Consider the following 57,671-nt stretch of genomic DNA (forward strand, 5'->3'; position numbering starts at 1 on the left):
CCCAGCCCCTCGCTCAACAACAGAATCCGCATCACCAAGATTCTTATTACTTTCCTCTTTACTGGGGCTATTAATTTGTGAATTTTCAAAAGAATCATCATTTATCTCCTAGGAAAATACCAAGGAGATTTTTTTATTGTATCTTCTCTTCCTATTAAAAATAGTAACAATTGATAGTGTACATACATATAATATTTATATATTAAATTGGAGGTGATAGTACTATGAGTAATTATAACTATCGAAAAAACTACTCTTATAATAAAAATAGTAGCTCTTCAGCATCCTCTCAATCTTCCAATTCTCAATCTTCCAATTCCCAATCGCAAAGAGACTTAGCCGAGCAAGGCTATGTAAAGAAAAAAGGATGTAACTGCAATAAAAATAAATAGTTTATTTTATGGATGAATTCTTTTTTTAAAGAATTCATCTTTTTTTCTGATCGAAAATTTTTAAAGTTACATAACTTATTCCTTAAATGAGAAAGGGTAAATTATACTTTTTTATACGAACTTAACAAAGAGTAATTGTTCAATTGATTTATTACTTATTTTCCAAAAAAATATAGTCCTTCCTAAATTTATTAGGAAGGACTATATACAAACCCCTGTTTAATTTCCTACTAAATGTAACAAATTAAACGATATTAATACCTGCACTTACAAATCCAGCAACTGCAGCTATTGGACTTGCTGCTGTTAATGAAACATATAACAGTATTTTGTCCCCAGCCGCTACTGGAATAGCTTCAGGTATGATTCCTGATGCTGTAGAACCAATTGCTATTAAAGCAAATGCTGGTGTTAATAATAGAGGTGCGCCTTGTACTGTAAACGTATTGCTTGCTGCAGGTGCAGTTAATATTTGTATTTGCACTTGAACAGGTGATAATGGAGCTAATGCAGCTGTTGCACTAAAGAAACCTGCCAATGACGTAATAACACCATCGCGCGGTGCTACAAATGCATAATCACCTACACCTAATGCCAATGTGATACTTGTTCCACCCGTTAATGCTATACCAGGCTGACTAAATCCAAATCCAAGAAGAGTTCCTGTATTAGCTACTAACGCATTTACTAATGCTGCTGGTGTTGTACCTGAAGCAAACGGAATAATAGCTCCGCCACCAGTTGCACCAGTTGCTCCTGTTAAGCCTGTTGCACCAGTTAAACCTGTTGCCCCTGTTGGACCTGTTGCTCCTGTTGGACCTGTTGCTCCTGTTGCTCCTGTTGGGCCTGTTGCTCCTGTTAAACCTGTTGCTCCTGTTAAGCCTGTTGCTCCTGTTGGGCCTGTTGCTCCTGCTCCTGTTGGACCTGTTGCTCCTGTTAAGCCTGTTGCTCCTGTTAAACCTGTTGCTCCTGTTGCTCCTGTTGCTCCTGTTGCTCCTGTTACTCCTGCTCCTGTTGGACCTGTTGCACCAGTTGCTCCTGTTGCACCAGTTGCTCCTGTTGCTCCTGTTGCTCCGCCTCCTGGACCTGTTGGACCTGTTGGACCTGTTGGGCCGCCTCCTGGAGTAGCACCAATTAATTGAGTTAATAAGTTTAATAAAAGTTGTAAGCTTGCAGGGTCAATAATTAAAGAGAAGAAGAATGGTGCAAGAGCACTGTAGAATTGTTGTAATAAAGAAAGTAATTGACTTAGATCTGGGTTAGGAGATTGTAGTAAATTAATAATACTTTGAATTAATTGTTTTAAGAAATTCCCTTCTGGAGAAGGTGCTAATTCATTTAGTAAGTTCAATAGTTGAGTAAACAAATTGAGTAAAGCTAATCTGTTTGCATCACTTGGATTTGCAAAAAACGCTGCAATAGCCGCTATTAAAGAGTTTAGTAAAGTAATTAATCTACCTAATTGCTCACTAGTAATTGGAACTGTTTGTGGATTGTTACAGCAATCTGGAGTGAAAACAATCGGATTATTGCAGTGGTTATGACCGAAACAATTATTGTTTGTCATTTATGTCCTCCTTACTTGTTTTATATTTGAGTTTTTCCTATTATAAGGATCATAAAGTTGTAAAAATATGTTATATATTTACTTAAAATAGGAAACATGAAATATAATTAAACTTGAAAACGCTATTTAATTATGTTCATGACTCACATATTAATTATATGTTTTTAATAATTGACTGCTTAGATTAAATACCTAAACTTAAGAGTTTATTTTATTTTTCCACGTTTATCTCTTAGGTTTAAATACACATATTAATTTGAATATACTCAACAATTAACAGTGCCATTTTTTCATATAAATATACCTTATTTCTTTACTAAGATTGTGTTCTCTTTTTAAACATGAAGCCGTTTGTATTATAGAGAACTCTCATATACTATATTGAAAAATTCATTTTATATTTTATTCCAATACACTATGAAAAGGATTGAAGTTAAAATTCCTATCATTCAACCATTTATAACAGCTAGAAATTGAATGTACCCTCACTTAATTTTAACTATTCAAATATAAAACGAAAAGGACAGATTCCTTTTCATTAAGGAACTGTCCTTTTAATTAATAATGATAAATTGTAATATAATTGAAGATCCTTGCGATGGTGGTTGCGTATCCAATAAAGTTAATTTACCAGCACTCACTTCATATAATGGTTGTGGTTGCAGTATTCCGTTAACAAACAAATTAATATAAGAAACTTCACTAGGAGACAAAATATTCGTTGTACCATATTGAGGTATCCCGTCAGCATCTGTATATATAAGTTTCTCTCCATCTGCAAAAGTGTAATATAGCAAATTGGTTGTGGTTATAGGACCAATGCCCCCAGTAGGACCTGTTGCTCCGGTTGGGCCCGTTATTCCAGTCGGGCCTGTTACTCCAGTTGGACCTGTTGCTCCGGTCGGACCTGTTATTCCGGTCGGCCCCGTTGCTCCGGTTAGTCCTGTTATTCCAGTCGGGCCCGTTTCTCCAGTTGGACCTGTTGCTCCGGTCGGGCCTGTTGCTCCGGTTAGCCCGGTTGCTCCGGTTGGGCCCGTTATTCCAGTCGGGCCCGTTTCTCCAGTTGGACCTGTTGCTCCGGTCGGGCCTGTTGCTCCGGTCGGGCCTGTTGCTCCGGTCGGGCCCGTTATTCCGGTCGGGCCTGTTGCTCCGGTCGGGCCTGTTGCTCCGGTCGGGCCCGTTATTCCGGTTGGGCCTGTTGCTCCGGTTGGGCCCGTTTCTCCAGTTGGACCTGTTGCTCCGGTCGGGCCCGTTTCTCCGGTTGGGCCCGTTATTCCAATTGGTCCCGTTTCTCCGGTTAGCCCGGTTTCTCCGGTTGGGCCCGTTATTCCAGTCGGGCCCGTTTCTCCAGTTGGACCTGTTGCTCCGGTCGGGCCCGTTATTCCGGTTGGGCCTGTTGCTCCGGTTGGGCCCGTTTCTCCAGTTGGACCTGTTGCTCCGGTTGGGCCCGTTATTCCGGTTGGGCCTGTTGCTCCGGTTGGGCCCGTTTCTCCAGTTGGACCTGTTGCTCCGGTTGGGCCCGTTATTCCGGTTGGGCCTGTTGCTCCGGTTGGAATATAAATTGGTGGAAGAATCGGAAATGTAGGTCCAATATTTTCTGGGCCTATCATCCCCTTATTCAATGGTAAATTGTCATTGCGTTTCAATTTAATACCTCATTCCACATGTTTTTTAATTCATACACATCATTATGACCCTATTATTAAAGAATAACTTTATAACTATTCTCTTTTTTCTTCCCAAAGAATTATTACATATATTAAACATTTTACCGTTGCTATAACCGCTTTAATTAATATAATAAATTAATCATTCTATTTAAAAAGTACTAAATCTATTACATTCTTATTTAAAAAGATGAGGTGATTTATATTCAAGATAATAATGAAATTAGAAAAAAAGAAATAATGTCAATGGCCCTTGACATTATTTTCCCTTACAGGCTTACTGGACCTACTGGAAGTACTGGGCCTACCGGAAGTACTGGGCCTACCGGGAGTACTGGGCCTACCGGGAGTACTGGGCCTACCGGGAGTACTGGTTCAATCGTTACAACAAACTCTATGTTCGCTAATAATACATCAGGTGGCCCTGTTTCAGTCGTATTAGGAGGAACAAACATTCCACTTTCAAATAACCAAAGTCTCGGTAATTTTACAGTCAACGCTTCAAATGACATATTTACAATTCCTGTAACTGGAAGATATCATTTAACCTATCAAGTTAATACGACAACCGCTCTACTTGCTGGAACTAGACTACTATTAAACGCTTCTACGCCAATTTCTGGCTCTATTTTTTCTCCCGCTTTATCAACTTCAAATTATAGTAATAATTTAATTACTAATTTAAATGCTGGTAATACAATTTCACTACAATTATTTGGTATATTATCTGTCGTGAATTTAGTTGGAGGTGGATCAACAGGTGCCTCTCTTACAATTATACGAATTGATTAAAAATGATTCATTCTTTTTATAATAAACAACCTAAATACTCCATTGGTAAATATTACGAGAGTGATGACGTAATAAAAATAAATTGTACTATATCCATAGTAGAAAACATCTATACTAAATTTTCCGTATATATATTATCAATTTACACTTCCCCATGTCGATGTTACATTAAAGATGAAGATTGTTTCTTTTTTACAGACCATCTCAATATGTATTTGAGGAACATCTCCAATCCTATACGCGAGAGCAATACTATATTGACACTCTATTGAGTGTCTTTTTTTATATTCAAAAAATAAAACCATCTCTTATAGATGGTTTTAACAATACCTTTTACTCTTTATATTATTGCCAGCTTATAAAGCTGGATAATAAATAGTCATACTTAACCGCGTTAATGTTCTTCCTGAATTAGTATAAGTATGCGGTCTATCCGCCTTAAAGCGAATTGAGTCTCCATTATTTAACGTATATTGACAATCGTTTATGTCAATTGTCAATTTCCCTTCAAATACCGTTATAAACTCTTCTGTTCCTTCTTTATGCGCTTCTGAACTTAATTTCCCTTCTGTATCAATTTCAACCATATAGATTTCAAAATTCCTATTATCTTGGAAAGGAAATGAGGGATACACCTTATATCTCCCATTGTCTTCAGACAATACTTGAACATCATTTCGTAAAACTACTTTCGTATCAGGCTGTGGATTATTAATTAAAGAGGTAAATGATACTTTCAAACCATTAGCAATTTTCCATATTGTTGTTAGTGTCGGGCTTGAATCTCCTCTTTCTATCTGTCCAATCATTGTTTTACTTACACCTGTTAATTGAGAGACCTTTTCTAAACTTAATTTTTCTTTTTCACGTATTGATTTTAAATTTTTTGCCAGAATAAGTTGAATTTCTTCCATAAAAAACACTCCTACACTGTATACAATATAACGACCGTTATGTATAATAAAAAGCACACGTTATATTGTTCTTTTCGGTCATTATAACACACAAAAAATAGGGGGTTTTGAAATGCCTATATTTTCTTTTTTGTTATTTGTATTTATAAGTAGCTTCACACCTGGTCCCAACAATTTCTTAGCTATGACATACGCAAATCAACATGGATTAAAGAGAAGCATAAACTTTTGCTTTGGAGTAGCATTCGGTTTTTTCATCCTCACTTCTTTATGCAGTTTCTTTAATATTGTATTAATTAATATTATCCCTATAATTGAAATTCCTTTAAAAATTTTAGGTGTCGCGTATATGCTATATTTAGCCTTTAAAATAATTACTAGTAAAGGCCGTGCAGATCACAATGAAAAAAATAATAAAAACTTATTTACAGTGGGTATTTTCATTCAATTTGTTAATCCAAAAGGAATATTATTCGGACTCACAGTAGTCTCTACTTTTATACTCCCCTACTACAATTCATATTCAAGTTTTCTACTTCTCTCATTATTTCTAGGTATAGTCGGTTTACTGAGTACATTTAGTTGGAGTTTATTTGGTTCAATATTCCAAAAATTACTAGTAAAACATAACCAATTATTCAACATCATTATGGCTGTTTTATTAGTTTTCAGTGCCGTTTCAATCGTTATCCACTAGCTATTAACTCATTCTGGATGCTTTTTCATCCTCTTTTCTGTATACACCACATCATTATTATAATCATCTTAAAATGTTTTTATTAGTAATCTATTTCGTAGTTCTAATTTATGGATTGGGACTACGAAATAAACTAAATGTTTCTCACTATATAATATTAATTTTGTTGTGTGACGCTAGCTTAATAAATCTCTTCAATATTATTCGATTTACTATTATATGATTGTATGCAAAATGAAAACAATACGTCTACAACATAGGCATTTAAAAATCTTTTTATAATTATAGAGAAAAATACGGTATAATATAAATTACTGTTCTTTAGGAGGATCACAATGGCTGATAAGTATAAATTTTTTATTCTCATTGTTACCGCATTTTTTTCATTCTTTTCTTTAATAAAAGATTTTCGCAACACTTCAAAAAGTTTCTTTTGGGGTAGTTTTATCATTCTTACAAGCTTCATGATACTATTAATACATGCTCTAGATTTAACTCAAATACTTTTTTATCCAAAGCAAATTGCGCTTGAATTTATTACAATACCACGTAAATTATTTCTACCATCTGTCACTGAGGCCGCCAGTTTCCCTCCAACACTAAAATAATAATTTGATTAAGAGCTCTTTCTAAAAGAGCTCTCTTTTTTAACATAAACATACCATATACAAAATCCACCCTTAACCACTTAATTACTTATAAGAACCTAACTTATAAAACGCATAATAATTATACTTATTTACTAGTATACAAGCCGTATCTCTTAGTAGAAGCACAGCATAATATACGATACAGGACAAAACTTTCAAAAAACTTGTCTAAGTTAATTCTCAAAAAGGGGTGAATATAAATGCCTATCGTTAAACCTTTTATAGCCGGAAGACGATTTGTAAGTACGGCCGCAACAGGAACTGCTGCTGGTGCAGATTTAACTTTTGCTAACACAGACTTCACTGATGACACTGGTGCTGTAACAACATTCCCTGCTTCTTATGCCTTTTTAACACTTTATATTAATGGTGTTATTCAAACAGGTGATACTATTACTGGTGTGACTACTACAGCTGCTACTATTGTAGGAGGAGCAGTCCTAGATGGAGGCACTCCTATCGCAATTGAATTTACTATAACGTAAATTTAGTTGTCTTTTTAGAGGTTTCATTGAAAGAAACCTCTAATTTTAAAAATTCACATCAATTTTAGTAGCAACTACATAATACAGTGCACATACTAGATAGAATGATAGAATGATAGAATTTTATACTCACTCTCAAAAAGAGCACTTATCTATAGCGATCTTTTATATAGCGCAATAATTTTTCGCCTATTTGCTCTTGGAGAACCGACTAAGCAGTTAGTTAAATTAGCTAACTGCTTTTTCCATATAGTATTTATTATTATTCATAGCTTTATCCGTAATAGTAATGCTTGTGCACTATCTACTATAAATTTTCATATATTGTATTATGCTTGTCCAAAATGTGAAGTTAATACTCACGAAATCTAAATACAAGAAAGGAGTGAAAATATGCGCTCATCCATTCGTAAATTCGCTAATTTTAATTGTGAAGCACAAGCACCTAGTTCACTACCTGCCCTAGGTTTTGCCTTCAATGCTACTTCACCTCAATTTGCAACATTATTTACACCACTACTATTACCTAGTACAGGCCCAAATCCTAACATTACTGTCCCTGTAATTAATGATACAATTAGTACTGGAACTGGTATTAAAATTCAGGTAGCTGGTATTTATCAAATTAGCTATACATTAACGATTAGCCTTGATAACGTCCCATTAGCCCCGGAAGCAGCTCGCTTTTTCTTGACATTAAATTCATCGACTAATATTATTGCAGGATCCGGATCCGCAGTCCGTTCTAATATTATCGGAACTGGTGAAGTCGATGTATCAAGTGGGGTCATTCTAATTAACTTAAACCCTGGTGATTTAATTCAAATTGTCCCCGTTGAAGTAATAGGTACAGTAGATATTCGTTCTGCAGCGTTAACAGTTGTGCAAATTCGTTAATAAAGTGAAACTTTAATCAGCCCTCACCAATGGGCTTTTATGGGCAGTCCAGCCCCCACCTAACTTCTTTGCTTCCGCTAAATTTTAAGGTGGGGGTCTTACTGTCCGGCAAATAGCAGGATAAAAACAAAAGACTTAGCTAATTAATATTTATTGTTCCTTATACACAATATCTTTTTATAGATTTGACACACATTTATATTAAACAAGCATATTTTATTGTATGACTATATAGTCATACAAATCTAAAGCGTTCATAAAAGCACACTTATATGTGTGCTTTATTTTTAATTAAAACCTACAACATCCTCACACAATATCCATATATTATCTTGATTCCTCTCTAAATGTATGGTTTGTCTCAGAGCGCTTTTAACAGCGCTCTTTTTATTTAAACTCCGATTTTTAAAGTTCGATTTTATGATTTACGTTATTATACACATGCTACGCTACTTTTGAAACAAGGTATACATCCAAAGACTGTAAGTGAACACTTCAGTTATAAAGATATGTTCATAACATTAAATCGCTATTCACATGTTTTGCCTGGAATGCAGGTGGATGCTGTTAAAATATGTAGTGAAAGACCATTTGGATAGTAATATTTGCAAATATAAAAAATGCGGTTTCTCCTCTCAAGAGAAACCGCAACATATCAATGCTTTTACTATATTTTAAACTGACTCGTATACAAATCAAAATAAAACCCTCTATCTTCCATGAGAGATTCATGATTCCCTCTTTCTAAAATATTTCCATCTTTTATAACAAGAATTTGATCTGCTTTTTCAATTGTTTTAAGTCGATGAGCGATCACAAAACTTGTGCGACCCCTCATTAAATTATTTAGTCCTGCTTGTATTTGTAATTCTGTTCTTGTATCAATATTTGATGTCGCTTCATCGAGAATTAATATATCTGCATCTGCTAAAATTGCTCGTGCAATCGCTAGAAGTTGTTTTTGTCCTTGACTTAAATTCGATCCTTCTGAAGTAATTTCTGTTTCATATTGATTTGGCAAATGCTTAATAAAAGAATGTGCAGATGCTGCCTTAGCTGCAGTGATAACTTCTTCATCAGTAGCATCTAAGCGTCCATAACGGATATTATCCATAATCGAACCAGCAAATAAATACGTATCCTGTAAAACTACTCCTATTTTACTTCGTAAAGAATTAATATCATAATCTTTTATATCTTTTCCATCAATATGAATTTGTCCTTGCTGTATATCGTAAAAGCGAGTTAACAAATTAATGATTGTTGTTTTCCCTGATCCAGTCGGACCAACTAAAGCAATTGTCTCTCCTGGCTGCGCTTTAAGACTCACTTCTTTTAAAATCGTTTTATTTTCTGCGTAGCCAAATGAAACATTCTCAAGTGCAACATGCCCTTGTAAATTTTGTACAACGAATGCGTCTTTTTTATTTTGAATTTCTGGTACCTCATCCATAATTTCAAAAACACGTTCTCCACCAGCAACTGCCGCTTGAATTGTATTCATTAAAGTCGCAAATTGACTTAGCGGTCTTGAGAATTGACGAGAATAATTAATAAAAGCCGCAATAACTCCTACTGTTGTCATTCCGTTTAAGACCATAACTGATCCAGTCCCAATGACAAGGCCCATACCTAAATTATTAATAAAGTTCATACTTGGAAAAATAAAAGCTGAAAATGTATCAGCCTTCGTAGCTGAAACTCTTAGCTGTTCATTAATTTTATTGAAATTTTGTACAGTTTCTTTTTCTTTTCCGTACAACGCTGTAACATCCGCACCTGTAATTGCTTCCTCAATAAATCCATTTAATTCACCTAAATCTTTTTGACGCTTCGCAAAGTTTTTACCACTATATGCAACTAGTTTTTTTGTAACGTAAAACATAATAGGTACTGTAATTAAAGTTACAATTGCTAAAATCCAATTTAAGGCGAACATTGCAATCGTTACACCTATAAAAGTTAATGCTGATGAAATAATTTGTACAACGCTTTGTGTCAAGGCTTGATTCAAATTATCTATATCATTTGTCACACGGCTCATTAAATCACCTTGAGAACGCACATCAAAGAACCGTAAAGAAAGCGTTTGGATTTTCTCAAAAATATCTTGTCGTATTTTTTGAATTGTTTTTAATGCAACGTTAATCATGACAAACGTTTGTAACCATGTTAAAAGTACAGTTACACCATAAATCGCGATAAGTAACATACACATTCTTGCTGTACCACTTAAATCTTTCGGTACAATATATTGATCTATAATGACTCCCATAAAATAGGGACCTAATAATCCAAGTAATGTAGTAACAACGACTAGAAATATAACAAACATAAGAGCAGCTTTTTGATAGCCCATATAGTTCCATACCCGCATTACAGTTCCTTGAGCATTTTTAGCTTTTCCCATCTTTGGGGTGTTTCGTCCACCTTTATTAGCAAATTGCCCTTGAAAATTACGCATGTTCTTCCCCACCTTCTTTATCTAAATTACCACCTTGGGAAAGATAAATTTCCTGATAAACCTCACTTTGTTCTAACAATTGTTCATGTGTACCATTGCCAACTAATTCACCATTATCTAATACAAGTATTTTATCCGCATCCATTATGGAAGAAATTTTAGACGCAATTAATAAAGTTGTTGTGCCTTTATATTTTGTTTTTAAAGCTATTTGAATAGTAGCCTCTGATTTTGCATCAACTGCTGATGTAGAATCATCTAATATGAGAATCGGTGGCTTTCTCACAAGTGCCCTTGCAATTGATACACGTTGTTTTTGTCCACCTGATAGATTTGTCGCGCCTTGTGTTAAATTATATTGATAAGATTCTTCGAGCTTATTGATAAACTCAGTCGCACAAGCTGATGCAGCTGCTACTTCCAGCTCGTCATGTGTTGCATCTTCTTTACCATAACGTAAATTTTCTTCTATACTGCCTGAGAACAACAACGCCTTCTGAGGTACAAACCCTATTGAAGCACGGAGTTTTTGCAAATCATATTTTTTAACATCTATTCCATCTATACATATTTCACCATGATCCACATCATATAGACGTGGTAACAGTTTTGCTAAGGTAGATTTACCACTTCCAGTTGATCCAATAATCCCTACTTTTTCACCTTTTTGTATGTTAAACGAAATATCTTTTAAAACGTATTCATTATTTTTCGTATAGCTATAACTAACATTTTTAAATTCGATATTCCCCTCGATTTTCTCAGGTTCGATTGCATTCGCTTCGCTTATTATATCAACCTCGGTATTTAACACTTGCTTTACACGATCCGCAGATGGAAAAGCTCTCGCAATTTGAATAAATACCATGCTAATCGACATAAGTGACATTAAAATGATATTCAAGTAATTAATAAATGCCAAAATCGCTCCTACTTGAAGCGTTCCATTGAATACTTTTTCTCCACCAATCCATAATGTTGCGACAATCCCGCCACTTACAACTAGCATAATGATTGGCATCATTAAAGAAATAAGCTGCACAGCTCGAATATTTATCTTCGTTAAATTTGTATTTACACTTCCAAATTGAGCGATTTCATATTTTTGTCTTACATACGCTTTTATAACACGTACACCAGATAAATTTTCTTGTAACTTTGTATTCACTTTGTCCAATGCCTCTTGCACCTTTTTAAATGTACCACTTGCTTTACTTGCAATTAAAATAATCGCAAGTAATAAAATCGGAACAACTACAAGTAATATTGGAAATAACTCTCTTGCTGTTACAAAAACAATAATTATACTTCCGATAAATAACAGCGGACCACGAACGAGAACACGTAATGTCATCGTCATTGCTGATTGAATGGAAGTGATATCATTCGTCACGATCGTTAATAATTTACCTGTTCCAAATGAATCACGATTATTACTAGAAAATGTTTCTATTTTCGCAAACACATCTTTTCGTATGTCAGTAGCGAAATTAACAGCTGCTTTTGTAGAATACATCATACACCCAAGCCCTCCAACTAAACCGAGTGCTGCTGCTCCTATCATAAGAAGCCCCATTTTTATTACATAATTTAAATCCCGATTTGCAATCCCAACATCAATGATATGTTGCATAATAGTCGGTTGAATTAAGTCCATCGCAACCTCAAGTACCATAAATAGCGGTCCAATAATAGCGAAGAACATGTATGGTTTTAAATACTGTAATAACTTACGAAATGATTTCATACATAGTCTCCTTTTCCCATGAAATTACCACTGAATAATTCATATCCCTCCTTATTTAAGCGATATTTTTTGTAATTTCTTCATTACTTCTATTATATTATGTAAATTAATATTTAACATTATTAAATGATAAGTATTAATGACTTTCTGGTCAATACATATGCTTTATATTATGTAAATACAAAAACCGCATTCTTAATGAAAAGAATACGGTTTTTCATCTATAATTCTTCAATTGTAAAATGTAAAAACTCAGTCTCAAATCCCTTATTTTTAGAAGGACTACACGTGTAAAAACCTATTTTAATAGGCTCATTTCCTATATCCTCCATTAAATGAGCGATTCTTATTTGTTCCCATTGATGTCTCTTTTTCACATATATTGTATAATCACCGCGTTTTCGAATAATTCGAAAACGAAGTTGTTGCTTAGCTGCTTCAGTTGGATAATCTTGCGTTGACCAATCAGAATATCCATTATTCGTTACGACAGCACCTAAGTGAGATGGCCCTTCGGGGATATATTCTAAAGATGTTTTTAGCCAACAGTTCTCCGAAATCATAACAAAAAGACCTGCTTGATCGAATTTTGAATTTGGATTCATACGTAACTGAACTTCAGCTTGAAAGTCTGTCATCATCTCATTATAAAATACATGACCATTCATTACTTCAAAACCATAATGTGTTTTAAGCCAAAAATCAGTTTCTGCTTTCGAACGGACAATAAACGCATGATTATCATTAATTTTATAGTATTCAGGTACATTCATTATAGTGAGTTGCTCAATATGTTCTGGTATATACGATATATTCATAGCTCCTCCATAATAAAGCATTTATATAGACATTTAAAACTCCGCTAATACTGGGAATTTATAACCTTTAAAATCTAACTCTTTATCACTTCGAACCATTAAATACTTGCTAGACTGTACTTCTGTAAACTGTACTTCCTCAACCCCTAATTGATCCGGAGAAAAATAAAATTCGATTTCCGTAAACCTTTCATTGATTTCTCCACATAATTCATCTAAAACCGGAAGTACTGGCGCAAATACTCCAAATAATTTCAACTTTTCATTTTCTACTTCATAAACGATTAGAGCATCTAGTTTCTCTGAATAATACAATTTCTCATTCCATTCCGAATCATACATATTCAAATAAAATGAAGGATGGAAGTTTAAAGTTGAAAAACTATTTGAAAGTCTTTGGCTACTATCAATAGTTTCATGTATTAACTGTCTATTCTCTATATTATAGTAATCTAACTTTTAAGTAGTGAATCGTTATTATTAATATTTTTATCATATGGTATAGTCATCAAATATTCCTGCACAACTTTAAATCCAAATGCTGTATATAGTTCAGGGTTTTCCGTAAACAATAATGCACATTCACATTTCTTATCGATTTCTTCTATCATTTTACCCATTAATTGTGTCATTAACCCTTGTCTACGAAAATTAGGGTGTGTCATTACTGATTGAATACCCGCTGCATTTATTTTTTCACCATTAATTAATAATGGGAGTGAAAATGCCGCAACATTTGCAATCACTTTATCTTCTTGTAAAAATGATAAAGCTTTATATGTATCATCCCAATATCCTTTATCCGAAAAATCATTCAATGTTTGAGTTGTAATTCCAAACACTTCTTCAAATAAAGGAAATAACTGCTCTCTTTTCGGTTCTTCTATTAGAAGACTTGCCAATTTTTCAACATTCCCCATGTTGTACCTCCAAATGTTAAATTCCATTAAATTAGATATACTTATATGACCTACTCTTAAAAATAGAGGTCTTACCAATCAATATACTATCACAAAACATAAAAAAGTCTAATTAATTTTATGTTTTGACTATTTGAAAATAAGTCGAATAAAACGATATTAAGATTTTTGGATATTAATTAGTTTATTATACAAAAATAGCGCTTTCTAATTAGCTTTTACTAATAGAAATACACTATTTATAATAAAATATTTTTAGTCTTTTATTCCTTCAAGTCTTTCCTTCGTATTAATTTCTTCTCCACTTATACGCTTTTCAAAAGACTTTCTCCAACTACATGAAAGTGCATTTACTTCTAATATCCTTTTTACCCCTTCAATATTTTGTTTTTCCTTATGCATGATACGATTAGCAAACGCTACTGAAACACCTTTTGGATCAGACTGTAGTTTTTTTAAGGTATCGACTGATGATACCCATCCTTCTTTTAATACACGAAAATAAAATCCTGTATATCCTGTTTCTTGAAAATATAGTGGTAACTTTGGAATATTATATTTTTTTGCTAATTTAAAACAAGGTTGCCTTGGTTGTGTTACCTGTACGATTGCCTGTCCTAGCTCAAACGTATCACCAATACAAACATCCTCTTCGCGCATACCACTAACTGTTATATTTTCTCCGAAAGCCCCATATACAAAATCTTGATTCAATTCTTTTTCCCAATATGGATAGTGATCACCAGTATAAACACAAACTGCTTTATCTACTCCTCCATGATGAACTAAGTCAGCTTGTCCATCCCCATTAAATTTTACAAAGGATAAATATACCGGTTCCTTTACTTGTTTCTTATTTATGCCTGTATGAATTACTTTTCCGCCGTATGTAACCTCTTTTGGTAATCCTATATTTAAAGATAATAATTGATATTCATTAGCCATTCTATTTCCTCCTTTAAAGGTGTTACATGTATTTTCTCTCGATTAATTTTTACAAACCTCTCTGTTATATAAAGATGATTATAAAACCTCTAAAATCATTGTTCAATTCAATTATTTATATAATAATGATAGGTATAACCTATTATTATACTTGAGGTGATTCCAATCGAATTACGACAACTTGAATACTTTTTAGCTGTTTCAAAAGAATTACATTTCACAAAAGCAGCTGAGAAATTAAATATTTCACAGCCTTCACTAAGTCAACAAATACGTGCATTAGAGCATGAAGTAGGAATGCCACTTTTCGATCGAATTGGTAAAAAAATATCTTTAACTGAAGCAGGGAAGGTTTTATTATCACATAGTAAAACCATTTTTCATGAAGTCGAACAAGCTCGTTCAGCTATTCAAGACCTAAACGGATTACAGCAAGGTTCCTTAACAATAGGGGCTTTGTTAACCGTCGTAAATTATTTACTACCACCAGCTATTTTAAATTTTAATAATTTATATCCTAATATAGAGCTTTCTGTATTAGGGCTTCGTACAGGAGATATTCGTGAAAAATTATTACAAAACGAACTAGATATTGGAATTACATTTCTCCCGGTGCAAGATAAAGAGATTATCTCCATCCCTCTATACAAAAGCGATCTTACATTAGTCGTGCCCACTGGTCATCGATTAGCTGAACGTAATCATGTATCTATTGCTGAATTACAGAACTATCCTTTAATTCTTTTACCTAAAAATTTCTTTTTAACCGAACTAATTACATCTCATTGTCAAAAATTCAACTTTAAACCAAGACCAATTTTAGAAATTAGCACGATGGAATCTTTAATCCAAATGGTTTCCAAAGGAATGGGAATTACAGTGTTACCCAAACCATATATAGACTTTTTACAAAATAATAACATTCAAGCTATTAAAATAGAAAAGCCTACTCCAACAATTGAAATAGGGCTAATTTATAGAAAAGATAAATATATGTGTGCTGCAACTCGAGAATTTATTGAGCAACTAAAAAGCACAGTACGTTCTTTCCAAAACTAAACAAAAGAGATTATCCTATGAAACCGTTTCACAACGATCTAGTAGAATAATCTCTTTTCAAAACAAAGTAAACATTATATTTAACTCCTATAAACTTTAATGTACCCTTTTAGATATTGGAATATATTTAGTAAAATATGCACCAACTAGCAATAATACAATTGAAAATAACCAAGTAAAAGCACCGCCAAAATGAAACCAATATGCAAACATATTTAAGATTGCAAGTGAAAAGAAGCAAATAGAAGTTAACGCACTTTTCAATCCTTTTATCCCAGATTTTTTTCTCTTTTGATAAGCAATATACATCGCAATAATAAGAAAAAAGATAAGAACAAATGGTAACATAACTTTCAGCATTGGTAATCCCTCCAGTATAAATGCACTCTTTACATCACCATCTTATCCCATTTATCTTTTAGGTATCAATTCATTCTTATCTTCCTTCCAAAAGTCAGTATAAGTTTTATTTTTAAAGTTCACGTTCACCTCAGAAAACGGCATACTTCCTCCAACTTTCAATGAATACCAGTCGTTTAAAAGTGGTGATCCGAAACAAATCTTCATTGTACGATCATGTAAATCGAATAATACAGAATGTAAAGTTCCAAACCATTCTTCATAGTTATGCACAGTAAGTCCAGCAGGATATTCTTCTTCTACTAACTTTTTTAAAGACTCTATGCTTACTTGTTCACATCTATTTAAATGCTCATGTAAAAGGTAATATCTCTTTGTTGATTGTTCTAATTTCCTATTATTTAATTTCTGAATTGATGAACTAACTGCATGGTTTGTTGATACAATAAAAGCTTGTTTTTCATCATCAATCGTTATTGTGGATTTATGACCGTCCAATATTTCAATATATGCTGCATTTAAAGGATCAGCTATTATTAAATTAATATTACTAGCAATTGGGATTTCTTCTATTAGTAACTTAGCTTCCTGCACATTTTTACATTTCTCCAACAACAATCGAATTACCGCAAAACATTGTAAACCACTCACCATTGGCTTTCTTAAACCTGCAATATTTCCTACTGGTTGACCACATGCTGAAAATGTAACAGCTAATCCATGCTCGTTTATCCCTTCCGTTCGGCCAAAATATTGAGTAGAAAAGCCACTATGTGCATACGCACCTTCAACATGAGTTGAACAAAAACGCATATCATCTATTACTGGTGACAAATCATAATTCCTTAATACATATGTGTGCTCTAAATCGGTCTTTTTAGGTAATACTGCACAATGACTACAACCTGCTTTCAATAGTGTTTGATAGTAATACATCATATTTTTTGAAGGAATTTTTAACACTTCACAAAACCCCTCAATTTCTTCATTTATGCCTGGACAATGTTTGTTTATTATATTTCTCGATTCTGTCCAATGGTTATTAGATATTACATTTTCTTCGTGTATAAATTGCGGGATGAGATACGGATTTTGTTTCACGAATTCCCCTTGTTGCTTTCCAATCTCATAATAACTTCCTTTTAATGATGAAAAATACCCCTTTACTTGATACATCAAACTCCCCCTCACATTGGATATATCCATATCGTACCAAATGGATTTCATTCATCCTTGATGTTTTTTACTATCTTTCTTTAACACCATCCCATTTTAATATCTCCACTAATAATTATTTACTAGACAATTAAAGTTTTGTTAATATTGCTGTAATAGCTTTATTTCAAAATAAAGTAGTTTGGATATCAAATGAGCAAAATACTTTGTTAAACCCACTTATAAGCAATCATCTAATTCATGAAACTAAGACACTTATTTATCAAAACAAAAGGAGAATTTATGTATGATTAATTGCAAACCAATTGATGAATTAACTATTGAAGACCTAAAACAAAACCCCATATGGGAATGGGCAATAGATGAAGAGGAAAATGAAGAACATGACGAAACATGGGTGAAACCAGCAACAACTACTAATTTTACAGAGGAGTTAAACGGTTCAATCGTACTAGGCGAACTATTCTTACATAATGGTGAAAAATTCCCTATGATGTGTGAAATTGATATTGAAGGTAACGAGGCAGTAATCCGTTCTGTTGTTTATTATAACGAAACAGAAAATGAGTATATTGCTATAGAAGATATTGTGAAAACGGTCGAAATATAGAAAACCATTATGAAATAAAAACTGGGAAATCATTAACGATTTCCCAGTTTTTTTAAACTATATTAAAGTATCCCCTTTTCCACTAAAGTCTCTGCGATTTGAACTGAATTCCAAGCCGCACCTTTTAATAGGTTATCGGAAACAATCCAGAGGTGGAATCCGTTTGGCGTATCAGGATCTTTACGTATTCTTCCGACAAATGTATCTATTTTCCCTTCTGCATATAATGGCATTGGATACAGCTGTTCACTAGGGTTATCCTGCAAAATAACACCTGGTGCACCCATTAATACTTCCTTAATTTCCGCAACGGTTGCTTCTTTTTCCAGTTCTATATAAACCGATTCTGAATGCCCTGATACAACTGGAACACGTACACAAGTAGCTGCCATTTTCAGGTTTTCATCTTCTAATATTTTCTTCGTTTCTTGAATCATTTTTACTTCTTCAAAAGTAAAATCATTGTCTGTAAATATATCTACTTGAGGCAGTACATTAAACGCTATTGGGTAATGTTTTTTATCTTTTTTCGCCGGTAATATATTACTTTTCACTTCTTCACCAGCAAGCATAGACTTAGCCTGCTCTCGTAATTCATGAATCGCATGAATGCCAGAACCCGATACAGCTTGATATGTTGAAACTATAATTCTTTCTAAACCGAATGATTTTCGAATCGGCTGAAGTGCTGTTACCATCTGTAATGCTGAACAATTTGGAACTGCAATGATACCTTTATGCTGTTTTAAAGTGTGCGCATTCACTTCCGGAACAACGAGCGGTACATCTTGCGCCATTCGGTACTCACTTGTGTTATCAATTACAATCGCACCACTAGAAACTGCATGAGTTACAAATTGTCTAGATACTTCTCCCCCAGCGCTAAAAAAGGCAATATCTACACCTTCAAAACTAGTTGTTTTTGCCTCTTGTATAATTATCTCTCGTCCTTTGAATCTTACTTTCTTACCAGCGGATCGTTTTGACGAAAGCAATGTAACTTCAACTATATTAAACTTCATTTCATTCTCTAACAGTTCAATAATTTTTTGCCCTACCGCACCTGTAGCCCCAACAACAGCTACATGATAGCCCTTTTTGATCATCTTTTCTCCTCCAATATCACCTGAATGAATATTTCTACAATTTCATTTTATACAGAATTTAATCATTTGGAAAATTAAAATACATGATATAATCATTCACAAATCATGATAATAAAAGAGGGATCGCTTATGGAAATGAGACATGTTAAAACATTTTGCGCCATTGTGAAGTATGGTAATTTTTCTAAAGCTGCGCACGCGCTAGGTTATGCGCAATCTACTGTTACAGCACATATGAAAGCTTTAGAGAACGATTTACATATTCCTCTTTTCGATCGGTTAGGGAAAAAAGTGCTACTTACAAAAGCCGGTCATCAATTTCATCCTTATGCATTAGAATTACTTTCAATATATGAAAAAGCGCAAGAAATCCCCCAAAATACAGATTATTTAGAAGGTACATTAAGTATTACATCTAATGAATCATTAGCGGTATACCGATTACCACAATTATTACGTACTTACAAACAGAAAAATCCGAAAGTAAATATCGTACTTGAAACGAACACAAATGAACAAGCATTACAAAAATTACGTGAAGGAGAAACAGACGTTGTCTTCATAATTGGAGAAAGTATAGAACATAATGATTTTATTACGCGTACTTTTAGTAATGAAACATTTGGATGGATTTTACCAGCTTATTCCGCTGCACATACAAATCCATTCCAGTTATTACAGGAAACCCAGTTCATTTTTACAGAACAAAGCTGCGGCTATAGGACAATGGTAGATCGTTTTTTACGTCAAAGCGGAAATATTCCAGCTAAAACATTTGAAACTTCCAATGTTGAAGTCATTAAACAATCCGTCATGTGTGAGTTAGGCATTTCAATTCTTCCTTATATCGTTGTACAAGAAAGTTGTCAAAAAGAACAACTATGTTTTCAGCCTATCGAAACTCCATCCGTTATTCAAAGTCATGTAATCTATCATAAATCCAGATGGATTTCCCCGGTGTTACAGTCGTTTCTTTCCTTACTTGAACGAGATTAAGATATTAAGAAGTACATTTAAAAAGAGTAATTGCCTAATAAGCAATTACTCTCTTACATTAATTAGTATATTATTTATTAGTCTGTCCGCCACCTGCAATTAATTTACTACCTGAATATGTACCTTTGTTCATAAACAATTGATTAATTAATTCTTTTTGCTCAGCTTCCGACATTACTCCTTTTCCTTCTCCTAAATTCCCACTTTGTAATTTCCAAATCTTATTGTGATCCCCATCAACCTTTTCATATTTCCCTTGTTTCCATCGTTCTAAAATTTCTACATATGTACTTCCCTGCACAAGATCATTACTCTTTACAATATCAATTAAGCTTTCAATCCGCTCTTGTGTAATAAAAATATAGCCCCACTTTTGATCAGCTTTCGCTTTTTGATGTGCCATTTCATGTAATGCTGTCTGTATGTTCTCATCTGTCCATTTAAAATTTTTATTAAAACCACTATTTGGCAATGAATAATTGCCATTTTCTAAAAGCTTTGCATCTTCTGCTTTTACGTTACTATCAGCTAATACTTCTACTGCTGGAGCAGCTGGTGATGCCTTTTTCGCAGCTGGTTTACTATTATTTAAATAATGCAGCATACCATATGTTAAACCTACTCCGATTACCGCCATACCAGCTATAACACCTATTATTTTCAAAAATGTTTTCATTTCGCTTGTTTCCTCCCAAATATCTCTGTTCTGACTACCTAATTATTTCTTATATAAAAACTGTTACTTCATTCAAAATATCGCATCCCCTATCATATTATTTATATATACTTCCTCATATTGTATTTCTTTTTCTTTAAAATTGAAAGATTATTCTGTTAAATAATGAAAATATTCTACAAATTTTTCCTTTATATTTATAAAGAAACAAAAAAACAACGAGCGCGTTCTACAACACTCGTTGTTTTTACTTTATGCACGATTTTCTTTTAACCACTTCGTAATCGCATCTAACCTCGAAACATCAAAACGTCTTTCTTCACACACATTCAAATTTTTTGAGTTTCTCACTATTTCTAATTCATTATTTCTTACACTTTTCGCCTCAATTAATTTACAATACCCATCTGTAACAGTATTTAAATTTTCATAATAACGCTGAAACGATTTTGATATATGTAAATGTTTTTCAAAGTTTCTTCTTCTTTTCGTCTCATCAGATACTTTCCGCTTTCTAAGTTCTTCATCGTTCGTATATAAATAAAAATATTGATCCGGAAAACCAATTTCCTATTTATCATCTTTTCTTTATAAAATTTTCTATTAAAGATAATGGCTGATTAAATATATCAAAATGAAAGCACCAATTATAACTAAGTGGTTGATATATATCCCCATCGAGTATTACTAATTCATATTGCTCTGACTTCTGAACAGCTATATTCCAGCGCTCAACTTGTTTTTCAAAATACCATGTTCTATGTTCATTTTTTGGCCTTTCAAATAAAGAATTCACTTCAGGTATTATATAAGCACCATAATTCTTTTCTAATTCACGGCACGTGGTACTTTTACCAACAGCGCTTGCTCCCTCAAATGCTATTATCCCCATAGTTTCCCCCTCTTTCATTAACTAAAATTTCGTTGTTTCGCTTTTCTTCCCCATAACTTTCTCCATAAAACAATTGAAGCGATAGTGAGCATGATTGTTGTAATGATACTACCTTCAATTCCGAACGAGCCTCCATGAAGGAATTCCGATCCAGTTGTTACAGGTTTAAAAAGTGGTGTAGAATACATTGTCATTCCACTAACCGCAAAACCAAATACGTTATATTGTGCCCAATTCCAAATGGAATGCCATGCGCATATCCCCCAAAGACTACTATCTTTCAAAACGTAAAAAGCTGCAAACACACCAACTAATATTATATTCGATATTGAAAGAATTGTAATACCTGGATTTAGTAAATGAAGAAAACCAAATAAAAATGAAGTTACAACAATACCGATCCATATACGGCTTCTAACAGAAAGAACTGGAAATAACCAACCCCGAACAACAATTTCTTCTGTTGCACCTTGTATTAAAAAAGCAACTAAAGATCCCACAATTCCAAGTATAGCGATTGGTGTAATGTGTTGCATTTGTAGTTGTACATTTCCAGTTAATAAAAGTAGCATGACTGGTATTGAAATGAAAACAAATCCTATTAATGTACCTCTCAAATATTTTCTTATCCATTGATTTCTCCAAAAACCAATGGATGAAAATGATCTTTTCTCTACAAATCTAATCCATAAAAACACAAAAAATATTGCGCCGCCAAACATTAATATCATCTCAATGTCGCTATAAATCGCCTTCATAAAAGTTGTTTCTGCTTTCGGTAAAATCAGCATAAACAACATAAATAATTCACCTAAAGTTAAAAATATAATCGCGAGTATGACAGCAAAAACAGGATGAACTTTTCTTCTTCCTTCTTTTGCTGCTTCAATTATTTTAAATTGTTTATTTTGCAATATTTTATCCTCCTAATTATGGTACTCATCAGCAATATTAAAATAATATTTAGCCTTTTATTTAAACTTATTTTTTCATATAAATGATTTTTGTTTGGAATAAATCCAAATTAGGAATAATATATAAATAAAGAGGTGCCTTTGTGCCTTTACTATTATCACCCAGATTACTCAGTGGTATTACCAGCACTTGCTATTTCCAACCATTTGTTGTAAGATAGTAATTAAGGTCAATTTAACACTATATTTTCTTTGCATATTATCAAGTATCAATCAGGGACATTTTGTACTCCTTATGGGTTTTTGATAATATGTGAACTTTTATTTTCATTCAAATAAGGCCGATCATATTGTAATTTTTCTACTTTTAGGAGGCATTACCATGACATTAACAGGTAAAGTAAAATGGTTTAACAGCGAAAAAGGTTTCGGTTTCATCGAAGTTGCAGACGGTAACGATGTATTCGTTCACTTCTCAGCTATCACTGGCGACGGCTTCAAGTCTCTTGACGAAGGTCAAGAAGTTAGTTTCGAAGTTGAAGAAGGTAACCGCGGACCTCAAGCTAAAAACGTTGTAAAGCTATAATTCAAACAATAAAAAGGTTGTTACCAGCAAGGTTAACAACCTTTTTAATATATAACTAAAATTTTTTACATAAAAGGAGTGGTTACATGTATCGCAATCGAAAGAACGATGTAGCAGAAGTACCACCAGAACAAACCCCTGTTTGGGAATGTGAATCAGAGGATTGTTTAGGATGGATGAGAAAGAACTTTTCATTTGAAGAAGAGCCTAAATGCCCTTTATGTAAAAGTAGCATGAAAAGCGGAGAACGTTTATTACCTAAATTAGGTTAATTTATAATAAAAAAAACCTCTTTTAATTAAGAGGTTTTTTTTATTATAAATTTATGTTCTCAATATCAGTTCGTACTATAGAATACAATAATGCATCGTGTTGCTTATTTCCTTGATGAATATATCCACGCAATAGACCTTCCTTTTGGAAGCCAATTTTAGATAACATTCTACAAGAAGTATCATTTTCAGGATATGTAATAGCTCCAATTCTAAACAAACCTAAATCTTTAAATCCATAATCAATAATTTCTCGAGCTGCTTCCGAAGCGTAACCATTTCCCCAATAACGAGGATGCAGATCATATCCAATCTCAGATCGTTTACTCCATAATTGTAAATTGTTTAGTCCAATTGTTCCTATTAAAACGTTCGTTTCTTTTAACACAATTCCCCATCGTATTGCCTTTTTCTCAAAGTAATTTTTTGAAAAAGATTCGATCATACGTGAAGCTTGTCCAAACTCCGTAAAAGAATTCATACCGTAATAACACGTCACTTCATCCAATGAAAAGATTTCATATATTTTTTGACAATAAGATTGTTCTATTTCAACTAAACGTAAGCGTTCTGTTTCTAATATAGGAAATGCCATAGGATCACTCCTTTCTCTCTACTCATTCATTATATCAGAAAAAATATGTATAATTAGTAAAGTCCTTATTGTTCCATAAGTCAAACATTTCTAATGGCGCATTCCCTCTTTATTCTATATACACGAATTGGATACCTTCTGATTGCGACTCAAACATCACGCTATAATTTCCATAAATCAAATTTTAAATTATCAAGAACTGTAAAGAATTTGTTCCTTCATTTTTTCCTTCTAAATAACCACCCTAATCCATACATTTATGGTAAAATATAGTTAATCCATTTTACGCTATGGAGGTGTAAAAATCTATGTATATATTCATCGGCTTATCCCTCTTACTCATATTACTTATTTTTTTATTCGCAAAAAAATTCACACCAAACTCATTCATGATGACTAGCTTTAAAGGCAATAGCTTTAAGACATTTTCAATCGGTATTTTAATCGCTGCCATACTCTCACTTTCATATGGGACTTATCATGCAGTAACATATCAACCTAGTTATTTAGATATTAAATTAAAAAATCAAAACTATACTGTTTTCGGTAATGTAGGCGAATTCGGTTATTTCTCCGAAGAATTATTAAAAAAAGATACAGAAGTACAACTATATTTCGTCTCTTGGAAAAAATGCAGTTAAAAATCCGGTAATACTTATAGAATATCCTTCAGGAAAACAAGAAACATGGAAGCCAAATATCGTATCAATACCGGTAAATAAATTACAAGAAAACTTGATATAAAAGATATTTATCAACTATCACCGTATTCATTTAAAGAGTCTGGAGAAATAATATTAACAATAAAAGAAAACAATGTAAAAAACAATACAATTTCCATTCAAATAAAATAAATAAAAACTGTTCCTCCATTTTGCTGAAGGGACAGTTTTTATTTATTCTACAGTATTATTTATTTAATGTATCCATTATTTCATTGGCTATATTCTTTCCATTTCCAATACACGCACCAATTCCAACACCATAATATGAGGCACCAGCTAAATATACATTTGGATAAAGATTCGTCATTTTCTCTTGTAATGCTTGAACCGCTTGATTATGTTCTAAATGATATTTCGGCATTAAATCTTTCCAATTTGTAACTTCAACTACTTCTGGTTCACCTTTAATTCCGAGACTCTTTTCAATATCATATAAAGCGACTCGTACTAATTCTTCTTCACTGTAATTCTTGATTGTTTCATATACCGGATTGGTACTCTTATAAAACATTCTAACTAATAATTTTTGTTTACCCGATGTATGTTTCCACTTTCGACTTGTCCATGTACAAGCATCACAATGTAAATCACTGTTTTCCGTTACAATAAACCCCGTACCATCAGCTGGTAGTTGTTCATCTAGTATGTCAAATCCTAAATAAATACTTATAAGAGATGAGTTTTTAAATGTATTAAACTGCTCATTTAACTCATTAGACTGTAATAAAGTTTGTGCAATATCATGTGGAGCTGCTAAAACAACATAATCAGCTTGTATTGTTTCATGATTTGCAAAAGAAATCTCATATCGATCCTCTTGTTTACTTACAGCCGTCGTTATAGCACCTTTTTTTACGACAGTTTCAGTCAGCACTTCTTCTAAGCGATTAATTATCGTAGATAGTCCACCTTTAAATGATACGAATTTTTTATTTCCTGCTGATTGAAATTGTTTTTTATTCTCTTCAAAACCTTTAATAATACTTCCATACTTATTTTTATAATCCAGTAAATACGGTAATGTAGATGCCATTGTAAGCTCATTCAATTTACCAGAATATACGCCTGAAAGCACAGGAGCAATTTGTCTTTCCACTAACTCTTTCCCTAAAAAGCTTTCTAAAAATAAAGCAAGTGATGTATCTTTCGTAAACTCTTTATTTTTCGTTATGAAATCTTTTAAAGCTACGATTTTCCCCTTCGTTGAGACTAGCGTACTGCTAAACAACGACTGGGCGCTCATCGGTATCCCAAATATAGTATCAGAAGGAATCGGATGTAACATGTTTTCAGAATATATGTAAGAAATACCCGTTTCATTATATACCATTTCATCTTCTAAATTTAAATCTTTTACAAGTGGCATAACGTGTTCATTACGAGCAACGATTGAATCCGCTCCTGACTCCATAATGAAATCCTTTTCTTCCACACTATGGATTTTACCACCTAAATACTCTTCTTTCTCAATAAGAATTAAATTTAAATCGATATTATAATCCTTTTTTAATTTTTCTAAATAAAACATAGTAGAAAGTCCCGTTATACCTCCACCGATAACAACAACTGTTTTCATATGTGCTGCGCTCCTAACCGATACAATTAATAATTCCTTTTTATTATAACCAAAAGTCCTTATATTCGACTAGCAAGTTGCGCATTCTGTAAGAAATTAGACAATATATTTTAATATATTTTCAAATTACCTAATAAAAAGAACTATAACATTTACAAACCTCGTCATAGTTCTCTTTATTTTAAAAACATAAAGTAATTGATTAATTTGTCTAGTTCTTGACTCAATGCCAATACTTTTTCATGTTGAATTCCATAATCCGATACTAAATATAAAAGTTCTTCTTTTTATTTCAATTACTTTTTCCAATTTCGCTAGTTCCATGTCGTTTTACATCTCTCCAAAAATAAAATGTATGTATTTCAGTATAGCCTACTTACATAATTAGTAAAAGTAAAATACGCATGTAAAATCTTACATATTTGAAAAAATAATATACTACTAACAAAAAAAAACTAGATTAAACATCCTTTTACAGATCATTAACGTTCATTAAGAATGAATAACATAACGGAATTTTTCTAATGTGATATCTTTATAATTTGGAGCTCTCTGTATATGATTAAAATAACTATATGAGAATTTAAATACATGACCAAAATCCCAATCGAATTCACTATAGTCTTTTATCCAAAATATATTTTCAGTTGGTAAAATATTTGCACGTTTAGATTGAATTAAAGGTAATCGATCTATAGGTGAGTGTAAAGTTATTTCCGTATTCAGCTTGAGCTTTTGGCTAGCTCTTAGTACGTATACTAGTTTTAACAGCGGACGTATCCCTCGTTGAAATATATCTATATGTCCTAAATCGTACATTATATTAATTGCGTGGGAGTATGTAAGCAAATGCCCAATTAAATCATGATGTGATTCCGCTCGATAAATACTATTAAATTTCGATAACTCATTTAAAATGAACTGAGATACTTGTGTTGGATTACTCAATTCACTTTGTATCTCCTCTTCAAAACTTAATTGTTTTACTTCTTTCGTCGTATAACCAATCCACGATCTACCTGGAATTGTTTTTCGAAATGATAAAATAAGAGTAGTAATCCCTTCAATTGCTTGATTATCACCCCATTTTTGTAGCTCTTTCATAGCTAATAAACTTAATGACGCATAAATGACGTTATGCCCCACCCAATGAAGCTCATCAATCGTTTGTTCTAAAGATTTTATAATCATATTTTCCGCAATTTTAAAATCTATTTCTTTTTTATCATCAATCATCTCACCAATTTTTTTCTTGTTCAGCATCATCCTTGTTTGCGAATACATATTACGAGCTGTTTCTTCATCAATATTATTATCTTTCATAAAAAAATAACTAGCAATTGCAGCTGCTCCAAAATGTGCATGCCAAATATCATTTGTTTCTTTTTTACATTGAGAAATAATTGAAAGACCGCCTTTCAAAATACTTTTTTCCATTTTCTTTCTCCCCTATTAAAAATCACTATATTTTCATCCTAAAGATGGTGTCAGTACAAATAAAATGTGATTCGATTCATCACTTTTATTCAAAAATCGATGCTTCACATTCGGTGGAATACGTACAACATCGCCTTCTTCTAAATAATATTCTTTTCCCTCCAATTCCACATACACTTCCCCTTTCATAATAACAGCAATCTCTTCCTTATCTTCATGGGAATAATGGCTTTCTGTTGTGTTTGCTCGTTTATTTAAATCCATCATTAACATTTCAATACGTGCTTTCATAAAATCAGGTGTTAATACATCATATACAATGTGATCATTGTTTTCCCGATATACTTTTTTTCGATCTTTTTTCTTAGAAATGAGCGAATCTGTATCGATATCATTAATAAAAAGTGTAAACAGCGGTACATTTAATGCTTTTGCAATTAACTCCAAAACATTTAAAGAAGGATTAGCATGTCCTCTTTCAATTTGGCTAATTAGTGATGTACTAATTCCTGCATAATCAGCGAATTCACGAATTGTCATATTATTTTTCTTACGATAACTTAATACTGTTTGTCCAAGCCTATCATGTATCATAGTAAAACTTCCTTTCATCCATCATAATGCATATTTCATTGTCTTTGTGCTGACATACTAAACAAAGGCAAATAATCCTTTCCTATTATCTCCGGGACTTATATACTTACCTTTGTACATTATATCGTATTAAGTTTATTATAATAAACACTCTATAGGAGGGACAAACTTTGAAATCACCTATTCTTTCATATTTCATCTTATTTTTTGGTGTATTCGCCTTATCAACTTCAGCTATTTTTGTAAAATTGGCAGATGCTCCTGCGACAATCATTGCTTTTTACCGATTATTCTTTGCCACACTGATCCTGTTACCGTTATTACTATTTAATAAAAATAGTCGAAATGAGCTAAAAACTTTAACGAAAAAACAATGGACATTCGGATTCATATCTGGGCTATTTTTAGCTGCACATTATGTACTATGGTTTGAATCATTACAATATACTTCTGTAGCAAGCTCTACAGTTATCGTAACGTTACAACCTTTGTTCTCAATGATTGGTGGTTATTTTTTATTTAAGGAAAGATTTACGAAAGGAGCGGTTATTGGTTGCCTCATCGCTATTTCAGGTAGTATCATCATTGGCTGGCAAGATTTCCAAATTAGTGGAGAAGCTTTATATGGAGATATTTTAGCATTTATTGCTGCCGGTATCATTACTGCTTATTTTTTCATTAGCCAACACGTTCGTAAAGATTTGTCACTTATACCCTATTCAGTAATTAGTTATGGAAGTAGTGCTGGCTTTCTTGGCATATTTGCTTTCACGCAACAAGAATCTTTCATCCATTACTCTACACAAACTTGGTTGTGCTTTATTGGATTAGCTTTCATTGCTACAATTTTAGGACAAACCATTTTTAATTGGTTATTAAAATGGATGAGTGCTACTGTAATTTCAATGAGTATTTTAGGTGAAACAATTGGCACTTGTATACTAGCGTACTTTATATTACATGAGACCATTTCTTTACAACAAGGACTAGGAATTACCGTTATTTTTATTGGTTTAGTATTATTTTTATTGCAGCCAAGTTCTAATAAAAAAGCATGACAGTATACTGTCATGCTTTTAACTATTCATTATGTACAATTAAACCATTCGGTCTAAAACGACTCATCATAATTTCATTAATAAACTTTCCATGAGCTTTCAAATTCCCTATCTTTACTCCCTCTTCTACAAATCCAAATTTTTCATATAAAGCTTTTGCTTTTGGATTCGTTTCTAACACACCTAGTTCTACTCTCTCTAACATTAACCAATTATCAGCCAAATCAAGCATCTTCGTAAGAAGTGCTCTCCCAATTCCTTTATTATGATATTCACTGTCTACCCCAATGAATAAATCGCCTGAATGAGATCTTCGGCCCGGACTTTGTGTTAAACCTACAAACCCAACAACTTCTCCATCATATTCTGCAACAAATTCAAATTGATTTGGTGCTAAATTTCGAATTCTATTTTCCATAGCCTCTACACGCATGCTAGGTAAGAAAACCATATACGGTAAAACATCATCCTGTATACATATACGATGAATTGCTCTAGCATCTTGTATTTCTACTGCTCTAACGTTGATTCCCATCTTTCTCTCCTCCATATAAATAACAATATATTTGTGTGTATTCTAGAAACGTTCACGAATGACCTTCTCGCCCGGATTTCTTTATGTCATTTTTACATAATTATTTCGATATAATACTTAATTTCCAAAAAGATTATAAAGATATATGATATGGATTTGGTTAACTTTTCACCTTGTTATATAAATCAAGCAAATTTTCAATCAAAATACCATTTAGTTTCATGCCGACTATATCACAATTTTCTATTTCAATATTTTTCAGATTACTATTACTTATAGTGCTACATTCCAAATCACATTTATCGAATACAATAGGTTCCTTCTCATCTCCGAGACTTGTATTTTTAAATTGCACTCCACCTAAAGTCACCAAATTAAATTTACTGCCAGAAAGATTTAAATCTGCATATGATGACCTTCTAAAATTTATATTTCTAAACTTGGATTGACTTACATTACAATTACTCATATTCATATTCATTATATTGCTACCAACAAATGAACTGTTTTTAAATTCACTTGATAATACTCTGTATTTGCTAAATTACAGTTTTCGTATTGACTATTTTTCATATCTTTATTTGTAACTACACTGGCTTTGTTTGAGCTTGTTTTTATTCTTTTCACGTAACAATACTCATCTTCCGATTCAAAAATCATTTGGTAACCCATCTTTTTATAAAAGTGATGATTGTTAATTTGTCTACTAGGTGTTTCGAGATCCCAAATCTTTATGTTCGGATATTCCTTTTCTATTAATTTCATAACATGTGATCCAATTCCTTTTCCTTGATAAACAGGATCTACAAAAATACGATCAATTCGACCGTACGACTTACCAGAAATCGTAACTATTATCCCTCCGATTATTTCTTTATCCATTACAACTTTGAAAGAATCCAATTCTTCAATGGAATATTCCATCATTTCAACTGAAGAATATCCTGGCGGTTGAATGTTATAATCAATGACATCATCTTGGCCGTATAGCCATTGTTTTGCTTCTGCATCAAATGTTCTTTTCATTATTTCTGTTAATTTCTCAGCATCTAAAATTGTAGCTTTTTCTATAGATATTTTCGTCATTTTCGTTTTCCCCTTCATTATTACAAACCAACCATTTTTGTGAATGGCATAATTATCAATTCACTTTTGTTTTTAATGCTTTTCCCATTATTACATATGGAACATCATTTTTACTTGGATGAAATGGTTCTAATACATTTACCCAATCTAATCTTTCATATAACGAACGTGCTTTTTCATTGTTTATTTGTGTTGTTAAAACACTCGTTCTATTGGAATCCTTCTAGTAATTCATTATGTAAGAATCAATTCACATATTTCTGGAAATCCATCCACATACTATAGATAAATCAAATGAAATTTGGAGGATACATACATGAATAACAAAAATATGAATAAAAAAGAAAATGTTACTGAAAACACTACATCTATTCAAAATAATAATACTGCAAATCTTACTATCGAAGAACAAGCAATGAACGGCTTATACGGAATGCCCGAAACAACAATTGAAGATGCTGATCACGCTGCAGCTGATGATTTAACTTCAAAAAATTAATTAACTACATTGAAAAAAGCCAAGGAAAATATCCTTGGCTTTTTTAACTATGCATCCACCTTTTGTATTTCTTCACTCTTTCTTGAAAGTTTACCTGGCCAAAAAGCAAATCGGCCTAACACAACTGTAATTGCGGGTACAAGTAACGGTCTTACGATAAATGTATCTAGTAATACGCCAATTGCAGTTACAATACCAAATTGAACTAATACTTGAATTGGAAGTGTACCTAACACTGCAAAAGTTCCTGCTAAAATTAAACCTGCCGATGTAATAACACTACCTGTTTGTATTACACCATTTTTTACTGCATCCAAGTGATTTTGTGTCTTTCTGTTTTTCCATATTTCTGAAACCATAAAGATATTATAATCTTCACCTAAAGCAACTAAAAATACGAATGCGTACAACGGTATCGCACCTTGAATGGCCGGCGCTCCCATACCGTAATGAAGTAATATCCATCCTGCTCCTAACGCTGAGAAGAATGATAAGACAACAGTTACAATTAAATAAACCATTGCAACAACCGATTGTAAATAGACAAGTAATAGTAAAGCGATAATGCTAATCATTACTGGAATAATTACTGATTCATCACGTTCAGTAATTTGCTTTGTATCATATAATGAAGCTGTTTCTCCACCAATCCACAATTGCTCTTCAGCATTACTAATCCCAGCATCTTTTAATACTTTTTCTACACTGCTTTTCAATTTAGGAATTTGATCTAACGCTTCAATTGAGTATGGATTTTCCGCTAAAGAAACTTCATACATTTGTATTTGCTTATTTTCTTTTCCCTCTTTTGGCTCTTTTACTGTATTTACGAAAGAAAATTTCTCTAGTTCTTGTTTAATAGGAAGCTCTTTTCCTTTCGTATCAACAACAACTTTTATTGGTGCTAGTTCACCAGCTGAGAAATGATCACTAATTAACGTAAACCCTTCACGAGAAGGCATATCCTTTGGAAACGACTCTAATAAGTCATATGTGTATTGAATACGTGGTACGAATGAAGCCAATCCGCCTAATACAAATACAGTTAGCATAATTATTGTCCATGGTCTTCGTACTACAATATCTCCAAGTTTTTTACTAAAGGAGCCTTTTGATTTTTTAACTTTTACAGCCCTCTTTTTCTTTCTTGCAAACTCCTCATTCATTGAATTTGTTCTCGGTATAAACGGGAAAAATGCAATTCTACCGAAAATTAATAATAGTGCTGGTAAAATCGTTAAAGCCGCGATTCCCATTATAAATACAGCAACACTAAATGGTACTGCAAATCGATGAAAGGCACCATAATGAGCAAGTAGTAATGTTCCTAATCCAAGTACAACAGTTAACGCACTCATTATTATTGCACCGCCAGATGCTTTAATCGCAAGTTGCAATGCTTTATATTTACTTTCTTCTTCTAACAAGTACTCTCTATATCTCGAAATTAAAAATAGACAATAGTCCGTTCCAGCGCCAAACAATAATACTGTCATAATTGATATCGCTTGGGCATCTACTTTAATCCATCCGTGATCAGCTAAAAAACCGAGTGTAGGACTAATAATACCGTATGCAAAGCCAACAACAAGTATAGGTAAAATCGCTAAAATTGGTGAACGATACAGTAAAATTAACAAAACTAACACTAGTAGTACAGTAGCCACTAACAATTTCACATCTGCTTGACTAAATAAACTAACTGCATCCGTTTGAATACCTACAGGTCCTGATAATCGAACATGTAAACCAGATTCACTTATTTTTTGTTTAAATGGATCTTCATCCACCTTACTATTCACTATTTTTCTAAACTCTTCAAGATTTCCTTTTAATATATCCGTACCAGCAGATTTATTAAAAAATACCGGTGTAACAAATGATGTACCATCTTTTGACGCACTTTTTGATAATACTTGCTCTGGAATTGTATCAAATGGTGGTAACGTTGATTGTTCTTTTAAAGGACTAGATTTTAACTCTTTATAGACATCTTGTATGAGTTTATAATCCTGTGACTGTAATCCACCATCTCTATACCATACTACTAATAAAGGATTCCCTGCATTATTCGGAAACTCTTTTTTCATAAGTGCTTCCGCTTGCTGCGACATAGCTGTTTCGGGTAAATTTTTCGGGTTCGGTTCTTTCGTACTATTTACTTGTGGTAACGTAAATGAAAGTAATAATGTAATAAGAATCCATACCGATAAAGTGATCCATTGCGTATTTCTCCCTGCTACAAGCCTCCCTAACATATGTAACGGGTGCTTTTTCATAAAAACCCACCTTCCTTTTTTCCTCCATTATTAATTATATATACTGGTCGGTTAATTAATCAAGAATGATTGAAAATTATGTTATAATTATCTCAATCATAAATGTCAGGAGCGAATGTATTTGGAACAAAAACAACGTCCTCTCGGAAGGCCGCGTCAAAATAAAAATACAAAATCTACAAAAGAAAACATTTTAGAAGTAGCAACCCGCTTATTTCTTACACAAAATTATCAAGTCGTTTCTATGGATGAGGTCGCAAAAGTTTGTGGTGTTACGAAAGCAACTGTCTACTATTACTATTCAACAAAAGCCGATTTATTTACCGCTACTATGATCGAAATGATGGTACGTATACGTGAGAATATGTCTCAAATACTCTCTACAAACAAAACTTTAGAAGAAAGATTATTAGACTTCGCTAAAGTTTACTTACACGCAACGATGGATATTGATATGAAAAATTTTATGAAAGATGCAAAACTGTCGTTATCTGAAGAACAATTGAAACAATTAAAAAATGCTGAAGATAATATGTATGAAGTACTAGAAAAAGCACTCGATAATGCTATGCACATCGGAGAAATTCCGAAAGGAAACGCTAAATTTGCGGCTCATGCTTTCGTATCTTTATTATCTATTGGGAATTTTAAAGATGAAAATCACAATCCTATTCTTGCAAATATAGATGAATTAGCACAAGAAATCGTTTCTTTTTATTGGAACGGATTAGGTCATTCATATTAAACAGATTTCCTTTAATAAAAAAGCATGTTTGAATTTTTTTCAAACATGTTTTTTTATAATTTAGCATCCATTATCTAAAAATTATTATCTTCGACTTTTATAAATTTTGAAGTTGAATCTTTATATTCCCCTTACTTAATCCCCCATGGTAACAAACTACAGATTCAATATCTAGATTTAAATACTTCTTCAAAGACTGCTGTGCTTCCTTAATATTTATAGTTGTTGGGGCGTGAATTCCTCCTAACATCCCATTCACACTATACATAGAGTCTCCTGCAACAAGAATTTTACTTTGTTTCAAATATAAACTAATATGACCCGGGGTATGCCCTGGAGTATGAAGAATTAGTATTCCACCGCAATACGGAAGTTCTTGCCCGTCAATCATAGTATCACTCACTTTTCCTTTTGGTCGGTTCTCTACATTTCCTTCCTTCAATAAAGGTAAATCCCCCTCGATATATGGCTTATCTAGTTCGTGCGCATAAACTTTAATATTACTTCGACAGCGCTGCAACAACTCCGGAAGACTACCTATATGATCAATATCCTGATGCGTCAAAATCACGACTTTTAACTTATCAAATGATACCCCAACCTTTTCCATCTCTACTTGTATATCTTCAATTTGTCCTGGGAAACCCGTATCTATTAATACTGCCATTTCATCATCCCATAAAAGAATTGGATGAATAACAAATTCTTGAAATTCAAGTTGTAACATTTCTATCCCTTTAGCAATCTCCATACAGCCATTCTCCTTTATGTTGAAGTTTGAAAATATGTACGAGTAAACTGAAAATATAAAGTGAAACTTTAATCCGTGGGGCTTTTACTACTCGGCAAATAGCGGGATAAAGCACCTCTATCTTATAATATGTTTTGTCATCCCAATAGAGAATGCTTCAAACCCTATAGATTCATAGTAAGATTGCAATTTTTCTACACACATAAGTTGTGGAATAACCTTGTTTTGTTCACAGTGTTGGATTAATCGTTTCACTATTTCTTTTCCGATGCCACTAGACTGATATTTTGGCAATACACCAACTCCACAAATAATGCCTGTTATGACTCCATCTGATATGACACGCCCCATCCCTACTAACCTCTTATCATCAAAAACATAAATTGCATACCAACTTTGCTTACACATTCGTTCTAACTCGTTAACCGTTAATTTAAGAGAATTCCATCCTAAAGATTCGTATAAGGATAATAATCCATTAAAATCTGTAGGATGTTCACTTGTGTAGCGTATACTATTTTCCATGTAAATACTCCCTATTCTCTGGCTTGTTTATATTTCATAAAATTCCCTTTACACAAATCTGATCGATGTAAAAATAACTAGAACAAACTTCAATAAGAAAGATAGAATTCCTTCTCAATATAAAATAAAAAGAAGTTACCTCACTTAAGATAACTTCTTTTATATAAGACTCTCATTATATTATTAACCAAAAATATACAACTGCATACGATTAGCACAAACAAAACTAATAAACCATTTGAGAAATAACCCATTGAATACTACCCTTTATTAAATTATGTAAAAGATTTTATCATAAAATGATTTACAACTTAATAACTGAAAAAGACATTGTATTCATTAGTTATATATGTTTAGTAATATTTTATTTTCGGTCATATTCTTCTTAACTTAAACCACTTCTCATCCCCTTATACTTAAGTTCAGATAACCTCAGAACAATACATAAGAAGACCTCAACTTATTGACGTCTTCTTTTCAACTACACTAATGGCTAATTCACGTTTTTTTATCAAATATATATAAACCCTTCACTAACAGAGACATGTATGAAATGCCTTCCCCAATACATAAACATCTATAATCTGATTATTAACATCCTTATAGCCTTTAAATCTCATCCTCAGTTATTCTAATAGCTCTCTTATTCGAAAAGATATTTTTAAAAATTCCTACTCCAAAAATTAATAAGCCTATACCAACTAACTTATTTACTTGTAATGGAACACTCTCCATTCCAAATAATCCGAATGTATCAATGCATAACGCAACGACCAATTGAGTAATAAGACTAATTAGCACCGTATATGCTGGACCTAAACTCTTTATTGCACCCATTATACAAATAATTAACCCGATGCCAAACAGTCCACTTACATAAAACAAATAATTTGCAGTATACACTTTAATGCTAATACTGTTTTCTGTAATGATATAAAATAGAATAGAACTAATGAGACCTATTCCAAGGACACATGTAGTTGTTAACCACTGTCCTACATTTTCATTTACTTTTGCATTAAAAACAGATTGTACGCTAATTAATATTCCTGCTAATATAGCTAAACTAAATCCAATCAAAATCTTCCTCTCCCTTTCATTGCTCATATATATTATCTTTAGCGACTTCCTTCATTCTAGAAAAATCTTTAATTACAATAACTCCATTACTCTTTTCAATTAGTTTTTCATTATAAAATCTTTGTAATACCCGAATTACGTGCCTATAACTTACCCCTATAAAATCTGCAATACTCGTTACTGAAGTTGCATCCAAATCCCCTTTATACATATTCCCGTTACTATCTGTTGAAATTGAAAGCAAATAACTAGCTACACGTACTTCTACAGGATAAAGTAAATTAAGAGCAGTAAAACGAGTCGATATTTTTAACGTGTTGGCAATGTTTTCAAGCAAGAACTTCATAAATATAGGATCATGTAATAACTTGTTTCTAATAACCGTATTAGAAATAGAGATTGCTACAACATCTGAACAAGCCTCAACGACATTATGTGCTTTGCTATTTTGAATTAGTTCAATATCACCAACAATGGCCAATGGATTGATAAAGCGAAGAATTAATTTCTTCCCTTCAGGTGTAATCGTATAAACTTTTACTTTCCCTTTAACAACAAAATATAAACGATCCATTTCGTCATCTATATTGCAAATAAGCTCGCCTTTTTCAAAGTGATTTAATTGAAAATATGCTGTATCTATTTCTGAAAAAACCTCGAGCGTTTTATTGATTTTCAAATAATGCGTAATTAAACTTGATCTATTCTCCATATTCATTTCCTCCTTTCATTTACATATTAAATACAACAATACCTATAATCATTACTATTGTTCCCACAATATGATATCTCTCCATCTGTATCTTTTTTATATGAAACAGTCCTTTCATTTCAATAACTGTTGCCGTTAACAATTGAGCAACCATTAGTGTGCCAGCTGTCAATGTAACTCCTAGTGAATATATCGCCATAGTTTCTGCGCAAATAATGAATCCACCAAATGCACCCGCTGCTAAATATACTTTTTTCACACTCTTTAAATCTGTTACTTTCTCTTCTTTCTTTAACAAAAATACAGTTGTTGCAATAATGAATCCAATTAAATGGGTTATAATACTCGTCGACCATATACCGATATGTGAACTAAGTTTCGCATTAAAGGTTCCTTGAAGTGTTATAAATATCCCCGCAAAAACAGCAAATAGAATACCTTTCAAAAAATCATCTCCTCATCCTTTATTTCTGACTTAATTAAAAGCTATAATCCTATATAAACAAAAGGACAAATGTCACATCAGTATGAAAATAACTGCGAATGACCATAAAAAACACACCTCAAAATAATTGAGATGTGTTTTATCTTTTATTATTATATATAATTTTAATAATTATAATTACGCTACATTAATAGGTTTATTCTTCAAAACAAACTTTCCAAATAAGAAACGCACAAGCGGCCCCATAATAATTAATTGTAATGGATACGCCATAATGAAGTTTTTAATAAAAATCGAGAAATACATTGAAACAAAAGATTCACCATGTAATCCATTATGAAAATACATCATTGCCATTCCATAAAACGACATGAAGAAAACCATTCCAATAACCATAGCTGTCGCCATCGCAATAATAATATTTACTTTTTTCGATTTATCAAATGGCAACATGAATACAATTTTTTTCGCACTAGGTCCAACGATACATATTTCAATTAATAGCGCAATAATAAATCCAATTAGTAGTTCTAATGCGATCTCCTTAATATGAATTGGCCCTCCTGATCCATTCGTTAGTAAATTGTAAAACGTCATTACGATAACCATCCCAAGGCACATCATCATACCAAATTGGAGGTTTTCCTTTCTTGTTGTTGGCAAAATTCATCATCCTTTCTCTTTGAGTCTTTGTCATTATATCGATATTGGAAACCTCTTCGTAAGTGAACATTTTGTGAACAAATTTAAAACGTTTTCATATATTTTCTTTACTTTCAACTCAAATTCTCACTTTTACTTATAAAGGTTTTATATATTTCAATGTTGAATTACTAAATTTAAACATTACTACTAGGAGGAGAACCATGAATGAACAAGGATTTTTCGTATATCATATCGTAACAAGGAAAAAATGAAGATCGGACAAAGCATTCAATTTAATAAAAATCAAACTAATACGCTATTCCACTTCTTTTTGAAAGAAAACATTTAAATTCTAGTGGTGAAGATTCTATACAAATTTTAAAAGAACATTATACAAATGAAGAATTACATATAAAGAATGAAAATGCTACAGTAGTTATGAATTACATGGATCAAACAATTAGAGCCATTAGAGAAACGATTATGGAAATGGTTAGGCTGCAAGAATATCCTGATTATCCATCAAGATTGTCTTGTTTATATGCTGCTAAAAGCTATGAAGATGCTTTAAAATGGAAAGCATTATTTGATTCTTACAATCGAGAAGTTTTGCAGATTGTTAAACTACGAGTAATCGGAAGTTCTTTTGAAGGTGACGGGAATCTTTTACCGAAAGAAGATGCTATTCCTTTTTCTCAAAAAATGGAACAAGCTAGAGAATATTGGAAAGGAAATGTGAATAACGAACTCCCTGAGCTACTCATTAATGGCGAAATTGAAGTAGTCGAAATTATTGATGACTTTTCCTCAATTCATGTTTAATTTCTAACTAAATCAAATAGGATGGAGATTACAATGATGAAAAAAGTGTACTTCAATCATGATGGTGGTGTAGATGATTTAATTTCACTATTTTTATTACTTCAGATGGATAATGTCAAACTTACAGGTGTTTCAGTTATCCCTGCTGATTGCTATTTGGAACCAGCAATATCTGCAAGTCGCAAAATTATTGATCGCTTCAGCAAAGAATATATTAAAGTAGCCGCATCAAATTCCCGTGCGAAAAATCCATTTCCAAAAGACTGGCGGATGCATGCATTTTATGTAGATGCTTTACCAATTTTAAATGAGGCTGGAAAAGTTATAACACCTGTAGCAGCAAAGTCTGCACATCATCACTTAATAGAAACGCTTCTACAAACGGAAGGAAAAACAACTTTATTATTTACGGGACCCCTAACTGACCTTGCTCGTGCATTATATGAAACTCCCATCATAGAAGATAAAATTGAACGTCTCGTTTGGATGGGTGGTACATTTCTTACAGCAGGCAATGTACATGAACCAGAGCATGATGGAACAGCTGAGTGGAATTCGTTTTGGGACCCTGAAGCAGTGGCTCGTGTATGGGATGCAAAAATTAAAATCGACTTAGTGACACTAGAAAGTACAAACCAAGTTCCGTTAACTATAAACATACGTGAACAATGGGCAAAAGAACGAAAGTATATTGGTATGGATTTCCTTGGTCAATGCTATGCAATGGTTCCCCCTCTCGTTCACTTCTCAACGAACTCTACCTACTATTTATGGGATGTACTAACTACCGCGCTTGTCGGAAACACTAACCTTGCAAAAACTGAAACAATTAATAGTATTGTTCATACATACGGACCAAGCCAAGGACGTACAGAGGAAACTGCTGATGGACGACCTGTAAATGTCGTTTATGATGTAAAACGTGATGTATTCTTTGAATATATTACTGAATTAGCAAAGAAAGCTTCTACTTGAACCACTATCTATACGAAAAATAAATAGAATAAAATCACTTCAGACGATGAACCCCTATATTTAGAATTTAGTTGAAACTACATATTTAACTATTGAAAAGAGTATTGAATTAAATTTCAATACTCTTTTGTGCAATTAATTATATTTGATTAATGTAGTGTCTTACAGATTATTCATTTCATAACCATTGACAAAATACGTTATTGTTTCTAACTCATCTTCATTTAATTCTCTATCTAGTTCTTGTTTGTACGCTGCCTTTATCTTCTCTTCATCGCCCTTATGAGCTTCTGTATAAGTTCCTACTGTTTTTAACATACGAATCTCTTGTAAAAACTCCTCTCGATTTATCGCTTCTCCATGAGAAAGAATATATGTCTCAGCATCAAATTTTTCTAATTCATCTATTAACGCAAACGTTCTTTTCGTCGTATAGTTCCACTTCGAGGAAAAAATATCTGCATATATACAGTCCCCTAAAAACAATATCTTTTCTTCTTTTATGTACATAACAACTGAATCATGTGCATGATCTCCGCCCACATGTTTTAACACGCATGTCACTTCACCAAGATCTAATTCAATTTGATTCTGGAACGTTAAGGTCGGAGGAATAATGTTAATATTTCTCGCTTTTTCTTCAAACTCTTTTTTTATGCAATCCGCACAAAATGCAATTTCAGTACCCTCTTTTACGCGTGCGTCCAAAGCTTCATCTGTCCATTCATAAGAAACAAGTGTACGCATCTCTTTTTTCGTTTCAGAATGTGCAATAGACAATGCATCTTGTAGTACAGGCAATCCAAAAATATGATCCCAATGCCAATGGGTTAGTGCTACGAAATCTGGATTCGATACATTTTGTTCTTTTAACATTTCTAAAAATAATTGTGCATGTTCTTCTGAATTCCCTGCATCAATCATTAACGTTTTTTCTTGTCCAACGACCATTCCTAAGATAGGTCTATCTGTTTCAGAAACAGGTGTCATATACCAAAATGAGTTTCCTATTTTTTTAATTTGTTGCATAACCAATTCCCCTTTTCATTTCCTCACTTAAGTTTAATATATAGATTATAACGAATCACTACTTTTTTCTCTATACTCAAACACAATTACTTGGACTATTCTAACTTTCCTTTTCGTAAGCTAAAAATAAGTGGAAAAATCGGAGTGTGATACTATGGAACGATTATGGATTCCAATGATTGTTACGTTTTTTTCATTTGGTGGATTACTATTAGGCGGTGCTGTTGGAGTAGCAACACGCCAACTCATTGAAGAAAAGATGCATCGTTTATACGCATTATGTGGCGGAATTTTACTTGGGCTTTTATCCCTTGAAATTATTCCTGAAACATTTTCAAGCTACGAAATGATTGGGCCTATACTTGGTATAGCCATCGGTATTTTAGTTATGAGCTTATTAGATAACTATTGTCACCATCCAATGATACATAAAAAAGAGCAACAAGCATGGCAAACCTTCCTTTTTCTCTCTTTCGCTATATTTATTCATAATATACCTAGTGGATTTGCGTTAGGTACAGCTTTTATAAATCATAATGACTCTGCCATTCCCTTTTTAATAGCAATCGTCGTTCACCATATTCCTGAAGGCTTAGCATTAATTATCCCCTTTCTCTTTACAAAGCATAAATATGTTTCCTTTTTATTAACAACTTTATTACTTTCTCTTATTCTCGGTACTGGCACAGTTTTTGGCATTTTGATGGAAGGAAAAGCTCTTCACCTGCAAGGACTCATTATGGGAAGTGCTATCGGTTCACTTGGCTATGTCACAATTCATGAAATGCTTTGGAAAGCTAAGAAACAGCTCTCTTTCCTTACATTTCTAATATGGGCAACTAGTGGTTTTCTCCTAATAATAGCATTTACTCTACTAGCTGGACATCACTAAATTAAACAAAAAAGATAGCTGAAAACAATTTGTCTTCAGCTATCTTTTTTATTCTTTCTATTTCTCTATAGCTCCCTAGAAAAAACATGCATATACTTTGTTTTGAAATAACTGTAGTATTTCTTTCATACTTCGTATCGTTTCTCTCGACAAAACATTATTATTTTAGTCATTTATTAGAAGTTATATTATATTTTTTGACCATCATCTAATATTTTCGTTATTTGTAAAAAACATAAAAAAGAGTCTCTATTTTCAAAACAAGGACTCTTTTCATAAAGTGAAACTTTAATCATTCGGGCTTTTACGGGCAGCAGGGCCCCACCTAACTTCTTTGCTTCCGCTGAATTTTGAGGTGGAGTCTTATTGCCCGGCAAATAGCGGGATAAACTATTTAGCTACCTCTTCTTTCGGCATTACCATACCTTTATAAAGTTGAACAGTTATCCAGTAATAGATGAAATAAATGATTAAGAATATCCCAATTGGCACCCACACTTTTACAAACGGGTCAACTAATATAAAGCTGAATAAGTTAAGCCCTACTAAAACGTGAGAAATGCCAATGATTGCTGGGAAGATAAATAAATATGAAATTTCTTTATATATACTTTTCGTTAGCATACTGCGTCTCACACCAATTTTTCGTAACATTTCATAACGGCGTATGTCGCGAGAAGCACCTGTTAATATCTTGAACATAAGGGAACTTGCCATCATTGCTAAAAAGGCAATTCCGAGGAAAAATCCCATAAACATTGTTCCGCTCATGAAGCTGTTCATAAACTGATAAATTGTCATTTTCGTAAATAAGTCTACCTTTTCACCTGTTGCTTTTTCAATTTGTGCTTTTTGTCTCTTGTCTATTTCGATTAATAACGGTTTATATTTTTTCATATCATCTACTTTTGCTAATGTTACAGTGTGTTCTGTTCCTTGAATTCCTTTATAATGCTCTTCGTCTGCAATTCTTACTGGTTTTCCGTTAAATTGATTATGCGTAATTTGTATCTCTCTTACAACTGCGTCTTCCCAATCCTTTGGCATACGAGGGAATTTTGCTAATTCAGGAGCCTCTAAAGCTGAATATACAGGTTCTGTTAAAGGTTCAGTCACACGTTTACGAACAGGCTCTTTTAACGTTTTTGTATCAAAATGGTCTGAAACAAGTGGTGGTTTCGCAGTTAAGTCGTTACGTAAATAATAAACGGCTTCTCCATCTACTTTATATTTGTACTTGCTTTCTTCAACAATTTCCATTTCTTTTAAGGCAGCTTTGTCTTGATCATTCGGATCATGAATTACAACATCATATACACGAGAAAAGTCTGTCATAATACCTACATTTTTTTGGAAAGCCATACCTGCCGTCATCGCACCTGCGCCTAATGCAATTAACATCGCTACAGTACCTAATACTCTCGATAAACTATTTACTCGAAAGCGTAGCTGTGCATATGTAAAACTATTTAGACCAGTTTCATTTCGTTTTTTATTCCCCTTAATTTTCATCACAAAAAATGGGAGTAATGAACTAAAGGTAAAATATGTTCCAAGTGTTGTAACGATGGTTGCTATAATAAAACCTAATTCAGCATATATTTTTACATTGATCATAAAATAGTACCCTATACTTACTAGTAATACACCAAGTACTGTCATTATAATAATGCGAGTTTTACTTTTCTTCACTTCATCTAGTGTTTCATCTTCACGAATTAACTCTAGTTCAGTTTTACGTAACAATCGGACACTGTTCATTAAGCCAGTAATGAAAAATAGTATTAAGAAGAAAATAGCTGTAACTAAAATTGCTGGTGTGTATACAGATGCATAACTACCTTTTGCTGAAATTTCCATTCCATTCATTAAAAAATTTCCTGCTACACTTGCAAGTAACATCCCTACTAAAATACCGATAATAATACTGACAATACCCATACCGAATGTTTCAATAAATAATAACTGTGCTACTTTTTTCTTTTTTGCACCAAGCATCATGTACATACCGAGTTCTTTTCTTCTTAACGTGAGTAAGAAAGAGTTGGCATATATAATATAAAATACAGTAATGAAAGATAATAGTATTGCACCTACCCAAAAGACGAGTCTAATACTACTAATTAGGCTATTATCTTTCGTAAATTCGCTATTCATCGCCATCGTTTGGAACATATAGAAAATACTAATACTAATAACGAGGCCAATAAGTAAAACCATATAATCTTTTAACATTTTTTTCATACTATGACGTGATAATTTAAATAACATAGTTTCGCCCCCTACTTAGACTCAGCAGCTGAGCCCATATGAGCGAGCACACCTAAAATGTCTTGATAGAAATTCTCTCTAGTGCCTTGACGATTTAATTCTTTATAAAGAAGACCATCTTGAATAAATAAAATACGCTCACAATAACTTGCACTAAATGCATCATGTGTAACCATCAAAATACTTACATTGTGATTTTCATGTAAATCTTGCATTGCTTCTAATAAACTTTTTGCGTTTTTACTATCAAGCGCACCTGTCGGTTCATCTGCTAATACAATTGCTGGATTATGTACTAAAGCTCTTGCCGCCGCTGTTCTTTGCTTTTGTCCACCAGAAACAGCAGTTGGATATTTTGTTAAAATTTCAGTAATTCCTAATTTCTTCGCAACGTCATTTACCTTTCCAGTAATCTCACTTGATGGTACGCCTTGCAGAGAAAGTGGTAAAGCTATATTTTCATAAATTGATAAGTTTTCTAGTAGATTAAAATCTTGAAAAATGAAACCTAATTTTTGAGAGCGAAAATCAGATAACGCATTGCCCTTCATAGAAGTAATATTTGTACCAGCTATCGTCACACTACCACCTGTCGCTTGGTCAAGTGTACTTATCACATTAAGTAAAGTCGTTTTTCCAGACCCAGAAGGACCCATAATCCCGACAAATTCTCCTTCTTTAATACTTAACGATACACCCCTTAATGCTTTTGACTGATTCTCATTTCTTTTTCCATACGTTTTTTCTACACTTTCTACAGTAACTACATTTGTTGACATCTCTTTCACTCCATCCCTTTTGTATAAAATTAATTTCTCACATATTTCTTATTATTTTGTCATGTAAATCCTTAAGATTTTTTTAATTATTCATTCAATAAGAGTTACACCTGTAACATGAACCTATTTCCTACTTCATATTCTCATTTTTCTACAACTCGTTCCCTCGATTTCGCTTACATTTACCTTACATTTTTGTAAGATAAAAAAGAAAACACACTAATTTCTAATAGTGTGTTTTCTTTACAATCAATATTTTCTATTCTTTATTTCTTCTTCAATAGTTGCCACAAATACATCTAGTGCAATAACTTCTGACTTCTCTTCCCCATATTTACGTACATTTACAGCTCCGTTTTCCATTTCCTTATCTCCAATAACAAGAACATACGGCACTTTTTGCATTTGTGCTTCTCTTATTTTATATCCTAATTTTTCATCTCGTGCATCTTGTTCAACACGAACTCCAGCTTGTGCTAATTTAAGTGCAATCTCATTGGCATATTGTTCATGTACTGCATTTGAAACTGGAATTACTTTCACTTGAACTGGTGCCACCCATGCCGGGAACGCACCTCCAAAGTGCTCAATTAATATTGCTAAGAAGCGATCTAATGACCCTAAAACTGCCCTGTGAATAACAACTGGTCTTTTCTTTTCATTATTTTCATCTATATAATTTAAATCAAATTTCTCTGGCATTTGGAAATCAAGCTGGATTGTTCCGCACTGGTGACTTCTATTTAAAGCATCTTTAATATGAAAATCAATTTTCGGCCCGTAAAATGCACCGTCACCTTCATTTAGTCTATATTTATAATTTAGCGATTGTAATACATTTTCTAATGCTGCTTCTGCTTGCTCCCATAATTTATCATCACCCATTGAGTCTTCTGGACGAGTAGAAAGCTCTACTTCATATTCGAATCCAAAAGTTTTATATACGTAATCAATTTGCGCCATTACTGATTTAATTTCATCTTCAATTTGTTTTGGAGTTACAAATAAATGTGCATCATCTTGGCAGAAAGTACGTACTCTTAATAATCCGTTTAAGGCACCACTAAATTCATGGCGATGTACTTGACCAAATTCACACATACGAATCGGTAATTCACGATAAGAATGCAATTTATTTTTAAACATAAGCATGTGCCCTGGGCAGTTCATCGGTTTTAATGCAAAACTTTTATTATCTACTTCAGAGAAATACATATTATCTTTATAATGTCCCCAGTGCCCTGATCTCTCCCATACTTCTTGGTTCATCATGAACGGAGTGCGTACTTCTTGATAATTGTACTCTTTTTGAATTTCTCTTAAAAATGCTTCCAATTCGTTACGAATCATTTGTCCTTTCGGTAAATAAAACGGCATTCCCGGAGCCTCTTCAGAAAACATAAATAACTCAAGCTCACTGCCTAACTTACGATGATTTCTTTTTGCTGCTTCTTCAACGAAATGTAAATACTCTTCTAATTCTTTTTGAGAAGAGAATGCAACACCATATATGCGCTGAAGCACTTGGTTATTACTATCACCTCGCCAATATGCACCGGAAACGTGAGTTAATTGAAATGCTTTCAAATAACCTGTAAATGGTAAATGTGGCCCTCTACATAAATCTACAAATTCACCTTGTTTATATAGTGTTACACTTTCCCCACTAGGAATTGCTTCTAAAAGTTCTAATTTCAAGCAATCGTTCATTTCTTGAAACAGTTTTGCTGCTTCTTCTCGAGAAACCTCAACTCGTTCTATCTTTATATTTTCATTTATAATCTTTTTCATTTCTTTTTCGATTTTTCGTAATTCTTCTACGTTTACACTACTTGGAAGATCCATATCATAATAAAATCCATTTTCAATAACAGGCCCCACCCCAAGATTTATATCACCATACATTCTTTTTACAGCTTGCGCTAAAATATGTGCCGCAGAGTGTCTTGTAATTTCTACACCTTCATTTGAATCTATAGTAATGATTTCTACTTCCGCATTTTCTTCAATATTTCGGCGTAAATCATATAACCCATCATTCACTTTCCCGGCGACTGCTTTCTTTTTCAAACTACTGCTAATGGATCCCGCAATTTCTTCTAAAGTAATTCCTTTTACAAATTCTTTCACGCTACCATCTGGAAATTTAATTTCAATCATTTGTTCTTTCATTTTTCATCTCTCCATTTCATAATAAAAAGCACACTCATCCCTAACATAGGGACGAGCGTGCTTTTACCCGTGGTTCCACCCAGATTCCCATCACAAAATGCAATGGCTTCTTTTACGGTAACGTCGTTTATACGGCACTAGATACTTAATTTCCCCAGTGCAGCTCTAAGGTGGTAAGTTATTTTTCTGCGTTAGGAAGTTCTCAGCTTTCCTTCCTTCTCTGTATAACCGGGTAAAATAACTCGTGTCCTTTTCTTCGCTTATTATGAAATTTAATGCAAAAAAGCATATTCATCCCTAAATATAGGGACGAATATGCTTATATCCGTGGTTCCACCCAGATTCCCATCACAAAAAACATAATGGCTTCTTTTGCGATAACGTCGCATACACGGCACTAGATACTTAATTTCCCTAGTGCAGCTCTAAGGTGGTAAGTTATTTTTCTGCGTTAGGAAGTTCTCAGCTTTCCTTCCTTCTCTGTATAACCGGGTAAAATAACTCGTGTCCTTTTCTTTGCTTTTTGTAAAACATCCATTTATTGTTATTTAATATATCTTATTCATTTTATTTTTGCAAGTGTTTAAAAAAATTATTTATTTAATTAAAAAAGTGAAACCAAATTTTTTTGGTTTCACTTCACAATTTTACCAATCTTGTGGTTCGTAATTTAAGTCTGCAAATAGACGTCTTTTCTCTTTCTTTGTTAAATCTCTCCACTGCCCAACCGGTAAATTATTCAATTCAATATTCATAATTCTCGTACGTTTTAACGTGTATACTTGATAACCTAAAGCTTCACACATACGGCGAATTTGACGATTTAGCCCTTGTGTTAAAATAATTTGGAACTCATATTTTGATAACTGTGTAACCTCACAAGGAAGCGTTTTTGTTCCTAAAATTTTAACACCCGCTGCCATTTTCTCTAAGAAATCAGGTGTAATTGGCTTATCTACTGAAACGATATATTCTTTCTCATGTTTGTTTTCAGCACGTAAAATTTCATTAACAATATCACCATCATTCGTTAACAAAATTAAACCGTCTGAGTCTTTATCAAGACGTCCAATGTGACTAATTCGTAAAGGATGGTTCACTAAATCGATAATATTACCTTTTACTGATTTTTCACTCGTACATGTAATACCTACTGGTTTATTTAAAGCGATATATACGTGATCTCGAGCAATTCGAAGCTGCTCTCCATTTACTCGTACATCATCACCTGGGTTCACTTGGTCACCAATTTTTGCAACCTTACCGTTAATAATTACTCTTCTCTCATTAATTAGTTTATCCGCTCCACGTCGAGACGCTTTTCCAGCTTCACTAATAAATTTATTGATACGCAAATTAGGCACATCCTTTTCTAAAAAAATTTCAAGCTCACACTGCTTCTACCGTACAATACAAAAGGGTAAGCCTCCTATTATAACTTAAATATATTAACATGAAAGGGTATATAACGTCTTCTATTAATTACTTGTTTATAAGAAAATATCTTTATTATACATTCATTTATACACTTTTTCAGCGTTTAATATACAAGCCATTCTTCCTTACATACAGCTTGTTTTCCTTTTATCTCTTCTATATCTTCATGAATATTAGCTAATTTATATAAATCTGGGAAAATCTCTTCCACATAATGTTGATGCGTCTGTTCATCTTTCCAATACGTTAACACTATGTAACGATTTTCATTTTTTAAAGACTTCCCAACTACTCCACCTAACATTCCTTTTGCTTTTTCCATTCCTTTATTCCAAATTGTTTCTTGCTTCTGTAAAAAATACTTTTCCTTTTCCACCTTTACATCACATATAGCAACTCTTACGAATGATCCTTCTGTAACAACGTCTTTCAAATGCGTATCAGTTATATCATACAACGTTTGAAATAATTCAATTTCACACGAAAGAAACGTATCCTCTTGATTACTATTTACATAAATTGTATCGTGAGCACCATTCATAAATGATTGATATGTACTTCTATCTTCCCATAAAGTAAATACACATGCCTCATCTTCATACCATCCACCAAATTGTCCATGAAAACCATCTAGATGCCGTATATCACTCCATTTTTCTTGCGCATTTGAAAACAATTTCTTTTTCTCTTCTTCCACCTTACAGTAGATTGTTTTTAGTAACATTTTTAATTCCCCCTTATGATTCGATCCATTTCCCACTCGCCATACTTTCTATTTTTCCATATACACAAACATTAATTTTTTTGTTATCAGCTCCATTACTTAATCAAAATTTGATGCCCTCCGTAAATGTTGTAAGTTGATTACGAGAATACTTACCGTGTAAAAATACATCTAAAATATAAAAATTAAAATCTCTTACTTTGTTTTCTTATCCCAGTTATAGTTTACATAATATAATTATGTATCGCTATTTATATCATTCAATAAAATATACTATTTTATTCTATATGCATAATATTTTTAATTCAAACAATTCAGAATTAAAATCCGAAAAAGATAGAAAGTAAACAATCCTACATTATCATCTACTCCCTATCTCTCTTATCATCAATTATTTTTCAAATAAATAATACGTAATTTCTCCTGGATAATGTAATACAGTTACCTTCCGCTCCCCTTTTTTAAAACTAACAGTATGCCCGTTTTCCCCTAAGTTCTCCCATCCATTTGCTTTTGTAATAGGCATTACACTTATATATTGATAGTCCTCTTCATTATCATCGTTAATATGGATTGCTGACATTGGCACTGGAAAATCTTTAATTTTAGATTCTTTGTCTACATATATGAGTGCAAATAAACCAACTAATAACATAGCCATTGAAATACTTAAAACCAGTTTTCTTCTATTCATTTTCACTAAAAACCCTCTTTTCTCGCATATAGCTTTCATCATTTTACTAAATTTAATTATTCGTGTATAGAAAAGTCATAATTTAAATTATTTCTAACCTATTTTCTCTACTTTAAACAACATTATTGTTATATATTATAATTATAAGTTTTTAAATTTTGGAGGCGTTACATATTGCAGAAATTACTTTTTACTAAATGGACAGTTGTTATTTCTATTTTCATCATTTTCGGTACGATTTTCTATGTTACTAATGTTAAAAATAACAACGAAAAAGCAACTGTAGAAACAGCGGAGACAAAAACTTTCAAAACGAAATTACAACCTAAAATTCATGAATTGACTACTCATTATAATGACATCATCGAAAAAGATTGGTTACCTGCCTGGGAAGAGATTAACACGAATGGAGATTCAGTAGATCGAAATAAACTATTAGTTACAATGAGTGCTGTTTCCAAACAGTACGAAACAATTATGAACGAAATAGACACGCTTAAAATTGAAGAAAACATAACAGATATAGATATACAAAAACAACTACTTCAATTCACAACTCAGTTTAAATCCGCATCAAATTTCATGAAAAATGCAGCAAATTTGATTATAGACGGAGCAAATAACTCTACTCCAACCAATGAAACTATTGAAAAAACAAAACAAGCTTTAGGACTTGCGGATCAACATATTGTCATCGCTTTATCTACTTTAAATGAAGTTGAAGATAAATTAGGACTTACAAAAAAATAAAACTATTTACTATTTTAAAATAAAAAATGATTGCAATTCACAATTTGTATGTCTATAATATTTTTATTGATTTACAATCAATGTGTTTATAAATTTTATAATTCGGATGAACCATTCAGGAGAAGGTCTATTGATCTACCGACGGGGCAAAAAGTTGTTATACCAGCTTTGAAACTCTCAGGTCTTGGTTACAAGTAGAACTGCATGGGGACGAATCTCTGGAGAGACTCCCTCTCGCTTTCATAGAGCGCGGAGGAAAACGAGCACCGAAGGAGCAAATCCGCTACTTTAGCGGATAATCTCTCAGGTAAAAGGACAGAGACAAGCGAAAGAAAAAGCCGATTGTATCGGTTTATTTTTCTATCCCTTGTTTCTCCAGAGACCATTTCATTTACTTGAAGTGGTTTTTATTTTTTCTAAAAAAGGAGAATAAAGATGGAGACAGTAAGTAAAGTATTAGAACAACTAAATCAATACGTGTGGGGATTACCAACTTTGTTGCTACTCGTTGGAACAGGTATCATTCTCACAGTGCGTTTGAAAGGTTTACAGTTTAGTAAACTATTATACGCTCACAAACTAGCGTTTAAAAAATCAGAAGATACTTCTTCTTCTGGAGATATTAGTCACTTCCAAGCACTCATGACAGCTATGGCCGCAACGATTGGTATGGGTAATATAGCCGGTGTTGCAACAGCGGTTACAATTGGTGGTCCTGGTGCAATATTTTGGATGTGGATTACCGCTTTATTCGGTATGGCAACAAAGTATGCAGAGGCAATACTTGCAGTGAAATACCGTGTTAGTAATGAAAATGGTGAATATTCAGGTGGACCAATGTATTATTTAGAGCGTGGTTTAGGTAAGAAATGGCTTGCTATATTATTCGCTATATTTGGTACAACTGCTTCTTTCGGTATTGGTAATATGGTGCAATCTAACTCAGTTGCAGAGGCAATGCGAATTAATTTCTCTTTCCCTCCTGCTTTAACTGGTATAGTAATGTCATTTTTAATCGCAATTGTTATTTTAGGCGGTGTAAAAAAAATCGGGAAAGTGACGGGATATGTCGTTCCTATTAAAGCTTTCTTTTATATAATTGCTGGTCTTATAATTATTTTCTATCACTACGACCAAATTCCAGAAGCATTTTCACTTATTTTTTCTGGTGCATTTAATGGTACAGCAGCTGCTGGTGGTTTTATTGGGGCAACAGTTGCATCAGCTATCCAAATCGGAATGGCGCGTGGTGTATTTGCGAACGAAGCTGGTTTAGGGAGTGCACCAATTGCGGCGGCGGCGGCAAAAACCGATTCGCCTGCAAAGCAAGCTTTAGTTTCAATGACTGGTACTTTTCTAGATACGTTTATTGTATGTACAATTACAGGACTAGTATTAATTACTACAGGCGCTTGGAAATCAGGTAAAACTGGTGTTGAAGCTACAACACTTGCATTCCAATCTGTATTCGGTACTGCTGGTAGTATGATTCTCGGTATCGCAATTATTTTATTTGCCTACTCTACTATTTTAGGCTGGTCGTATTATGGAGAAAAATGTGTAGCTTATTTATTCGGAGAAAGTGCAGTTAAATATTATAAAGCAATCTTTATTTTCATGATTGCAATTGGTGCTAATTTAAAGCTAGGAATCGTATGGACATTTGCTGATATTGCAAATGGACTTATGGCAATTCCAAACTTGATTGGTTTGATTGGATTAAGTAGTATTGTTGTTGCTGAAACGAATCGCTTTTTACAAGCAGAGAAATTGAAAGAAAATAATAAAAAACAGGCAAGTTAATCTATGAAAAAAGGAATGACTCATACATGATGAGCATTCCTTTTTTCATCCCCTCTTTTACTTAATTACTATCATTAAAAATATATTTATATCAATATTTACTCCTTTTTATTCCTTCAAAAGTTTTTCACATAAATGTCATAAATCGTATGGTCTAACTATATAGTTGAAAAGGAATGCGCCATTAAAGTGTCGCTGAAAAACTCATCCAAGAAAAGGGAGGAAAAATCTTTTGAAAAACAAAATCATTGTTTTCCTATCTGTTTTATCATTTATTATTGGTGGTTTCTTCTTTAACACGAATACTTCAAGTGCTGAAACATCATCTACTGATTACGTTCCTAACCAATTAATCGTTAAGTTCAAACAAAATGCATCTTTAAGTAATGTGCAATCTTTTCATAAATCTGTCGGAGCTAATGTCTTATCTAAAGATGATAAGTTAGGTTTTGAAGTCGTACAATTTTCAAAAGGTACTGTAAAAGAAAAAATAAAGAGTTATAAAAATAATCCAGATGTGGAATATGCAGAACCAAATTATTACGTTCACGCCTTTTGGACTCCAAACGACCCATATTTTAATAATCAATATGGATTACAAAAGATTCAAGCTCCACAAGCTTGGGATAGCCAACGAAGTGATCCTGGTGTAAAAGTAGCTATTATTGATACAGGAGTTCAAGGCTCACACCCTGATCTGGCTTCGAAAGTAATTTACGGGCATGATTATGTTGATAACGACAATACATCTGATGATGGTAATGGTCATGGTACACATTGCGCTGGAATTACTGGAGCACTTACGAATAACAGCGTCGGAATTGCTGGTGTTGCCCCACAAACTTCAATTTATGCTGTCCGCGTATTAGATAATCAAGGAAGTGGTACTCTTGATGCTGTAGCGCAAGGTATTCGAGAAGCTGCTGATTCGGGTGCAAAAGTAATTAGTTTAAGTTTAGGAGCTCCAAATGGTGGTACTGCATTACAACAAGCCGTTCAATATGCATGGAATAAAGGCTCTGTTATAGTTGCAGCTGCTGGAAATGCTGGAAATACAAAAGCTAATTACCCTGCTTATTACAGCGAAGTAATTGCAGTTGGTTCTACAGATCAATCAGATAGAAAATCTTCATTCTCTACTTATGGTAGCTGGGTAGATGTTGCAGCACCAGGTTCAAATATATATTCAACATATAAAGGAAGCACGTATCAATCATTAAGTGGTACATCTATGGCAACACCTCATGTTGCAGGAGTCGCTGCTCTTTTAGCAAATCAAGGATATAGTAATACACAAATTCGCCAAATTATTGAGTCAACTTCTGATAAAATTAGTGGTACAGGTACGTACTGGAAAAACGGTAGAGTCAATGCATATAAGGCTGTACAATATGCTAAGCAATTACAAGAAAATAAAGCTTCTTAAGAAAACTTTAATCAGTCGATCTACCATGAATGCGGAATAAAATAGAAGGAGAGACTTCTATAATTAAAGCCTCTCCTTCTTACAAACTATATTACTCTCCCTGCTTTTTAACCATATGTAAATACAGTACAAAATCCATCATTGTCGACGAATGACCAAGTTGACGGATCATCGCTGTTATATTTCCTCTATGATATGTACCATGATTTACGACATGTTGCACTAATTCTAAAATCGAAGTTTCTAATTTCCCTACATATGGATTCTCAATAACAAATACAGCATTCACATCTTGTATTGTAATTAAAAAATCTTTATATTGATTTGCCATGTTTTCAAACATTTTTTCTAATTCATGTAACGATTTAGTTTCAATTTGTTTTCGTAAATCTTCTCGGTCTTGTATTGCTTCATTCATACTTTTACCATGCAATATATGTAACCACACTTGATCTGTAATATAAATATGCACAAAAGTATCCTTAATGGATGGAAATACACTCTGTATCTGCTCATTAAAAATCGTCTCATAGTTTGGTAACTCTTTTAATCGATTGAATAATCTTGTATTGGCCCAAGCATGATAATCACACTGTTTTAATATATAATCTTTCAATTTATATTACCTCCTTATTGTATGAAACGAATGGTTTGTTTCTTCATTTCTGATTCTCTATCAACCTTTGCAATCCCTTTTTCTTTCATTTCATGCTTATTTATCGTTTTATATTTTACATACGTATAAAATTCCGTTTGAAATGGAAATGGTGTAATCCGAATTGTTTCCTCGTCCACCCATTCAGCTTGAATAAGTTTCTCCTCTTCACTATTAAACATTTCTGTTCCTTCAAAACCATCTTTAAATAAATCAATTTCATCTTTCTTTTTGACACCAGACTTATTCATACATACGTATAAAGAAAGTTCATCACAAAACTTTAATAATTTATAATGTTTATCGAACATCGCAAACTGTTCTTTTGTTAACGTTTTCAAGATTCTTTTTTGTCGTTCTAATTCATGTTTATAAAATGACATCATCTCTTCATCTTCCTCGTTTAGTGGAAATGATAAAAAATGTTTACTACAAAGCAATGCCCCGTATGGATTAGAATTTTCAATTTCATTCAAACCAATCGTATAAAAAACAAAACGTAATGGGCTTGGACAATCCATAAATGTATATGGAATATTTTTAGCATCATTCAAAATTGGTACTTTATCAAGCTCTATCCATCCTCTGTCATGCTCATATATTGCATCAACTGTTTCTTTTAAATATGTTTTACTTTCAAAAAAGTCTTCTTTTATATGTTTTGCAATCTCTCCAGCTAAAAAACCATGGTCATGTTGACGAATTAATATACTTTCCTTCTCATTTTTTTCACGAAAAATCATTCATATACTCCCCCTCATCCTCATACTAAAGCTTTTTATATGCATCGATTCTTAATTAATCCCTAAATAATAGAAGGGATTCAGTCTCTTGCAACGAAATTAACATAATTATATAGTATTCTATCTAATCATAGTGATAGCTTTATCTTTACTATCTATTATACTAAAACATTCATTCCAAAAATTTTTTTATGAGGTGAAAACATGAACAAAACAGAATTAATTAAAAACGTAGCTCAATCAGCTGATATTTCTCAAAAGGACGCTTCTGCAGCTGTACAATCCGTATTTGACACAATTGCTAATGCATTACAATCTGGAGATAAAGTTCAACTAATCGGTTTTGGAACTTTTGAAGTGCGCGAAAGATCTGCTCGTACAGGACGTAATCCGCAAACTGGCGAAGAAATTCAAATCGCCGCTGGTAAAGTTCCTGCATTTAAAGCAGGTAAAGAATTAAAAGAAGCTGTTAAATAAACAAGAAACCAGCCATTTTATAGGCTGGTTTCTTGTTTTTATTTAAGCAATTGCTTTATATTCTCTGCATGATACACTTCACAAATATAAAATACACATTTGCATTTACTTACAATTTGATACTTTCTAGTTGGATACACATTCGCTGTAACAGAACATCCATCAAACAATTCGATAATATTTCCAGATGGCTGATATCCTTCATATAATACATTTCTTCTTACTTCCATCTTTTCTATAAGCTTTTCAACAGGAATATTTCCACTCTCTAATTCACTCTTTATTGCGTCCGGTAAAAACGAAGTGTCTGCAAAAATTAGATTTTCAGATAACACCTTGCCTTTATAACTAACATTAGATACACGGTAAAGAAATGTTCCATCTTTATCAAAGAAATTCTTTGCTTCTTTCGGAATGTACTGTCTACCAAGTGCCTCTTGTTCAAGAACATCAAACTGAACTGTATCATTTAAAAGCTTTTCTAAAGCATGAATGGATGATGTATCTCCAGAAAATAAAATATTTTTAATTGCTTGTACGTTATAAGTGAATTCATTCTTTCTATTTTCCGCTACTAACATGAGGAACACCTCTTCTATAATTTTTTTATTTAAGATTTAAAAGTGCTGCCGCATCTAATTGCGTAATTTCAGTTACTTCCTTACTGAATATTGCAACAGAGGCCCTATAATCTAAACTAGGCTTTACATCTTCCATCATTGTATTATTTAATAACTCTTGTCTATCCTTAAAAACCAACAAGTTTGGAGGATCATTTGGAGCTGATACTGTAATATGTACTGGCGGAATCATTAGTCCTTCACCTGTCGCTTTCAGCACCGCTTCTTTTCGAGTCCAATATGTTAAAAATCCTTCTATTTTCTGTTCATTTGGCAGTTTCATAACTTGCGCTATTTCAATGTCTGTTAATACACCTTCTGCCATTTTCATAACATCTACATTTGGATTCATTTGTTCTACATCTATGCCAACAGGTGCAGATTTTGTAAAAGCAACGACAACCCACTCACCTGAATGCGAAACGGATAATTGCGGCATACCTTCTGGTAATTGTGGTCTTCCATGCTGCACTTTACATACTGAGCACATTCGATCAATTGGTACTTGGACTG

The 57,671-nt window shown here is 33.0% G+C and carries 54 protein-coding genes, 8 pseudogenes, 1 riboswitch and 2 other annotated features (2 of these 65 running past the window's edge); of the genes and pseudogenes, 22 read left to right on the plus strand and 40 right to left on the minus strand.

The features are described 5' to 3' along the window. Positions 1-74, plus strand: the end of a protein-coding gene (locus IQ781_RS03675; RefSeq protein ID WP_061457194.1) for a cupin domain-containing protein. 559 nt of this gene lie to the left of the window's left edge; the window shows 74 of its 633 coding nt (coding positions 560-633); its start codon lies beyond the left edge, outside the window; its stop codon occupies positions 72-74. 562 nt (positions 75-636) lie between these two features. Here IQ781_RS03675 and IQ781_RS03680 read toward each other — a convergent pair. Together IQ781_RS03680 and IQ781_RS03685 are read right to left on the minus strand one after the other, a co-directional pair. Continuing rightward, positions 637-1,959: an exosporium glycoprotein BclB-related protein gene (locus IQ781_RS03680; RefSeq protein ID WP_242808224.1), complete on the minus strand. Its 1,323-nt coding sequence runs from the start codon at positions 1,957-1,959 to the stop codon at positions 637-639. 554 nt (positions 1,960-2,513) lie between these two features. Further along, positions 2,514-3,605, minus strand: a complete 1,092-nt coding sequence (locus IQ781_RS03685; protein ID WP_055387534.1) for a DUF4183 domain-containing protein — start codon at positions 3,603-3,605, stop codon at positions 2,514-2,516. 216 nt (positions 3,606-3,821) lie between these two features. Between IQ781_RS03685 and IQ781_RS03690 the strand changes: the two genes are divergently transcribed. Beyond that, positions 3,822-4,418, plus strand: a complete 597-nt coding sequence (locus IQ781_RS03690) for a BclA C-terminal domain-containing protein (protein ID WP_004405221.1) — start codon at positions 3,822-3,824, stop codon at positions 4,416-4,418. 356 nt (positions 4,419-4,774) lie between these two features. On the opposite strand, the gene IQ781_RS03695 is transcribed toward IQ781_RS03690, so the two are convergent. Further along, positions 4,775-5,389, minus strand: a complete 615-nt coding sequence (locus IQ781_RS03695) for a helix-turn-helix domain-containing protein (RefSeq protein WP_113732221.1) — start codon at positions 5,387-5,389, stop codon at positions 4,775-4,777. 55 nt (positions 5,390-5,444) lie between these two features. Here IQ781_RS03695 and IQ781_RS03700 point away from each other — a divergent pair, with 55 nt between their 5' ends. The 4 genes from IQ781_RS03700 to exsF all read left to right on the plus strand — a co-directional run bounded on the left by IQ781_RS03700 (position 5,445) and on the right by exsF (position 8,061). Next, on the plus strand, positions 5,445-6,029 hold the full coding sequence (locus IQ781_RS03700) for a LysE family transporter (RefSeq protein WP_063220079.1): 585 nt from the start codon (positions 5,445-5,447) through the stop codon (positions 6,027-6,029). Between the two features lie 335 nt (positions 6,030-6,364). Beyond that, positions 6,365-6,637: a hypothetical protein gene (locus IQ781_RS03705; protein WP_000774114.1), complete on the plus strand. Its 273-nt coding sequence runs from the start codon at positions 6,365-6,367 to the stop codon at positions 6,635-6,637. Between the two features lie 242 nt (positions 6,638-6,879). Beyond that, the gene (locus IQ781_RS03710) at positions 6,880-7,164 is read left to right on the plus strand and encodes a DUF4183 domain-containing protein (protein WP_001123247.1); all 285 of its coding nucleotides are present in this window, start codon (positions 6,880-6,882) and stop codon (positions 7,162-7,164) included. A gap of 393 nt (positions 7,165-7,557) precedes the next feature. Continuing rightward, positions 7,558-8,061: an exosporium protein ExsF gene (gene exsF, locus IQ781_RS03715; RefSeq protein ID WP_001257871.1), complete on the plus strand. Its 504-nt coding sequence runs from the start codon at positions 7,558-7,560 to the stop codon at positions 8,059-8,061. Positions 8,062-8,728: 667 nt separating this feature from the next. On the opposite strand, the gene IQ781_RS03720 is transcribed toward exsF, so the two are convergent. The 5 genes and pseudogenes from IQ781_RS03720 to IQ781_RS03740 all read right to left on the minus strand — a co-directional run bounded on the left by IQ781_RS03720 (position 8,729) and on the right by IQ781_RS03740 (position 14,955). Next, positions 8,729-10,525, minus strand: a complete 1,797-nt coding sequence (locus IQ781_RS03720; protein ID WP_139847284.1) for an ABC transporter ATP-binding protein — start codon at positions 10,523-10,525, stop codon at positions 8,729-8,731. Continuing rightward, positions 10,518-12,272, minus strand: coding sequence for an ABC transporter ATP-binding protein (locus IQ781_RS03725; protein ID WP_139847283.1), 1,755 nt, complete (start codon positions 12,270-12,272; stop codon positions 10,518-10,520). Before IQ781_RS03725 ends, IQ781_RS03720 begins: the two co-directional genes overlap by 8 nt. A gap of 221 nt (positions 12,273-12,493) precedes the next feature. Next, positions 12,494-13,090, minus strand: coding sequence for a DUF1349 domain-containing protein (locus IQ781_RS03730; protein ID WP_001027672.1), 597 nt, complete (start codon positions 13,088-13,090; stop codon positions 12,494-12,496). 33 nt (positions 13,091-13,123) lie between these two features. Beyond that, positions 13,124-14,010: pseudogene (locus tag IQ781_RS03735) on the minus strand (GNAT family N-acetyltransferase). 255 nt (positions 14,011-14,265) lie between these two features. After that, positions 14,266-14,955 (minus strand): MOSC domain-containing protein, encoded by a 690-nt coding sequence (locus tag IQ781_RS03740; RefSeq protein ID WP_001262990.1) that lies wholly within the window; start codon positions 14,953-14,955, stop codon positions 14,266-14,268. A gap of 156 nt (positions 14,956-15,111) precedes the next feature. Between IQ781_RS03740 and IQ781_RS03745 the strand changes: the two genes are divergently transcribed. Then, a complete protein-coding gene (locus IQ781_RS03745; RefSeq protein WP_000612247.1) occupies positions 15,112-16,014 on the plus strand; it encodes a LysR family transcriptional regulator in 903 nt (300 codons plus the stop codon). A gap of 96 nt (positions 16,015-16,110) precedes the next feature. Here IQ781_RS03745 and IQ781_RS03750 read toward each other — a convergent pair whose 3' ends face one another. Both IQ781_RS03750 and IQ781_RS03755 read right to left on the minus strand, forming a co-directional pair. Beyond that, entirely contained in the window at positions 16,111-16,374 is a 264-nt protein-coding gene (locus IQ781_RS03750; protein ID WP_000921854.1) for a hypothetical protein, read from the minus strand. Positions 16,375-16,425: 51 nt separating this feature from the next. Continuing rightward, the gene (locus tag IQ781_RS03755; RefSeq protein ID WP_139847282.1) at positions 16,426-17,550 is read right to left on the minus strand and encodes a C45 family autoproteolytic acyltransferase/hydrolase; all 1,125 of its coding nucleotides are present in this window, start codon (positions 17,548-17,550) and stop codon (positions 16,426-16,428) included. A 286-nt stretch (positions 17,551-17,836) separates the two neighbouring features. On the opposite strand from IQ781_RS03755, the pseudogene IQ781_RS03760 reads away from it, so the two are divergent. Then, positions 17,837-18,157, plus strand: a pseudogene (locus IQ781_RS03760) (hypothetical protein); the annotation flags it as partial. Between the two features lie 65 nt (positions 18,158-18,222). Here IQ781_RS03760 and IQ781_RS03765 read toward each other — a convergent pair. Then, entirely contained in the window at positions 18,223-19,266 is a 1,044-nt protein-coding gene (locus tag IQ781_RS03765; protein ID WP_065211767.1) for an aspartate-semialdehyde dehydrogenase, read from the minus strand. 129 nt (positions 19,267-19,395) lie between these two features. Between IQ781_RS03765 and IQ781_RS03770 the strand changes: the two genes are divergently transcribed. Next, positions 19,396-20,262, plus strand: coding sequence for a LysR family transcriptional regulator (locus tag IQ781_RS03770; RefSeq protein ID WP_000425898.1), 867 nt, complete (start codon positions 19,396-19,398; stop codon positions 20,260-20,262). 70 nt (positions 20,263-20,332) lie between these two features. Here IQ781_RS03770 and IQ781_RS03775 read toward each other — a convergent pair whose 3' ends face one another. The 3 genes and pseudogenes from IQ781_RS03775 to IQ781_RS03785 form a co-directional block, all read right to left on the minus strand. Next, complete coding sequence (locus tag IQ781_RS03775; protein WP_000846980.1) at positions 20,333-20,938, minus strand: PRK06770 family protein; 606 nt, start codon at positions 20,936-20,938, stop codon at positions 20,333-20,335. Positions 20,939-21,190: 252 nt separating this feature from the next. Beyond that, positions 21,191-21,830: pseudogene (locus tag IQ781_RS03780) on the minus strand (DEAD/DEAH box helicase family protein). 17 nt (positions 21,831-21,847) lie between these two features. After that, the gene (locus tag IQ781_RS03785) at positions 21,848-22,744 is read right to left on the minus strand and encodes a CPBP family intramembrane glutamic endopeptidase (RefSeq protein ID WP_139847280.1); all 897 of its coding nucleotides are present in this window, start codon (positions 22,742-22,744) and stop codon (positions 21,848-21,850) included. Positions 22,745-23,126: 382 nt separating this feature from the next. Between IQ781_RS03785 and cspD the strand changes: the two genes are divergently transcribed. Together cspD and IQ781_RS03795 are read left to right on the plus strand one after the other, a co-directional pair. Next, positions 23,127-23,330 carry a cold-shock protein CspD gene (gene cspD, locus IQ781_RS03790; protein ID WP_000176366.1) on the plus strand — a complete coding sequence of 68 codons (204 nt, stop codon included), beginning with the start codon at positions 23,127-23,129 and terminating at the stop codon, positions 23,328-23,330. An 86-nt stretch (positions 23,331-23,416) separates the two neighbouring features. Next, positions 23,417-23,602 (plus strand): cold-shock protein, encoded by a 186-nt coding sequence (locus IQ781_RS03795; protein ID WP_000286203.1) that lies wholly within the window; start codon positions 23,417-23,419, stop codon positions 23,600-23,602. 43 nt (positions 23,603-23,645) lie between these two features. On the opposite strand, the gene IQ781_RS03800 is transcribed toward IQ781_RS03795, so the two are convergent. After that, positions 23,646-24,197 (minus strand): GNAT family N-acetyltransferase, encoded by a 552-nt coding sequence (locus IQ781_RS03800; RefSeq protein ID WP_000885397.1) that lies wholly within the window; start codon positions 24,195-24,197, stop codon positions 23,646-23,648. A 308-nt stretch (positions 24,198-24,505) separates the two neighbouring features. On the opposite strand from IQ781_RS03800, the pseudogene IQ781_RS03805 reads away from it, so the two are divergent. Further along, positions 24,506-25,051 (plus strand): annotated as a pseudogene (locus tag IQ781_RS03805) (hypothetical protein). 55 nt (positions 25,052-25,106) lie between these two features. Here the strand turns inward: IQ781_RS03805 and IQ781_RS03810 are convergent. The 4 genes and pseudogenes from IQ781_RS03810 to IQ781_RS03825 form a co-directional block, all read right to left on the minus strand. Continuing rightward, entirely contained in the window at positions 25,107-26,498 is a 1,392-nt protein-coding gene (locus IQ781_RS03810; protein ID WP_000860347.1) for a protoporphyrinogen oxidase, read from the minus strand. A 176-nt stretch (positions 26,499-26,674) separates the two neighbouring features. Continuing rightward, positions 26,675-26,822: pseudogene (locus IQ781_RS03815) on the minus strand (Spo0E family sporulation regulatory protein-aspartic acid phosphatase). 168 nt (positions 26,823-26,990) lie between these two features. After that, positions 26,991-27,935 (minus strand): hypothetical protein, encoded by a 945-nt coding sequence (locus IQ781_RS03820; RefSeq protein ID WP_000415694.1) that lies wholly within the window; start codon positions 27,933-27,935, stop codon positions 26,991-26,993. Between the two features lie 33 nt (positions 27,936-27,968). Further along, entirely contained in the window at positions 27,969-28,529 is a 561-nt protein-coding gene (locus tag IQ781_RS03825) for a helix-turn-helix domain-containing protein (protein ID WP_000581032.1), read from the minus strand. A gap of 170 nt (positions 28,530-28,699) precedes the next feature. Here IQ781_RS03825 and IQ781_RS03830 point away from each other — a divergent pair, with 170 nt between their 5' ends. After that, complete coding sequence (locus IQ781_RS03830) at positions 28,700-29,587, plus strand: DMT family transporter (RefSeq protein WP_000841810.1); 888 nt, start codon at positions 28,700-28,702, stop codon at positions 29,585-29,587. 22 nt (positions 29,588-29,609) lie between these two features. Here IQ781_RS03830 and IQ781_RS03835 read toward each other — a convergent pair whose 3' ends face one another. From IQ781_RS03835 to IQ781_RS03845, 3 genes and pseudogenes are all read right to left on the minus strand, one after another. Next, positions 29,610-30,122, minus strand: coding sequence for a GNAT family N-acetyltransferase (locus tag IQ781_RS03835; protein WP_000512619.1), 513 nt, complete (start codon positions 30,120-30,122; stop codon positions 29,610-29,612). Positions 30,123-30,282: 160 nt separating this feature from the next. Further along, positions 30,283-31,226 (minus strand): annotated as a pseudogene (locus tag IQ781_RS03840) (GNAT family N-acetyltransferase). Between the two features lie 37 nt (positions 31,227-31,263). Further along, positions 31,264-31,450 (minus strand): annotated as a pseudogene (locus tag IQ781_RS03845) (GNAT family N-acetyltransferase); the annotation flags it as partial. A gap of 74 nt (positions 31,451-31,524) precedes the next feature. Here IQ781_RS03845 and IQ781_RS03850 point away from each other — a divergent pair. Beyond that, the gene (locus IQ781_RS03850; RefSeq protein ID WP_001060657.1) at positions 31,525-31,707 is read left to right on the plus strand and encodes a DUF4021 domain-containing protein; all 183 of its coding nucleotides are present in this window, start codon (positions 31,525-31,527) and stop codon (positions 31,705-31,707) included. A 47-nt stretch (positions 31,708-31,754) separates the two neighbouring features. Here IQ781_RS03850 and IQ781_RS03855 read toward each other — a convergent pair whose 3' ends face one another. Continuing rightward, the gene (locus IQ781_RS03855; protein ID WP_065382126.1) at positions 31,755-33,986 is read right to left on the minus strand and encodes an MMPL family transporter; all 2,232 of its coding nucleotides are present in this window, start codon (positions 33,984-33,986) and stop codon (positions 31,755-31,757) included. Between the two features lie 121 nt (positions 33,987-34,107). Between IQ781_RS03855 and IQ781_RS03860 the strand changes: the two genes are divergently transcribed. Beyond that, the gene (locus IQ781_RS03860) at positions 34,108-34,731 is read left to right on the plus strand and encodes a TetR/AcrR family transcriptional regulator (protein WP_000436013.1); all 624 of its coding nucleotides are present in this window, start codon (positions 34,108-34,110) and stop codon (positions 34,729-34,731) included. A gap of 97 nt (positions 34,732-34,828) precedes the next feature. On the opposite strand, the gene IQ781_RS03865 is transcribed toward IQ781_RS03860, so the two are convergent. The 6 genes from IQ781_RS03865 to IQ781_RS03890 all read right to left on the minus strand — a co-directional run bounded on the left by IQ781_RS03865 (position 34,829) and on the right by IQ781_RS03890 (position 38,907). Beyond that, on the minus strand, positions 34,829-35,482 hold the full coding sequence (locus IQ781_RS03865; protein WP_000401480.1) for an MBL fold metallo-hydrolase: 654 nt from the start codon (positions 35,480-35,482) through the stop codon (positions 34,829-34,831). Between the two features lie 117 nt (positions 35,483-35,599). Next, the gene (locus IQ781_RS03870) at positions 35,600-36,007 is read right to left on the minus strand and encodes a GNAT family N-acetyltransferase (RefSeq protein ID WP_000431735.1); all 408 of its coding nucleotides are present in this window, start codon (positions 36,005-36,007) and stop codon (positions 35,600-35,602) included. 609 nt (positions 36,008-36,616) lie between these two features. Continuing rightward, complete coding sequence (locus tag IQ781_RS03875) at positions 36,617-37,087, minus strand: DMT family transporter (RefSeq protein ID WP_063219977.1); 471 nt, start codon at positions 37,085-37,087, stop codon at positions 36,617-36,619. Positions 37,088-37,103: 16 nt separating this feature from the next. After that, positions 37,104-37,799, minus strand: a complete 696-nt coding sequence (locus IQ781_RS03880) for a Crp/Fnr family transcriptional regulator (protein WP_000431609.1) — start codon at positions 37,797-37,799, stop codon at positions 37,104-37,106. Between the two features lie 19 nt (positions 37,800-37,818). After that, positions 37,819-38,244 carry a DMT family transporter gene (locus IQ781_RS03885; RefSeq protein ID WP_000676261.1) on the minus strand — a complete coding sequence of 142 codons (426 nt, stop codon included), beginning with the start codon at positions 38,242-38,244 and terminating at the stop codon, positions 37,819-37,821. 177 nt (positions 38,245-38,421) lie between these two features. Then, positions 38,422-38,907, minus strand: a complete 486-nt coding sequence (locus IQ781_RS03890; RefSeq protein WP_001143427.1) for a DUF2798 domain-containing protein — start codon at positions 38,905-38,907, stop codon at positions 38,422-38,424. Positions 38,908-39,110: 203 nt separating this feature from the next. Between IQ781_RS03890 and IQ781_RS03895 the strand changes: the two are divergent. Next, a pseudogene (locus tag IQ781_RS03895) lies at positions 39,111-39,711 on the plus strand (DUF2441 domain-containing protein). A gap of 21 nt (positions 39,712-39,732) precedes the next feature. After that, positions 39,733-40,686, plus strand: a complete 954-nt coding sequence (locus tag IQ781_RS03900; protein ID WP_139245340.1) for a nucleoside hydrolase — start codon at positions 39,733-39,735, stop codon at positions 40,684-40,686. A gap of 162 nt (positions 40,687-40,848) precedes the next feature. Here IQ781_RS03900 and IQ781_RS03905 read toward each other — a convergent pair whose 3' ends face one another. Beyond that, positions 40,849-41,715: an MBL fold metallo-hydrolase gene (locus IQ781_RS03905; RefSeq protein WP_065382124.1), complete on the minus strand. Its 867-nt coding sequence runs from the start codon at positions 41,713-41,715 to the stop codon at positions 40,849-40,851. Positions 41,716-41,869: 154 nt separating this feature from the next. On the opposite strand from IQ781_RS03905, the gene IQ781_RS03910 reads away from it, so the two are divergent. Further along, positions 41,870-42,607 (plus strand): ZIP family metal transporter, encoded by a 738-nt coding sequence (locus IQ781_RS03910; protein ID WP_065382123.1) that lies wholly within the window; start codon positions 41,870-41,872, stop codon positions 42,605-42,607. A gap of 390 nt (positions 42,608-42,997) precedes the next feature. Here the strand turns inward: IQ781_RS03910 and IQ781_RS03915 are convergent, their stop codons facing one another. The 6 genes from IQ781_RS03915 to IQ781_RS03940 form a co-directional block, all read right to left on the minus strand. Beyond that, entirely contained in the window at positions 42,998-44,878 is a 1,881-nt protein-coding gene (locus IQ781_RS03915) for an FtsX-like permease family protein (protein WP_072770352.1), read from the minus strand. Positions 44,879-44,889: 11 nt separating this feature from the next. Next, positions 44,890-45,657: an ABC transporter ATP-binding protein gene (locus IQ781_RS03920; protein ID WP_000106426.1), complete on the minus strand. Its 768-nt coding sequence runs from the start codon at positions 45,655-45,657 to the stop codon at positions 44,890-44,892. Between the two features lie 249 nt (positions 45,658-45,906). Next, a complete protein-coding gene (gene thrS / locus IQ781_RS03925) occupies positions 45,907-47,829 on the minus strand; it encodes a threonine--tRNA ligase (protein ID WP_139847278.1) in 1,923 nt (640 codons plus the stop codon). 44 nt (positions 47,830-47,873) lie between these two features. Then, positions 47,874-48,095, minus strand: a binding site (T-box leader). Positions 48,096-48,131: 36 nt separating this feature from the next. Next, positions 48,132-48,355 (minus strand) — a binding site (T-box leader). A gap of 121 nt (positions 48,356-48,476) precedes the next feature. After that, positions 48,477-49,184 (minus strand): 23S rRNA pseudouridine(2604) synthase RluF, encoded by a 708-nt coding sequence (gene rluF, locus IQ781_RS03930; RefSeq protein ID WP_001222171.1) that lies wholly within the window; start codon positions 49,182-49,184, stop codon positions 48,477-48,479. Between the two features lie 185 nt (positions 49,185-49,369). Further along, positions 49,370-49,990 (minus strand): YdbC family protein, encoded by a 621-nt coding sequence (locus IQ781_RS03935; protein ID WP_000925180.1) that lies wholly within the window; start codon positions 49,988-49,990, stop codon positions 49,370-49,372. A 391-nt stretch (positions 49,991-50,381) separates the two neighbouring features. Then, complete coding sequence (locus IQ781_RS03940) at positions 50,382-50,726, minus strand: hypothetical protein (RefSeq protein ID WP_139245339.1); 345 nt, start codon at positions 50,724-50,726, stop codon at positions 50,382-50,384. Between the two features lie 132 nt (positions 50,727-50,858). Between IQ781_RS03940 and IQ781_RS03945 the strand changes: the two genes are divergently transcribed. The 3 genes from IQ781_RS03945 to IQ781_RS03955 all read left to right on the plus strand — a co-directional run bounded on the left by IQ781_RS03945 (position 50,859) and on the right by IQ781_RS03955 (position 54,663). After that, positions 50,859-51,434 carry a hypothetical protein gene (locus tag IQ781_RS03945; protein WP_001170889.1) on the plus strand — a complete coding sequence of 192 codons (576 nt, stop codon included), beginning with the start codon at positions 50,859-50,861 and terminating at the stop codon, positions 51,432-51,434. Between the two features lie 208 nt (positions 51,435-51,642). Continuing rightward, a riboswitch (glycine riboswitch) is annotated at positions 51,643-51,763 on the plus strand. Positions 51,764-51,869: 106 nt separating this feature from the next. Continuing rightward, positions 51,870-53,237, plus strand: a complete 1,368-nt coding sequence (locus IQ781_RS03950) for an alanine/glycine:cation symporter family protein (protein ID WP_000451037.1) — start codon at positions 51,870-51,872, stop codon at positions 53,235-53,237. A 232-nt stretch (positions 53,238-53,469) separates the two neighbouring features. After that, complete coding sequence (locus IQ781_RS03955; RefSeq protein WP_000790938.1) at positions 53,470-54,663, plus strand: S8 family peptidase; 1,194 nt, start codon at positions 53,470-53,472, stop codon at positions 54,661-54,663. Positions 54,664-54,754: 91 nt separating this feature from the next. Here the strand turns inward: IQ781_RS03955 and IQ781_RS03960 are convergent, their stop codons facing one another. After that, positions 54,755-55,279 carry a DinB family protein gene (locus IQ781_RS03960; protein ID WP_000656267.1) on the minus strand — a complete coding sequence of 175 codons (525 nt, stop codon included), beginning with the start codon at positions 55,277-55,279 and terminating at the stop codon, positions 54,755-54,757. A 14-nt stretch (positions 55,280-55,293) separates the two neighbouring features. Further along, positions 55,294-56,061, minus strand: a complete 768-nt coding sequence (locus IQ781_RS03965) for a DUF3891 family protein (protein ID WP_000577297.1) — start codon at positions 56,059-56,061, stop codon at positions 55,294-55,296. A gap of 204 nt (positions 56,062-56,265) precedes the next feature. Here IQ781_RS03965 and IQ781_RS03970 point away from each other — a divergent pair, with 204 nt between their 5' ends. Next, complete coding sequence (locus tag IQ781_RS03970; RefSeq protein ID WP_001043905.1) at positions 56,266-56,538, plus strand: HU family DNA-binding protein; 273 nt, start codon at positions 56,266-56,268, stop codon at positions 56,536-56,538. A gap of 38 nt (positions 56,539-56,576) precedes the next feature. Here the strand turns inward: IQ781_RS03970 and IQ781_RS03975 are convergent, their stop codons facing one another. Further along, on the minus strand, positions 56,577-57,119 hold the full coding sequence (locus tag IQ781_RS03975; protein WP_000959125.1) for a hypothetical protein: 543 nt from the start codon (positions 57,117-57,119) through the stop codon (positions 56,577-56,579). Positions 57,120-57,144: 25 nt separating this feature from the next. Beyond that, positions 57,145-57,671: the 3' portion of a 4'-phosphopantetheinyl transferase Sfp gene (sfp, locus tag IQ781_RS03980; protein WP_000573004.1), read on the minus strand. The gene runs 223 nt beyond the window's last position; 527 of the gene's 750 nt are visible here — the last part of the coding sequence; the start codon falls outside the window, past its right edge — the gene reads right to left on this strand; it ends in the stop codon at positions 57,145-57,147.

The organism is Bacillus sp. N447-1, from assembly GCF_022701035.1.
Taxonomy (GTDB): Bacteria; Bacillota; Bacilli; order Bacillales; family Bacillaceae_G; genus Bacillus_A; species Bacillus_A cereus.

Coding starts and splice junctions, on each gene's coding strand:
- IQ781_RS03680 (WP_242808224.1), bottom strand. CDS start 1,959: ATGACAAACAATAATTGTTTCGGTCATAACCACTGCAATAATCCGATT.
- IQ781_RS03700 (WP_063220079.1), top strand. CDS start 5,445: ATGCCTATATTTTCTTTTTTGTTATTTGTATTTATAAGTAGCTTCACA.
- IQ781_RS03705 (WP_000774114.1), top strand. CDS start 6,365: ATGGCTGATAAGTATAAATTTTTTATTCTCATTGTTACCGCATTTTTT.
- IQ781_RS03710 (WP_001123247.1), top strand. CDS start 6,880: ATGCCTATCGTTAAACCTTTTATAGCCGGAAGACGATTTGTAAGTACG.
- exsF (WP_001257871.1), top strand. CDS start 7,558: ATGCGCTCATCCATTCGTAAATTCGCTAATTTTAATTGTGAAGCACAA.
- IQ781_RS03720 (WP_139847284.1), bottom strand. CDS start 10,525: ATGCGTAATTTTCAAGGGCAATTTGCTAATAAAGGTGGACGAAACACC.
- IQ781_RS03725 (WP_139847283.1), bottom strand. CDS start 12,272: ATGAAATCATTTCGTAAGTTATTACAGTATTTAAAACCATACATGTTC.
- IQ781_RS03730 (WP_001027672.1), bottom strand. CDS start 13,090: ATGAATATATCGTATATACCAGAACATATTGAGCAACTCACTATAATG.
- IQ781_RS03740 (WP_001262990.1), bottom strand. CDS start 14,955: ATGGCTAATGAATATCAATTATTATCTTTAAATATAGGATTACCAAAA.
- IQ781_RS03750 (WP_000921854.1), bottom strand. CDS start 16,374: ATGCTGAAAGTTATGTTACCATTTGTTCTTATCTTTTTTCTTATTATT.
- IQ781_RS03755 (WP_139847282.1), bottom strand. CDS start 17,550: ATGTATCAAGTAAAGGGGTATTTTTCATCATTAAAAGGAAGTTATTAT.
- IQ781_RS03765 (WP_065211767.1), bottom strand. CDS start 19,266: ATGATCAAAAAGGGCTATCATGTAGCTGTTGTTGGGGCTACAGGTGCG.
- IQ781_RS03770 (WP_000425898.1), top strand. CDS start 19,396: ATGGAAATGAGACATGTTAAAACATTTTGCGCCATTGTGAAGTATGGT.
- IQ781_RS03775 (WP_000846980.1), bottom strand. CDS start 20,938: ATGAAAACATTTTTGAAAATAATAGGTGTTATAGCTGGTATGGCGGTA.
- cspD (WP_000176366.1), top strand. CDS start 23,127: ATGACATTAACAGGTAAAGTAAAATGGTTTAACAGCGAAAAAGGTTTC.
- IQ781_RS03795 (WP_000286203.1), top strand. CDS start 23,417: ATGTATCGCAATCGAAAGAACGATGTAGCAGAAGTACCACCAGAACAA.
- IQ781_RS03800 (WP_000885397.1), bottom strand. CDS start 24,197: ATGGCATTTCCTATATTAGAAACAGAACGCTTACGTTTAGTTGAAATA.
- IQ781_RS03810 (WP_000860347.1), bottom strand. CDS start 26,498: ATGAAAACAGTTGTTGTTATCGGTGGAGGTATAACGGGACTTTCTACT.
- IQ781_RS03820 (WP_000415694.1), bottom strand. CDS start 27,935: ATGGAAAAAAGTATTTTGAAAGGCGGTCTTTCAATTATTTCTCAATGT.
- IQ781_RS03825 (WP_000581032.1), bottom strand. CDS start 28,529: ATGATACATGATAGGCTTGGACAAACAGTATTAAGTTATCGTAAGAAA.
- IQ781_RS03835 (WP_000512619.1), bottom strand. CDS start 30,122: ATGGGAATCAACGTTAGAGCAGTAGAAATACAAGATGCTAGAGCAATT.
- IQ781_RS03850 (WP_001060657.1), top strand. CDS start 31,525: ATGAATAACAAAAATATGAATAAAAAAGAAAATGTTACTGAAAACACT.
- IQ781_RS03855 (WP_065382126.1), bottom strand. CDS start 33,986: ATGAAAAAGCACCCGTTACATATGTTAGGGAGGCTTGTAGCAGGGAGA.
- IQ781_RS03865 (WP_000401480.1), bottom strand. CDS start 35,482: ATGGAGATTGCTAAAGGGATAGAAATGTTACAACTTGAATTTCAAGAA.
- IQ781_RS03870 (WP_000431735.1), bottom strand. CDS start 36,007: ATGGAAAATAGTATACGCTACACAAGTGAACATCCTACAGATTTTAAT.
- IQ781_RS03880 (WP_000431609.1), bottom strand. CDS start 37,799: ATGGAGAATAGATCAAGTTTAATTACGCATTATTTGAAAATCAATAAA.
- IQ781_RS03900 (WP_139245340.1), top strand. CDS start 39,733: ATGGAGATTACAATGATGAAAAAAGTGTACTTCAATCATGATGGTGGT.
- IQ781_RS03905 (WP_065382124.1), bottom strand. CDS start 41,715: ATGCAACAAATTAAAAAAATAGGAAACTCATTTTGGTATATGACACCT.
- IQ781_RS03910 (WP_065382123.1), top strand. CDS start 41,870: ATGGAACGATTATGGATTCCAATGATTGTTACGTTTTTTTCATTTGGT.
- IQ781_RS03915 (WP_072770352.1), bottom strand. CDS start 44,878: ATGTTATTTAAATTATCACGTCATAGTATGAAAAAAATGTTAAAAGAT.
- IQ781_RS03920 (WP_000106426.1), bottom strand. CDS start 45,657: ATGTCAACAAATGTAGTTACTGTAGAAAGTGTAGAAAAAACGTATGGA.
- thrS (WP_139847278.1), bottom strand. CDS start 47,829: ATGAAAGAACAAATGATTGAAATTAAATTTCCAGATGGTAGCGTGAAA.
- IQ781_RS03935 (WP_000925180.1), bottom strand. CDS start 49,990: ATGTTACTAAAAACAATCTACTGTAAGGTGGAAGAAGAGAAAAAGAAA.
- IQ781_RS03940 (WP_139245339.1), bottom strand. CDS start 50,726: ATGATGAAAGCTATATGCGAGAAAAGAGGGTTTTTAGTGAAAATGAAT.
- IQ781_RS03950 (WP_000451037.1), top strand. CDS start 51,870: ATGGAGACAGTAAGTAAAGTATTAGAACAACTAAATCAATACGTGTGG.
- IQ781_RS03965 (WP_000577297.1), bottom strand. CDS start 56,061: ATGATTTTTCGTGAAAAAAATGAGAAGGAAAGTATATTAATTCGTCAA.
- IQ781_RS03970 (WP_001043905.1), top strand. CDS start 56,266: ATGAACAAAACAGAATTAATTAAAAACGTAGCTCAATCAGCTGATATT.
- IQ781_RS03975 (WP_000959125.1), bottom strand. CDS start 57,119: ATGTTAGTAGCGGAAAATAGAAAGAATGAATTCACTTATAACGTACAA.